The following is a 55,684-nucleotide window of genomic DNA, read 5'->3' as shown; positions in this document are numbered from 1 at the left end:
ACTCGGCCAAGATCCGCATCCGCAACCGCTGCGAAGTCACCGGCCGTCCGCGTGCCTACTATCGCAAGCTCAAAGTATCGCGCATCGCGCTCCGTGATCTCGGCAACAACGGCCAGATCCCGGGCCTGGTCAAGTCGAGCTGGTAAGGAGGACATAACATGTCATTGAGCGATCCTCTCGGCGATATGCTGACCCGCATCCGCAATGCCTACGGCCGCAAGAAGTCGAGCGTCTCGACGCCGGCCTCGCGCCTGCGTACCCGCGTCCTCGACGTGCTGAAGGCTGAAGGCTATATCCGCGATTACAGCCAGACTGACTTCGACAACGGCAAGTCCGAAATCGAGATCGAGCTGAAGTATTTCGACGGCGCGCCCGTCGTGCGCGAAATCGCCCGCGTTTCGAAGCCTGGCCGCCGCGTCTACGTTTCGGCCAAGTCGATTCCGCACGTCGCCAACGGCCTCGGCATCGCCATCCTTTCGACACCGAAGGGCGTGATGGCCGACCACGAAGCGCGTGAACAGAACGTCGGTGGTGAAATCCTCTGCCAGATCTTCTGATCTGGCGTGATCGGAAAAATTGGAATCCGGTCTTCGGGATCATGCCCGAAGACAGAGACCTGAAACAAGAGAAGTGACGAGGACAACAAAATGTCTCGTATTGGAAAGAAACCCGTTTCGCTGCCGCAGGGCGTGACCGCGACCGTCAACGGCCAGACCGTGACGGCGAAGGGCCCCAAGGGCGAGCTGAAGTTCGTGGTGAACGAAGAAGTGCTGGTCAAGATGGAAGGCAGCGAGATCGCTGTCCAGCCGCGCGACCAGACCAAGACGGCGCGCTCCAAGTGGGGCATGTCGCGCACGCAGATCGTCAACATCCTGCAGGGTGTGAAGGACGGCTTCGAGAAGAAGCTCGAGATCACCGGCGTCGGCTATCGCGCCGCCATGCAGGGCAAGAACCTGCAGCTGGCACTTGGCTTCAGCCATGACGTCGTCTACGAGACGCCGGCCGGCATCACGATCGCTGTGCCGAAGCCGACGGAAATCACCGTGACCGGCATCGACAAGCAGCAGGTCGGCCAGGTTGCCGCCGAGATCCGCGAATACCGCGGTCCGGAGCCCTACAAGGGCAAGGGCGTCCGCTATGCTGGCGAGAAGATCGTCCGCAAGGAAGGCAAGAAGAAGTAGTGGGCTTGGCTCCGAAAAGTTGCAGACTTTTCGGAAAGGTCCAAGCCAAAGAAGTGTAACGCCGCGGGGAGCGGTCGCGGGAGGCGTTTCGCCTACCGCATATGGCGGCCCCCGTTTTTTTGAAGGCAAGGAAGACTATCATGGGTACCAAGGAATCCACGCAGCGCCGTGCGCAGCGCGTCCGTCGTCAGATCAAGAAGGTCGCCGGCGAGCGTCCGCGTCTGTCGGTTCACCGCACGTCGAAGAACATCTACGTGCAGGTCATCGACGACGCCAAGGGCCACACCATCGTCGCTGCCTCGACGCTCGAGAAGGACCTCAAGGGTTCGCTCAAGACCGGCGCCGACACCGCCGCTGCCGCCGCGATCGGCAAGCTGATCGCCGAGCGCGCCACCAAGGCCGGCGTCAAGGAAGTCGTCTTCGACCGCGGCGCCTACATCTATCACGGCCGCGTCAAGGCGCTCGCCGAGGCTGCCCGTGAAGGCGGCTTGAGCTTCTAAAGGACTTTCGCCCCCGGTGACCCACAGAGGCGCCGGATCTTATCAGCAACCGTGCTTCCGGAAAAAAACAAGGAACAGGATATGGCACAGGAACGTAGGGATGGCGGCCGCGGCCGCGATCGTGAAGAACGCGATGACGGCATGGTGGACAAGCTCGTCCACATCAACCGCGTCGCCAAGGTCGTCAAGGGCGGCCGTCGCTTTGGTTTTGCAGCACTCGTCGTCGTCGGCGACCAGAAGGGCCGTGTCGGCTTTGGTCACGGCAAGGCGCGCGAAGTGCCGGAAGCTATCCGCAAGGCGACTGAATCGGCCAAGCGCGACATGATCTTCGTGCCGCTGCGCTCGGGCCGTACGCTGCACCACGACGTCGAGGGACGCTGGGGCGCGGGACGCGTTCTGCTGCGCGCTGCCAAGCAAGGTACCGGCATCATCGCAGGTGGCCCGATGCGCGCCGTCTTCGAGACGCTCGGCATGCATGACGTGGTCGCCAAGTCGATGGGTTCGTCGAACCCCTACAACATGGTTCGCGCCACCTTCGACGCGCTGAAGAGCCAGATGCATCCCAAGGATGTGGCTGCTGCTCGTGGCATCAAGTATTCGACCCTTCAGGCCCGCCGCGGCACCGCCGTTGCGGCTGAAGAATAGTCGATCTGACCAGGGATTTTGACCATGGCCAAGAAAGCAACAAAGACCGTCACCGTTGAGCAGATCGGCTCGCCGATCCGCCGCCCGAAGGAACAGCGCGCGACGCTGGTCGGGCTCGGCCTCAACAAGATGCACAAGCAGCGCACGCTGGAAGATACACCCTCCGTGCGCGGCATGATCGCTGCCGTCCAGCATCTCGTCCGCGTCGTGGACGAGGGCTGAGCCAGAGCGCAGGAGAACCCATATGAAACTCAACGATCTGCGTGACAAGGACGGCGCGACGCACTCCAAGAAGCGTCTCGGCCGCGGCATCGGCTCCGGCTCCGGCAAGACCGCCGGTCGCGGCGTCAAGGGCCAGAAGGCGCGCTCCGGCGTCGCCATCAATGGCTTCGAGGGTGGCCAGATGCCGCTCTACAGGCGTCTGCCGAAGCGTGGCTTCAACAACATCTTCGCCAAGAGCTTCACCGTCGTCTCGCTGGCCCGTATCCAGGTGGCCATCGACGCCAAGAAGCTCGACGCCAAGGCAACCGTGACGGCTGAATCGCTGGTCGCTGCCGGCGTCATCCGCCGCGTCAAGGACGGCGTGCGCATCCTCTCGGACGGCGAGATCACGGCGAAGCTCGCCTTCGACGTCGCCGGCGCCTCCAAGGCCGCGATCGAGAAGATCGAAAAGGCCGGCGGCTCGGTCAAGTTGCCGGAAAAGGCAGCTGCCGAGTAACGGCAATTTGAAGCGCGAGCGGGATCCGTTTTTGCTCACGATCGTGCTTTGATCTGCTCAATTAGGCGGCCGCGTCAACGCGGCCGCTTGCATGTTTAGAGCCCGGAGCTTATCTCGTGAGCTTCGGTGAAACGCGCCGCCTGACCTCAAGGGCCATCAAGCGTTACCAAGCGGAGAATCAGGCATGGCTTCGGCTGCTGAACAACTAGCCTCGAATCTGAATTTCTCGGCCTTCGCCAAAGCGGAGGACCTGAAGAAACGCATCTGGTTCACCATCGGCGCGTTGCTCGTCTATCGCCTCGGCACCTATATTCCGCTTCCCGGCATCAATCCCGACGCCTTCGCCCAGGCCTTCTCATCGCAGAGCAAGGGCGTGCTCGGCATGTTCAACATGTTCGCCGGCGGCGCCGTGCAGCGCATGGCGATCTTTGCGCTCGGCATCATGCCTTACATCTCCGCCTCCATCATCATGCAGCTGATGACGTCGGTTATCCCGTCGCTGGAAGCGCTGAAGAAGGAAGGCGAACAGGGCCGCAAGGTCATCAACCAATACACGCGCTACGGCACCGTGCTGCTTGCGCTGGTTCAGGCCTATGGCATTTCGGTCGGCCTGGAGGGCGGCAACGGCATCGTCAGCGATCCCGGCATGTTCTTCCGCATCTCGACCGTCGTCACTCTGGTCGGCGGCACCATGTTCCTGATGTGGCTGGGCGAACAGATCACCGCCCGAGGCATCGGCAACGGCATCTCGCTGATCATCTTCTCCGGCATCGTCGCCGGCCTGCCGCATGCCATCTCCGGCACGCTGGAGCTTGGCCGCACCGGCGCGCTGTCGACCGGCCTGATCCTGGCGATCATCGTCCTGGCCATCGTCGTCATCGCCTTGATCGTGTTCTTCGAGCGCGCCCAGCGCCGCTTGCTGATCCAGTATCCGAAGCGCCAGGTCGGCAACCGCATGTTCCAGGGCGATACCTCGCATCTGCCGCTGAAGCTCAACACGTCAGGCGTCATTCCGCCGATCTTCGCGTCGTCGCTGCTGTTGCTGCCGGCCACCGTCGCAGGCTTCTCGCAGACGACCAACATGCCGGCCTGGGCCAGCACCGTGCTGGCGTCGCTCGGCCACGGCCAACCGCTCTACATGGCATTCTACGCGGCGATGATTGTGTTCTTCGCCTTCTTCTACACTGCGATTGTCTTCAACCCGAAGGACACCGCCGACCAGCTCAAGAAGCATTCGGGCTTCATCCCGGGCTATCGTCCGGGCGAGCGCACCGCCGACTACATCGATTACGTTCTCACCCGCATCACCGTCGTCGGCGCCATCTATCTGGTGCTGGTGTGCTTGCTGCCGGAGTTCCTGATCTCGGCGACTGGCGTACCATTCTACCTTGGTGGCACATCGCTTCTGATCGTGGTCAGTGTCACGCTTGATACGGTTGCGCAGATTCAGGGCCACCTGATCGCGCACCAGTATGAAGGCCTGATCAAGAAGTCGAAGCTGCGCGGGGGGAAGAAAGCCAGATGAGGTTGATATTGCTTGGGCCGCCAGGGGCGGGCAAGGGGACACAAGCACAAAGACTGGTAGAAAAACACGGCATACCCCAGCTCTCGACGGGCGACATGCTGCGTGCTGCAGTCCAGGCTGGCACCGAAGTCGGCAAACGCGCCAAGGCGGTGATGGATGCCGGTGAACTGGTTTCCGACGCCATCGTCAACGCCATCGTCGCCGAACGTATCGATCAGCCGGATTGCGCGAAGGGTTTCATCCTCGACGGATATCCGCGGACCCTGGTGCAGGCGGACGCGGTTGAGCAGATGCTTTCGGATCGCTCGCAGGGCCTCGATGCGGTCATTGAACTTGTCGTCGACGACAAGGCGCTGGTTGGTCGTATCGTCAAGCGCGCCAACGAAGCACAAGCCGCCGGCCAGCCCGTGCGCAAGGACGACAATCCGACCGTGTTCGAGGAGCGTCTGAGGGAATACTACAAGAAGACGGCGCCGCTGATTGGCTACTATTATGCCAAGGGCAAGCTCCGCAGCGTCGACGGCATGGCCGATATCGACGCCGTGACGGGACAGATCGAAGCGGTGCTAAGGGACGCAACGCGGGGAATTTAAACGATTGCACTTGACGGGAGCGGTTCGCTGCGGTATGGCGGCCCGTCTTCCTATCAGGCATCGGCTTTGCTTGTCCGCAAGGGCAAGGCAGCCGCTTTGAACTGGAAACTCCCGCATGGGCCGGCCTCCACCGGACGCGGGGCAACTTAAGATAGCGCCGGTTCGTCCGGCCCACATGGAGAAGAGAAGAATATGGCTCGTATAGCCGGCGTCAACATTCCGACCAACAAGCGCGTCGTCATCGCGCTTCAGTACATTCACGGCATTGGCAAGAAGTTCGCCCAGGAGATCGTCGATAAGGTCGGCATCCCGGCCGAGCGTCGCGTCAACCAGCTCACCGACGCGGAAGTGCTGCAGATCCGCGAAACCATCGACCGCGACTACCAGGTCGAGGGCGACCTGCGCCGCGAAGTCTCGATGAACATCAAGCGGCTCATGGACCTCGGCTGCTATCGCGGCCTGCGTCACCGCCGCTCGCTGCCGGTTCGCGGCCAGCGCACGCATACCAATGCGCGCACCCGCAAGGGCCCGGCCAAGTCGATCGCCGGCAAGAAGAAGTAATTGAGCGAATAGCGAATAGCTCGTGGCGAATAGGTTTCTACCCACTATTCGCTTCGCCCTACTCGCTTTTGCAAGGTGGAGCCGCTGGCATTACGGCGGTGTAGAGATCAACTGAAAGGACTATCATGGCCAAGGAAGCCGCTCGTGTTCGCCGTCGCGAACGCAAGAACATCTCGTCGGGCGTTGCCCACGTCAATTCGACCTTCAACAACACGATGATCACCATCACTGACGCACAGGGCAATTCGATTGCCTGGTCGTCGGCCGGTGCCCAGGGCTTCAAGGGTTCGCGCAAGTCGACCCCGTTCGCTGCCCAGATGGCTGCCGAGGACGTTGCCAAGAAGGCCCAGGAACACGGCATGCGCATGCTCGAAGTCGAGGTCTGCGGACCCGGCTCCGGTCGTGAATCGGCACTGCGCGCCCTGCAGGCGGCCGGCTTCACCATCACGTCGATCCGTGATGTGACGCCGATCCCGCACAATGGCTGCCGCCCGCGCAAGAAGCGCCGCGTCTAAAAAAATTACCGAACGCCGCGCGAGCGCCCTTTGTGGCGCTCCTCCACGGCATTCCAGGTCGCCCGCCACGATTGGATGGTGGCGGGTCAACGGAAGGAAAGCATCATGATCCAGAAAAATTGGCAGGAACTGATCAAGCCGAACAAGATCGAGTTCTCGTCGAAGAAGAAGACGCTGACCACGCTGGTCGCCGAGCCGCTCGAGCGTGGCTTTGGCCTGACGCTCGGCAACGCGCTGCGCCGCGTGCTTCTGTCTTCGCTGCGCGGTGCGGCTGTTACCGCCGTGCAGATCGACGGCGTTCTGCATGAATTCTCGTCCATCGCCGGTGTGCGCGAGGACGTGACCGACATCGTCTTGAACATCAAGGAAATCGCCATCCGCATGGAAGGCGATGGCCCCAAGCGCATGGTCGTGCGCAAGCAGGGACCGGGTGCGGTTCTCGCCGGCGACATCCAGACGGTTGGCGACGTCGAAATTCTCAACCCCGACCACGTCATCTGCACGCTGGACGAGGGCGCTGAAATCCGCATGGAATTCACCGTCGACACCGGCAAGGGTTACGTGCCGGCCGACCGCAACCGCGCCGAAGACGCGCCGATCGGCCTGATCCCGGTCGACAGCCTGTATTCGCCGGTCAAGAAGGTCTCCTACAAGGTCGAGAACACCCGCGAGGGCCAGGTTCTCGATTATGACAAGCTGACCATGACGATCGAGACCGACGGTTCGATCACCGGCGAGGACGCGGTGGCTTTCGCTGCTCGCATCCTGCAGGACCAGCTCGGCCTGTTCGTCAACTTCGACGAGCCGCAGAAGGAAGTCGCCGCCGAAGCCGTCACCGAGCTCGCCTTCAACCCGGCGCTGCTCAAGAAGGTCGACGAGCTCGAGCTTTCGGTGCGTTCGGCCAACTGCCTGAAGAACGACAACATCGTCTATATCGGCGACCTGATCCAGAAGACCGAAGCCGAGATGCTGCGCACCCCGAACTTCGGCCGCAAGTCGCTGAACGAGATCAAGGAAGTCCTGGCGGCAATGGGCCTGCACCTCGGCATGGAAGTGCCGGACTGGCCGCCGGAAAACATCGAAGACCTCGCCAAGCGTTACGAAGATCAATATTGAGGCGTTGCCTCTGAACCCGCAATGAAGGAGAAGAGCCATGCGCCACGGATTTAAGGGCCGCCGGTTCGCCCGCAGCATAAGCCACCGCAAGTCGATGTTCGCCAACCTGGCCGTGTCGCTGCTCGAGCACGAGCAGATCGTCACCACCCTGCCGAAGGCGAAGGATCTGCGTCCGATCGTCGAGAAGCTGGTGACTCTCGGCAAGCGCGGTGACCTGCACGCCCGCCGCCAGGTGATCGCGCAGATCGGCAATGAAGGCGTCGTCAAGCGCCTGTTCGACACCATCGCCCCGCGCTACGCTACCCGCAACGGCGGCTATCTGCGCATCATGAAGGCGGGCTTCCGTCACGGCGACAATGCCGCGATGGCTGTCATCGAGTTCGTCGATCGCGACACCTCGGCCAAGGGCGCCGGCGACCGCGCCCGCATCGAAGCCGAAGGCACCGACGCGGACGCCGCAGCCGCATAAGGCTTGGTTTTCCGGAGTGAATGCAAAGGGGCCCACGGGCCCCTTTTTGTTTTCTGAAAGCAGGAGATTGCAGCCCAAAGCCGATCTTCAGGCCGGAGCCGAGGCTCTTTGGCCAAAATAATCGGATTTCAGCGGCTTAGCCTTTCATTTTGCACAATCGTCGGGACAATGCCCCCGAACTCGCCTTGGAGGATTCGTGAATGCGCGCCAACCGACTGTCCCTTGTTCTGCTCTTCGCCATGATGGCGTTCGCAGCCGCACCGGTGGCCAGGCAGGCATTGGCCGAGGAGACCAAGACCGATCCCGGCCTGTCCGACGTGCTGACCGACCTCTTGCATGGCGTCGAAGGCGAGAACTCTACGTCCGGTCCCGACAAGCGCGTGCCGTTCGGCCGCGAAGAGGTGCAACTGTCATTCGCCCCGCTGGTCAAGCAGACGGCGCCGGCCGTGGTCAACGTCTATGCCTCGCAGACCGCCAAGGTGACGTCGCCCTTCGACGGCGATCCGTTCTTCGAGGAGTTCTTCGGCCGTTCTCAGCCGCGCGCACAGTCTTCCCTGGGCTCCGGCGTGCTGGTCGACCCGACCGGCATTGTGGTCACCAATTACCACGTCATCAAGGACGCCGACCAGGTCAAGGTGGCGACCGCGGACGGGCGTGAGTTCGACAGCAAGGTGATGCTGAAGGACGAGACACTCGACCTTGCAGTGCTCAAGATAACCTCGGACAAACCGTTTCCGGTCATCGCCATCGGCGATTCCGATGCGCTCGAGGTCGGCGATCTTGTGCTGGCCATCGGCAATCCCTTCGGGGTCGGCCAGACCACCACCAGCGGCATCGTTTCGGCACTTGCCCGCAGCCATATTGGCGTCGCCGATTCAAGCTTCTTCATCCAGACCGACGCCGCCATCAATCCCGGCAATTCGGGAGGTGCGCTGATCAACATGGGCGGCCAGCTGGTCGGCATCAACACGGCGATCTACAGCCGCAGCGGCGGCTCGATCGGCATCGGCTTTGCCATCCCCGCAAACATGGTGCGCGCCTTCGCCGATGCCGCCAAGGCCGGGCTCGACTTCTTCGAACGGCCCTATATCGGCGCCGAGTTCGAAGCGGTGACGCCGCAGATTGCCGAATCGCTCGGCATGGAGAAGCCGACCGGTGCTTTGGTATCGTCGGTCGAGGCGACCGGCCCGGCCGCCAAGGCGGGGCTCAAGCCTGGCGACGTCGTGATGCAGCTCAACGGCAAGCCGGTCGAGAGCATCGAAGCGCTGGATTACCGGATGGCGACGCTGTCGATCGGCACCAATGCAAATTTCGCGGTTCTGACCAAGGGCCAGCAAGCGGCGATGGATATCGCGCTGGAGCGCGCTCCGGAAGGCATGAAGGCGGCTGAAGTGACGCTGCACGGCCGCAGCCCCTTCTCGGGCGCCAAGGTCGCCGAACTGTCGCCCCGGCTTGCCCAGAAGCTTGGCCTGCGCACCGACATCAAGGGCGTCACCGTGGTCGACATCAACCGCGACTCGCCGGCCGCCGATTTCGGCTTCCAGCCGGGCGATATCGTGCGCGAGGTGAACGGCACCACCATCGATACCGCGGCGACACTGGAGCAGGCCGCCCAGGCGGATACGCGCTGGTGGCGCTTTACCGTCGAGCGCGGCGGGCAGATACTGCGTCAGGTATTGCGTTATTAAAGCACGTCCCTTCGGGTTCATGCTCCAACCAAAAAGAAGTGCATGGCCGATCTGTTCAGCGTCGATGAACCGGAAAAGGCGTCGCCCGGGCGGCCGCTCGCCGACAGGCTGCGGCCGAAAAACCTCGGTGAGGTCGTCGGCCAGGAGCATCTGACCGGCCCTGATGGCGCGCTGACCCGGCTGATTGGTTCCGGCTCACTCGGCTCGATGATCTTCTGGGGACCGCCCGGCACCGGCAAGACCACTGTGGCGCGGTTGCTTGCCGGCGAAACCAGCCTTGCTTTCGAGCAGATATCGGCGGTGTTTTCCGGCGTCGCCGACCTGAAAAAAGTGTTCGAAGCCGCCAAGCTGCGCCGTACCAACGGTCGCCAGACCTTGTTGTTCGTTGACGAGATCCATCGCTTCAACCGCGCCCAGCAGGATTCCTTTCTCCCAGTCATGGAGGACGGGACCGTCGTGCTGGTCGGTGCCACCACCGAAAACCCGTCCTTCGAACTGAACGCGGCCCTGTTGTCGCGCGCGCGTGTGCTGGTGTTCCACTCATTGGGCGAGGAAAGCATCGCCAAGCTGATGGCGCGAGCCGAGGAGACCGAGGGCAGGGCGTTGCCGCTCGACGACGAGGCGAGGGCGATGCTCATCCGCATGAGCGATGGCGACGGCCGCGCCTCGCTGACGCTTGCTGAAGAGGTGTGGCGGGCTGCAAAGCCAGGCGAGATTTTCAACCCCGAAGGTCTGCAGCGCATCGTCCAGCGCCGCGCGCCGATCTACGACAAGGGCCAGGACGGCCACTACAATCTGATCTCGGCGCTGCACAAATCGGTGCGTGGCTCCGATCCCGACGCCGCGCTCTATTATCTGGCACGCATGTTCGATGCCGGCGAGGATCCGCTCTATCTCGGCCGCCGGCTGGTGCGCATGGCCATGGAAGACATCGGCCTTGCCGACCCGCAGGCGCTTGTCGTGGCCAACGCCGCCAAGGACGCCTACGACTATCTCGGCTCGCCCGAGGGCGAACTCGCCTTTGCCGAGGCCACCGTCTATCTCGCCACCGCGCCCAAATCCAATGCCGTCTACACCGCCTTCAAGGCAGCCACGCGTGCGGCCAAGGAACATGGCTCGTTGCTGCCGCCGAAACACATCCTCAACGCGCCAACCAAGCTGATGAAAGAGGAGGATTACGGGGCCGGCTACCGCTACGACCATGACGAGCCGGATGCCTTTTCGGGCCAGGACTATTTTCCCGAGAAGATGGGGCGGCAGACCTTTTATGATCCGCCTGAACGCGGCTTCGAGCGCGACATCAGAAAGCGGCTCGACTATTGGGCGAAGCTGCGCAAAGAGCGGGAATAGCAGGCTTGCGTGCCCCGGTCGTCGTCACGCTTCCAAACCAGGCTTCGCCTTGGGGAATCTCCGCTTCGGTCGTTCTGCACACGCTGCTGGCTGCGATGCTGGCCTTGATGCCGTTGCCGAAGCGGCCCAAGCGGGTCGAAGAGGAGCGGGTGTCGGTCGACATCTTGACGTCGCGACAATTCGAGGCGGCGACCAGGCCACCGCCAATGACGCCGGCACCGCTTGAAGCGCCTGCAGCGGCGCCTCCGCCTGCCTCGATCCCGCCCGAACCGCAACCGCCCGCCGCGCCGGCCATGATCCGGCCGACCGAAATGCTGTCGGCCAAGACACTGGCCGATCCGCACAGCCGGCAGGCGCGCGCCGATCTCGCCACCTTCGCTTCCGACGAGCGCATGGTTCAGCTGTGCAATCTCGAAGCCATGGATCAGATCCGCAAATGGCGTACGGATTTCAAGCCGGAGCGGGTCGTGCCCTACGCAATGGCGGAGGAAAAAATCACTGGAACCACCATCGCCGCGAATGGCGCGGCTTTCCGTAGCCGCAGAAACTGGTATAGCCTGAAGTTCAGATGCCAACTGGCTGGGGACGGCGAAAGCGTCGTCGGCTTTGAGTTCCTGGTTGGCGATCTGGTCCCCAGGGAAAAATGGGACGAGCTTGGCCTGCCGGCGGTGCATTGACCGAAATCCGGCAAGCTTCACAAGGCAGCCAGCCGGCCGCTAGGGCCGTTGTGTGGTGACCCAAAAAACCTTATCAAGGCGCACGGCCGGGCGGTGGTCGTTGCCATGATTTTGGCACCTCATTCGCAACAGGATCGCGCTTCGCGCGTGGAAAAATGACAAGATCCCTTCGCAAAACCCTTCGCAAATTCGCCATTGCCATCCCGCTTCTCGCCCTTGGCTTTTACTTCATCCCGATCCTGACATCGGTCTTTATCGTCCTCGGCCTCATCGATGTGCTGCGCAACGACCGCAAGGACCTGTCGCTGTTCTCCGGCTATTTCCTCGGCAACGGCCTCTTCACCTGGCTGCTCTCACCTTTCAACCTGCTGGTCGATCTCTTGTGCTACCGCAATCCCGGCGTCTGGAAGCTGGAACAGTTCCCCGCCGACTATCAGCGCGAGGTCAATGAGGTCCTGGACATCTTCAAGGCGCGCAAGGACGAGATCATCGCCGACATCGACGCCAATTTCGGCGCCGGCCGGCGCGGCATGTATGTCTATCAGTGGTACGGCAAGCACAAGATCGACAACGTCGCCGAGTTCAACAAGGACTTCAAATACATCAAGACCATCGCCGTTTCCGTCTTCAGCAAGCGCGAATCGACCTCATGGCACTTCGGCCCGCTGCGGCTCAGCCTGCGCATTCTCTACAATCTGATCCCGGTGAAGTCGGAGATTTTCGTCGAATGCGGCAACGTCAAGAACTACTGGTATGACAATCCGCTGTTCATCTTCGACGACACGCTGCTGCATCGCTCGGTCAACGAATATGATGGCCGCCGCTACTGCGTGTTCATGGACATTATCAGACCATCCCCGGTTCCCGGGCTGATCGCGGGCATGCTTGCCGTCGTCTCGGTGAGTGTCGAGCGCATCAACTCGATGTTCTACAAGAACTGGAAGATGATCGGTTCGACCAAGCCGAAGAAGGTCGGGACGACCTGAGCCCGAAATCGTCAATGCTGCCGGCCCTGCCGGCGGCATTGAGGCGCTTTTAACGCGTCACTCATCCCACCGCCCCGTGCTCGCTGTTCCGCTCCGTGTCTTTTGAGGGCGTTCTGAATGCTTGCGATGGCCACGCGTTCAAGTATACATCCCGCCAAGCTCTCAACAGTTCCTGATACGAATCGCGTGGGGTTCCTGTTTGCCGAAACGGATTCCTGGCTGCATCGCCGGGAGTCCCGGTTTGCCTCGACAGTCCTGTCTCTTCCCTTCCTTGGCGGCCTCAAGTGACGAAGAACCAAACCCTCGGATTCTGGCTAAAAATCTACATATGTACCGCGTTGCTGGGCGTTGCTTTCGCCGCGATATACGTAAGGCTTGAGGAGCCCGTCTACTATTGGGATTTTGCCGCTTATTTCAATGGGTTTGACCAGTATGGCTCGCTCCTCGCCGAGAGCCCGCTCCAGTGGCTGAGCCAATTGAGGGCCTCTGTCGCGAGGGATGACTACAGCGCGGCAATTCTGGTGCCGCTTATGCCGTTTCACATGTTTTTCGGCGGTTCAAGGCTTTCCTATATCGCTGGAATAGTCATCGTTTACCTGGTCCCGACCGCTCTTTTCATGGGACGAATGAGCTACCTGGAGGCGGTTTCCGACACTCCTTCGCCCCGAAGCTGGTTTGTCGTGTGGATTGCGGCCTTTCTCTACACGCCGTTCTGGTCTGCGACGCTTCGTGGATTGCCGGATATTGCCGGCTGCCTCGCGCTTTCCGCGGCAACTTATTTTCTCTGGAAATCAGGGTTCCTGAGCCGCGAACCGGTGATCAACGGGATACGCATCGGCATATGCCTGTGGTTGGCGTTCATGCTGCGCCGTTGGTATGCATTTGCTGTCATAGGGATCGCAATTTCTGCAGCCTTCTTTTGTTTGTTGCAGGTCGCAAAAGACCGCGACTTCGCGGCATTCCGGAACGCCGCGTTAGGGGGCGTGTGCGCGCTTTTCGTGATTGCCGGAGCCGCATTGACCTTCCAGCAACCCCTGATCCTCAAGATTCTGGGAACGAGCTACGGTGACCTTTACAGCGGATACAAAACCAACTTCGTTTCGCAGATCGACCAGGTAGGATCGCGGCTCAGCTATGTGAACTGGCTGTTGATCATCGTGGGCCTTTATATCTCCATCATACGCCGCAACAGTTTCGCTTTGTTCTGTGCTCTTGCCTCGGTACTCACCTTTTTCCTCTTCACCCGGACGCAGGATCCGGACCGTCATCATTCGATGCCAATGTTTCTTTGGCTCTTTCCTGCATATGCCCAGGCAATCGTCTCGATCGTTTCGATGCCGGCGCTGAAATCTCGGTGGTCAACCGTCGTCTTAGCCGTTGTCGCCGGGTTTGCGTATTTGGGTACCTTTTTCCCAATCGGCCGCCAGTTGCTGTCACCGATCGGCTATGTTTTTGCCAGGGAAGATACGCTTCCTCTTCACCTCGACAATCTTCCCGAATACAGGCGCCTCATCGACGATCTTGCCAGGGAAATGCGGCCCGAGGACCGCCTCTCGGTGTTTGCCTCAGGCGCGGTCATGAATAGCTCGCTGTTGTTTGAAATGGATATGGACCTTTACCCTCGTGTCGGATGGTCTTGTCAGGTTGATAGTCGCGATCAATTCGCACCGGAGGCGTTGAAATCGAGATATGTCGTCGTAACCGACCCTCCTATTACCCATTTGCAATCGGGTGCGCAGATCTGCGTCACGATACCGGATCAGGATATTGTCGAAGGGAAAGGTATCGGCGCCGCCTATGAGCGCATTGCGACATATCAGCTGTCCGACGGCGTCACGGGCTATCTCTACGAACAGGTGCGCCCGGTCAGCAAAACGGAACTCGATGCCCTTTACAGCGAGTTCAGGAAAAAATACCCAGGCTGGACAACGCCTGAGTGGTGACGATCAGGTTGACACGCTCTGACCAACTCGACGATGGCCGCGAAAGGCGGCTCGCGCCCGATTGTCTGCGCGGTCCCAACCGCATCGTCGTCAGGTTCAGGGGATTGACCATGCCGCCCTTGTGGAGGCAGTAAACGGTCATGTTCAATCTGCTTCTCGTTGTGGTCGGCGGCGGCATCGGCGCCGGCATTCGTCACCTCACCAACTTCGGCGCGCTGCGCCTTGTCGGCCCCAACTATCCCTGGGGGACGATGGCCATCAACATCGTCGGCTCGTTCGCCATGGGCCTGTTCATAGCTACCCTGGCGCGCCGCGGCGGATCGAACGAGCTCAGACTGTTCGTCGCCACCGGCATCTTTGGCGGCTTCACCACCTTTTCCGCGTTTTCGCTCGATTTCGCGACTTTGTGGGAGCGGGGAGCCACGCTGCCGGCGTTTGGATATGCCCTTGCCAGCGTCATTGGCGCCATTATCGCCCTGTTTCTGGGACTTTGGCTCGCAAGAACCGTTTCATAGTGTTATTGCCGCGCGAAGAGCGGGCCGAACCCTGCTCGGGAAACGGATAAGCGAAAAAATATGGCAGGCGTTGAACAGATCACGGTGGAGGCCGGCGAGGCGGGCATGCGGCTCGATCGCTGGTTCAAGACCCATTTCCCGGGCCTGGGCTTCGGCCATCTGCAAAAGCTGCTGCGCTCCGGCCAGATCCGTGTCGATGGCGGCCGGGTCAAGGCCGACACCCGCGTCGAACCCGGCCAGATGGTGCGCGTTCCGCCGCTCGAGGTGGACAAGAAGGGCGAGAGCGCGCTGACCGGTCACTCGATCCGCAACCAGGGCGATGCCGACGTCCTGACGAAAATGCTGATCCATGAAGATCCCAAGGTCTTCGTCTTCAACAAGCCGGCGGGCCTCGCGGTGCAAGGCGGCTCGGGCGTCACCCGCAATGTCGACGACATGCTGGAAGCCTGGCGCAACCAGAAGGGCGAGAAGCCGCGGCTGGTCCACCGGCTCGACCGCGACACGTCGGGCGTGCTGGTCGTCGCCCGCACCCGGCTTGCCGCCATGAAGCTGTCGGAAGCGTTTCGCGCCCGCGAGACCAAGAAGACCTATTGGGCGCTGGTCAAGGGCGTACCGCCCAAGCGTGAGGACAAGATCTCGACCTGGCTGATCAAGGAGCCGACGCCCGATGGCGATCGGGTGCGCGTCGCCGCGCATGGCGAAAAGGGCGCCGACCACGCCGTGTCGTACTACCGTATCATCGAGCAGGCGGCGCAGACGATGACCTGGCTGGAAATGGAGCCCTACACCGGCCGCACGCACCAGCTTCGTGTTCATGCCGCCTATGTCGGCTGCCCGATCATCGGCGATCCGAAATATTTCGAGGCCGACACCAACTGGGATTTCCCCGGTGGCATTCAGAACCGCCTGCATTTGCATGCGCGCCGCATCATCATTCCGCACCCAGACAAGGGCGTCATCGATGTCACCGCGCCGATGCCGCCGCATATGCGCCAGAGCTGGAACCTGATCGGCTTCGACGACGCCAGCGCGGAGGACTGATCGTGAGCGGCGCGACCGATACGCTCGACCGGCGCGACACAGTCGACATGGCCGCCGCCGCAATCATGGTCGGCCTGACCTTTTCCTGGGGGCTGAACTACGTCGCCGCCAAGATCTCCTACGCCGGTTACGATCCTGTCTTCCTGTCGATCGCGCGCTCGGTCATCGGCGGCCTGTGTGTCTTCGCCTGGTGCCGCTGGCGCGGCATCGCCCTTTTCACGCGCGACGGGACATTGCCCGCCGGCATCGCGGTTGGCGTGCTGTTCGGTATCGAGTTCCTCTGCCTCTATGTCGGCCTGGAGCACACGACCGTCGCCCGCAACACGCTGCTGGTCAACACAATGCCATTCTGGATGTTGGTCGGCGGCCACTTCCTGCTCGGCGAGCAGATCACTTTGCGCAAGTTCGTTGGCCTGCTGCTGGCCTTTGCCGGCCTTACCGCGGTCTTTTCCGACAAGCTTGGCGGCGGCGGGGACATGCTGTTCGGCGATCTCTTGAGCCTTGGCTCCGGATTTTTCTGGGCCTTGACCAACATCCTCATCAAACGGTCCAAGCTGGTTGAGGCGAGTGCCGAGAAGCTGCTGCTTTATCAGCTCGCCGGCGCGGCAGTCGTCGGCATACTGGTGCTGCCGCTCGCCGGTGCGCCCGTTCGCGACCCTGCCGTGCTGCCGACACTGGCTCTGCTGTTCCAGGCGGTCTACATCGTTGCCTTCACCTATGTGCTTTGGTTCTGGCTGCTGAGGCGCTATCCGGCCTCAGGCCTGTCCAGCTTCACCTTCCTGTCGCCGGTTTTCGGCGTGCTGTGCGGCGCCATGTTCTTGAATGAGCCGCTGACCATGCGCATCTTCCTGGCACTTGGCCTGATTGCCGCCGGCCTCATCATCGTCAACCGGCCGTCGCGCAAGCTCGTGCCGGTTTGAGAGAGTCTTTCTATGCGTGATATCCTCAACGACCTCGAAGCGGGCAAGCAGCTTTCCGATCCGGATCCGGTGCGCCGCGCCCAGATCCAGATGAAGACGCCTCTGCCGAAGCGCTTCTACAAGACCGTGGCGGTGGCGCCGGTGGAAGACGGCTTTGCCGTGCATCTCGACGGCAAGCCGGTGCGCACGCCGGGCAAGGCGCTGCTGACGCTGCCGACCGAGGCGGCGGCTGCACTCGTCGCCGACGAATTCGCCGCGCAGAGCGAAACCATCAACCCGGTGACGATGCCGGTGATGCGCCTCGTCAACACTGCTATCGACGGCGTCGCCAGCGATCCGCAGGCGGTGCTGGAAGACATTCTGCGCTTCGCTTCGTCCGATTTGCTCTGCTACCGCGCCGATGCGCCGCAAGGCCTGGTGGAGCGGCAGAACGAACATTGGGACCCGGTCCTTGATTGGGTGCGCGGCAGCCTCGGGGCTCGCTTCAACCTCGCCGAGGGCATCATCCATGTCGAGCAGCCGCGCGAAACTATCGCCGTCCTGGGAAGTCATCTTGCTCAGCGTGCCGAACCGCTGCGGCTCGCTGCCATCCATGTGATGACCTCGCTGACGGGTTCGGCGCTGCTGGCGCTGGCCGTCGATTTCGGCGAACTCGACGCCGAGGCGGCCTGGGTCGCCGGCCATGTCGACGAGGACTGGCAGATCGAGCATTGGGGACAGGACGCCGAAGCGGTCGCGCGCCGCTCGGCCCGCAAGCGCGACATGATGGCTGCCGCCGGGCTATTGGAAGCGCTCAAGGGCTGACGGCTCCGCCGCTGGCTCCGCTTCATCCCGCAGCGCACCTAATACCAAAGTCATAATCCCAAAGACGCCCTGACGTTGGCGCGCGCTTTCTGTCATTTTTTCCGTGATCGCAGTGCATGAGTCCATGTTCGGAGGAGAACGCGGACAATGAGGCACAGCATCGAGGAAAAGGTCTCACGGGAGGACAATTCTATGGCAATGGCATCGACTGCCGGCGGAGTAAGCCGCGGCATGACGCGGGAGGAAAAGAAGGTCATCTTCGCTTCCTCGCTGGGCACCGTTTTCGAATGGTATGATTTCTATCTGTACGGTTCGCTCGCGGTGTTCATTGGTTCGACCTTCTTCAGTCCAACCATTCCGGAAGCGACGCGCAATATCTTCGCGCTGCTGGCGTTCGCCGCCGGCTTCCTGGTACGCCCGTTCGGCGCGCTGCTGTTCGGCCGCATCGGCGACCTTGTCGGCCGCAAATATACGTTCCTTGTCACCATGACGATCATGGGCCTTTCGACCTTCCTGGTCGGCCTGCTGCCTGGATATGCGACTTTGGGCCTTGCGGCTCCCGTGATCCTGATTGTCCTGCGCATGCTGCAAGGCCTGGCGCTGGGCGGCGAATATGGCGGCGCGGCCACTTATGTCGCCGAACATGCGCCGGACAACCGGCGCGGTTACTATACGTCGTGGATCCAGACGACAGCCACACTCGGTCTGTTCCTGTCCCTGATCGTAATCCTGATCGTGCAGGGTTCGATGAGCAAGGAGACCTATGCGGCCTGGGGTTGGCGCATTCCGTTCATCGTCTCCTTCCTGCTGCTCGGCATCTCGATCTGGATCCGGCTTTCGCTCTCCGAATCGCCAACTTTCCAGCGTATGAAGGACGAGGGCAAGGGCTCCAAGGCGCCGCTTTCGGAAGCCTTCGGCCAGTGGAAGAACGCCAGGATCGCGCTTCTGGCGCTGCTCGGCCTCACCGCCGGCCAGGCCGTGGTCTGGTACAATGGCCAGTTCTACGCGCTGTTCTTCCTGCAGAACGTGCTCAAGGTCGATCCGCAGTCGGTCAACATCATGATCGCCATCGCACTGGCGGTCGGCTCGATCTTCTTCGTCGTCTTCGGCTGGCTTTCCGACAAGATCGGCCGAAAGCCGATCATCATGGCGGGCCTTGCCTTGGCGATCGTCTGCACCTTCCCGCTGTTCAAGGCATTGACCTGGGCCGCCAATCCGGCGCTCGCCAAGGCCCAGCAGAGCACGCGCGCGACAGTGACCGCCGCACCTGGTGACTGCAAGTTCCAGTTCAATCCGGTCGGCACGGCGAAGTTCACGACGTCTTGTGACATCGCGACCTCGTTCCTGACCAAGAACTCAGTTCCCTATGAGGTGGTGTCGACGGCCGCGGCCGGAACGGCCGCGTCGGTCAAGATCGGCAACGAGACGGTGGACTCCTACGATGCCATCGCCGCCGGCGATCAGGCGAAAGCCAAGGACGCCGCCTTCGTCAAGGCCGTCAACATGTCGCTGCGGGACGGCGGTTATCCGCTGAAGCGCGGGGCGGCCAAGGTCTCGGACCAGAAGCTCGACGCTTTTGTCGCCGCCAACCCGGAACTGAAGCTCGATGCCGCCGCCATTCGCGCCGGCGAGAAGGCGACGGTCCCGACCGATCAGGCGATCAAGGACAAGCTGCTGACCGCCGACGAGGCAGCGGGTGCGCCCGAGGTCACCGTCTACAATATACCGGGCGGCGGCGCTTTCGCCATGTTCGCCGATCCGGCGGGAATCAACTGGCCGATGACGATCGGCATCCTGTTCATCCTGGTCCTGTTCGTGACCATGGTCTACGGCCCGATTGCCGCGATCCTGGTCGAGATGTTCCCGACCCGCATCCGCTACACCGGCATGTCGTTGCCCTATCACATCGGCAATGGCTGGTTCGGCGGCCTGCTGCCGGCGACCGTGTTCGCACTCAGTGCCTACAGGGGCGATATCTACTTTGGTCTGTGGTACCCGGTGGTCATCGCCGCGATGTCGCTGGTCATCGGGATGATCTTCGTCAGAGACACGCTGGGAACCGATCTGAACACCAAGCAGTAACCGACTGCTCAGCAGCCAACGAAAAACCCGGCGCGAGCGATCGCGCCGGGTTTTTCAATGATAGTCGACATGCGATGAGGGTAGGGGCTTACCTTTGCCGGTCCTGCTTCGCGTCCTCTATCGCCGCATCGTGATACCAGCCGTCGCCGAAATCCGCCCGAACACCGCGCAGTGAGGCAAGCTCTGCCGCAAACTTAGCCTTGCCGCTCAAATTTGAGGCAGAGACGCGCGCTGCCGCCGGGAACATCAAAATTTTTGCCGACGGACGCGTGGAAATGATTTCCATTGTCGGGCTCCTTTCTTCTGCCGAACCTTGTCGATTCAACTTGGCTTGAAGATAAGGTCTGCAATCAAGTTAGGCAATATGCCTACGAAAAGATCAGTATTTGCCTATTAGTTGTGCGAATTGCGATTGTGATTGATCTCAACGCATTGCTTAGGCGGCTTGCCAACTTCAATCGAATGCGACGTCAATTTTGCCGCACCCTCCAGGTCAAGAGTGGCACACGAATTGCATTTTAGTGATCCGGCAGGCCGGCTGCTGGTGGCAGACGCATGTCGACGCCGTCCAGTGTTCGGTGATCAAGCAACGAGAGGCTAGAATGACGAAATACAAGCTCGAGTACATTTGGCTCGATGGATACACCCCGGTCCCCAACCTTCGCGGCAAGACGCAGGTCAAGGAATTCGCCGAATTCCCGACGCTCGAGCAGCTTCCGCTGTGGGGCTTTGACGGCTCGTCGACCCAGCAGGCCGAAGGCCACAGCTCCGATTGCGTGCTGAAGCCGGTCGCTGTCTATCCGGATCCGGCCCGCAGCAACGGCGTGCTCGTGATGTGCGAAGTCATGATGCCAGACGGCGTCACGCCGCATGCCTCCAACAAGCGCGCCACCATCCTCGATGACGAGGGCGCCTGGTTCGGTTTCGAGCAGGAGTATTTCTTCTACAAGGACGGCCGCCCGCTGGGCTTCCCGGAAAGCGGCTATCCCGCGCCGCAGGGCCCGTACTACACCGGCGTCGGCTATTCCAATGTCGGCTCCGTCGCGCGCCAGATCGTCGAAGAGCATCTCGACCTCTGCCTGGCGGCCGGCATCAACCACGAAGGCATCAACGCCGAAGTGGCCAAGGGCCAGTGGGAGTTCCAGATTTTCGGCAAAGGCTCCAAGAAGGCCGCCGACCAGATGTGGATGGCCCGCTACCTGATGCAGCGCCTGACCGAGAAATACGGCATCGACATCGAATACCATTGCAAGCCGCTCGGCGACACCGACTGGAACGGCTCGGGCATGCACGCCAACTTCTCGACCGCCTATATGCGCGAAGTCGGCGGCAAGGCCTATTTTGAAGCGCTGATGGCGGCCTTCGACAAGAACCTGATGGATCACATCGCCGTCTACGGCCCGGACAACGACAAGCGTTTGACCGGCAAGCACGAGACCGCGCCGTGGAACAGGTTCAGCTATGGCATCGCCGATCGCGGTGCTTCGATCCGCGTCCCGCACTCCTTCATCAAGAACGATTACAAGGGTTATCTGGAAGACCGTCGTCCGAATTCGCAGGGCGACCCCTACCAGATCGCTTCGCAGATCCTGAAGACGATCGCCTCGGTGCCGGCGAGTGCTGAGGTTTCGGCCGCCGCGTAATCATTCGATCGGGACCTCACGTCCATGTCGTGACAGTCTGACGTTCATCCAAGTCCATCCAAGAACCCCAGCGAAAGCTGGGGTTCTTTTTTGCCGGTTCCCGGCGGATCGGGCCTCGGGCAAAACATACCCAGAAAAAGTCAGGCAATTCAGGCGGTCGCGAATCCGGCCGAAGCCTCGGCTGCCGCTGTTCCAGTTCCCAGCGGTACCCCGCCAGAAAGCCCGGAAAACTGGCATTTTGAGCAGTATCCGTGACCTCGCACCCTTCCATAACCATCTGTTCATGTTGCGGAATCGGCTGTCCGCAGCCGGTTTGGCGGCGTTGACAGATCGCAGTGCAGCATGCGTATTCGAAGCTCTTGGGGTTACGTCACGCGATGCTGTTCGGACGGGCGGGGTTTTCTTGAACGGCGGCATAGGCGTGGGCGCCGGACGAGCGGTCACTGTAGCCTGAGGCAGTGCGCCGCTCGCTCCTGGCTTTCATGTTCACCATCGACCGAACTGTTTCTGCCAGCCGATGAAACGCGGGCTGAGCAACCCAGGCACTCACGCCGAAAAGCTCAACGGCAAGAAGGTGCGTCCATCGCGATGTGCGCGGGCCTGTCGGTGCGGGCGGGGCCCATCGGAGCGCAACAAAAAGCCCTTGAAAGAGGGAAGTCTTTCAAGGGCTTGAATCGTATATCGAATCTTAGACCGAGTAGTACATGTCGTACTCGACCGGATGTGGGGTCATTTCGAAGCGCATGACCTCGGCCATCTTCAGCTCGATGTAGCTGTCGATCTGGTCGTCGTCGAAGACGCCGCCGGCCTTCAGGAAGCCGCGATCCTTGTCGAGGCTCTGCAGCGCTTCGCGCAGCGAACCGCACACGGTCGGGATCTTCTTCAGTTCCTTCGGCGGCAGGTCGTAGAGATCCTTGTCCATCGGCTGGCCGGGATGGATCTTGTTCTTGATGCCGTCGAGCCCGGCCATCAGCATGGCGGCGAAAGCGAGGTAGGGGTTCGCGCCCGGATCGGGGAAGCGGACCTCGACGCGCTTGGACTTGGGCGACGAGCCGAACGGGATGCGGCAGGATGCCGAGCGGTTGCGCGCCGAATAGGCGAGCAGCACCGGCGCTTCGTAACCCGGCACCAGACGCTTGTAGGAGTTGGTCAGCGGGTTGGTGAACGCGTTGATCGCCTTGGCGTGCTTGATGATGCCACCAATGTAGAACAGGCAGCTTTCCGACAGGCCGGCATATTCATTGCCGGCGAAGGTCGGCTTGCCGTTCTTCCAGATCGACTGGTGGACGTGCATGCCCGAGCCGTTGTCGCCGAAGATCGGCTTCGGCATGAAAGTGGCCGTCTTGCCGTAGGCGTTGGCGACCTGGTGCACGACATACTTGTAGATCAGCATCTTGTCGGCGTTGCGCACGAGCGTATCGAACTTGATGCCGAGTTCGTGCTGGGCGGCCGCCACCTCGTGGTGGTGCTTTTCGACCCGCACGCCCATCTCGGCGAGCACGGTCAGCATTTCCGAGCGCATATCCTGCGCGGAATCGATCGGCGGCACCGGGAAATAGCCGCCCTTGATGCGCGGACGGTGGCCGAGATTGCCGGTCTCGTAGTCGGTGTCGTCGTTCGACGGCAGTTCGGTGGAATCAAGCTTGAAGCCGGTGTTGTAAGGGTCGGCCTTGTACTTCACATCGTCGAAGACGAAGAATTCGGCCTCCGGGCCGACGAAGATCTGGTCGCCGATGCCTTCCGACTTCATGTAGGCCTCGGCCTTCTTGGCCGTGCCACGCGGATCGCGGTTGTAGGATTCGCCCGAAACCGGATCGAGGATGTCGCACAGGATGACCATGGTCGACTGCGCGAAGAACGGGTCCATGTGGACCGTGTCCGGATCGGGCATCAGCACCATGTCGGACTCGTTGATGGCCTTCCAGCCGGCAATCGAGGAGCCATCGAACATGACGCCATCAGCGAACATGTCTTCCTCGACCTCGATGACATCCATCGTCACGTGTTGCAGCTTGCCCTTCGGATCGGTGAAGCGCAGGTCGACGAATTTCACGTCGTTGTCCTTGATCTGCTTCATGATGTCTTTGGCTGTCGTCATGTCATGTATCCCTGTTTGATGACGTTTTTTGATGATGACGGTTTTCAGGCGGATGGCGGGTCGGATCAGACCGCGTCCATGCCGGTTTCGCCCGTGCGGATTCGCACGACTTCCTCGATGTTGGAGACGAAGATCTTGCCGTCGCCGATACGGCCTGTCTGGGCCGCCTTGCGGATGGCTTCGATCGCGCCTTCGACCGCGTCGTCGCCAAGCACGACCTCGATCTTCACCTTGGGCAGAAAATCGACGACATATTCGGCGCCGCGGTAGAGTTCGGTATGGCCTTTCTGGCGCCCGAAGCCTTTGGCCTCGGTGACGGTGATGCCTTGCAGTCCGGCCTCCTGAAGCGCTTCCTTCACTTCGTCCAGCTTGAATGGCTTGATGATCGCTTCGATCTTTTTCATGTAAAAAGTGGCCTCCACTGCCAAAAAAACGGGTTGTGAACCCCCGCTTGCGCCTCCATCAAGCACGAACTGTGCCAATTGGACGGATTTGAAGCGGTCTCACACGATTTCAAAGCCGCGCCGCGCCGGGAAGCAAATTCGCGTCATTCACTGCATCAGGTACGCCATGGGCCGCTGGAGCCACGACGGAGCCAGCATGTTCGTCCGCACAACAATTAGGCATATCGCCTATTCAGCGAGCAGTTTTGTGCCTGCGACACCCTCATTCCAACGATATGGCCGCTAATTTCGCCACTCCCCTTTGTTTGCTTCGGATCGAAAATTGGACAATGCTTGATCGAATGCGGATCGGCAATCCATGAGCAACGAACTTCTTTCCCCGGCCGAAATGAGCGAGGCCGATCGGCGGGCGATTGCCGCCGGTCCGCTCGATGGCTTCGGGCTGATGCGTCGCGCCGGCGAAGCGGTCGCGGTCGTGGTTCTGGCGCGCTATCCTGCAGCGACGCGCGTCCATGTGCTTTGCGGACCCGGCAACAATGGCGGGGATGGCTATGTCGTTGCCCGGTTGCTGGCCCGCAGCGGCGTCGGCACGACGATCTGGGCGAGCGGCACGCCGAGGCCGCAAAGCGATGCGGCGCTTGCCGCCGCGCAATGCCCGGTCAAGCCTCGGCCACTGTCGGATTTTGTCGCCGAGGCCGGCTCGATCGTCGTCGACGCGCTCTATGGGGCGGGGCTGTCCAAGCCGCTGTCCGGCGATGCTGCGAAAGCAGTCGACACCGCAACAGCTCTGCGCTTGCCCGTGGTCGCGGTCGACCTGCCTTCGGGTGTCTCAGGAGCCAGCGGCGCAATATTGGGCAGGGCGTTTCACGCCGAGGTCACCGTCACCTTCGCGCGGCAAAAGCCCGGCCACCTGCTGCTCCCGGGACGAGAGCAATGTGGTGAAATCGTGCTCGCTGATATCGGCATAGGCGACGGCATCATCGCCCAACTCGCCGTGTCGACTTTTGAGAATGTGCCAGACCTGTGGTCGCGGGAATTTCCCGTGCCGGCGGTAGACACGCACAAATACAAGCGCGGCCATGTCGGCGTCTTTTCCGGCGGTCCGAGCGCCACCGGCGCGGCGCGGCTGTCGGCACTAGCCGCCGCGAGAAGCGGGGCAGGGGCGGTCACCGTGCTGTCGCCGGCCAATGCCATGCAGGTAAACGCTGCGCATCTCACCTCGATCATGCTGCGCAAGGCCGATGACAGCGTCGACATCGACTCGTTCATCGGCGAACGCCGGCCGTCGGCTTTTGTTCTCGGGCCCGGTTTCGGCATTGGCGAAAAGACGCGGCAATTTGCACTCGCGCTGCTCAGCCCTGCCCAGCCTAGCGGCACGTCAACCCGGATTGACGGCCTCGTGTTCGATGCCGACGCGATCACCTCGTTTCGCGAGACGCCCGAAGTCTTGTTCGAGGCTTCTCGCCAATCGGTCGCGCCGGCTCTGGTGATGACGCCGCACGAAGGGGAGTTCGCCAGGCTGTTTCCCGGCATCGCCGAAGACGTCGCCACATCCAAACTGGACAAGGCGCGTTTGGCCGCCGTGCGTGCCAATGCCGTCATCGTCTACAAGGGCGCCGACACAGTGATCGCAGCACCAAATGGCCGGGCGGCGATCAATAGCAATGGCGCGCCCTGGCTGGCCACCGCAGGGTCGGGCGACGTGCTGTCAGGCATCGTTGCCGGGCTGCTTGCGCAAGGCATGCCGGCCTTCGAAGCGGCCTGCGCCGCGGTGTGGATTCATGCCGAAGCCGGCAGCCGGTTCGGGCCGGGGCTGATCGCCGAGGATCTGCCGCTGGCGCTGGTGCCGGTGCTGCGCGAACTTGTCGAAGCGCGTACGGCCGCTCTATGAGCCGCGCCCCGGCCCTGCTCCTCGCCACACTCTTTGCTGCCTTCGTGGCGTCAGCAGCGCGCGCCGAAGGTCCAGTGACGATCGTCGATGACCCGGTGGTGCTCGCCGCGCTCGATGCCAAGGGCTATGGCTTTGCCGAGATGTTTGGCGCGGGGGGCGCGGGCGACCTGAAAGCTCTCTACGACAAGGCGCCGGCCTATCACGCTGTCGTCGACACTGTGGCGGCCGATGTCGCCGCGCTGCGCGCCGAGATGAAGGCCGGCGGGCGGCCGCTCTACGAGGTCACCGACGGCAATGTCGGCCGCATCATGGACATGCGCTGGCTGACGACCGATGCCGCGCGCTTCCGGCTGGTCGGCGTCGTCAACCGGCTCGACCGTCGCGACTTCGCGGCCCTGCTGGGTGACAAGAGCTGCGGCGAGGTGCGTTTCATCTACCGCCTTGCCTACAGTTTCCGCAAAAATGGCAAGCTGTTGGCGTCGCGTCTGCCGTTCAATTTCAAAGCCGTCTACAGCGCGGCGCCCGATGCCGACGGCGGCTGCGTCGGCGTTGCCGGACGCTGGGCGCCACAGCTTGACGAGACCGTCGATGCCGGCTGGCTGACCGGCGGTCCGCTGGAGAGAGGCGGGCTGACCTTCAAGCAGCTGGAACTCAACGCCCAGGTGGTGCGCTTTCCCTCCGGCCAGGAAACCGAGTTCGGCGGCCAGGCCGCTTATCTCATGCGGATATTCGGCATCGATGGCGGCGCCATCAGCGAGAAGCCGCTGGAGAACACGCCTGACACCGCACGGCTCGCGCAAGACGGGGCACTGAAGGCAAGGCTCGCCGCCTATGTCGGCGCCAATCTGCCGGCGGTCGACGAAGGGGTCTACGAAATCCCCGATGAATTCCTGGCCAGGAAGGTCATTTCGTGGTCGACCTTCGGCAGTGCGCGGCAGGCCAACCACCCGTTCACGCCGCTGCTCCAGCCCGAGGAATTTGCATCGCTCGACTATTCCGGGCTCAAACTGCTGCGCAAGCCGGAAGCACTGGTCGAGCGGCTCGACAATGGCGCCTGCCAGGGTTGCCATCAGGCTGGTTCCACCGCCGGTTTCCATTTCATCGGCCTCGACGACAAGACGACCTCGCCGCTCAACCGCATCGAGGTCGGCATTTCGCCGCATCTTCACGCCGAGATCCCGCGCCGCCAGGCCTGGCTGCGCGCCATGGCGCAAGGCAAGGAGCCGAACCGCTTCCGCCCGCTCTCCTTTGCACCACCGGCGGCCTGGACGGACGCCGGCGCGATCGACTACGCGCCGGCAGAGATGGCAATGCCGTGCCTGATGCCGGACGATACTGCCCGCTTCGGCAAGACCTGGCAGTGCGGCGGCGGCACCGTCTGCACGCCGCTAGCCAGCGCTTCGGGTGTGCGGACGAAGCTGGCGCAATGCCTGCTGCCCAAGGACAGTCCCGACATGTTTTCCGGCCATCCCTGCCTGACCGGATCGATCGCCAGCAACGCCGCGCAGCCTTTCAACGACCGCTACAAAATATCGGGCCAGTTCGCGGCCTTTGCGCAGGATGTCTCGCGCACTGCCTACACCTGCCGTCCGCCGAAGATCGGCGTGCCTGGCGGCATCGCTTATCGCGGCTGCGACGACAAGGACCGCACCTTTGCGGCCTTCAAATCCGGCAAGCCGATGCCGAACGAGATCTGCGGGCTGGTCGGCGGCAAGAAATTCGACATCTGCGTGGCCACCAACAATTTCGACCAATGCCTTGGTGGCGCCGTCAACCGCGGCAACCGACCCGCCTGTTCGGCCGATCATTTCTGCCGCGAGGACTATATGTGCCAATCGCTGCCGCCCGATACGCCTGGCATCGGCAAGATCAAGGGTATCGGCTTCTGCTCGCCGACCTATTTCATCTTCCAGATGCGCATCGACAACCACGCGACGCCCTGGGGCAGTTCCGTCCGTGCCACCATGGGGGCAGGATTTGGCGCGGCGGAAGAGGAGTAGCCGCTCCCAGAAACAATCCGGGTGGCTATTTATCGATCAAGATGGTCGGCGACCTTCGAAGTCCATTCACCATCGAAATGATGAACGCGCTCGGTAACAACTTCATTGCTCAAAAGGCTGGAAAGGGCTGAAACCAAAACCGGCTCCATCGCAGGGACCGAGCTATATCCGAGCGCAGCCAGACGTTCGGACCATGGCGGATGATCGGCACTTTCGTTTGTCTGGGGCATCCCAGGCCTTTTGAGCATACTCTTGCAGGACGGAGTGGCTTGTCAGTTCCTTGGCTGCCCTCAATACTCTATCGAGCGGTGGAGGAGGTGGAACCATCGTGCCAAGCAATTCACGCTTGAGTGGATCATAAACCCGATGCTCGAAGAACGCGTCGGCTGCGCCGATCAGCAGCAGCGCACGCGCTGCCTGGTATGCATCGCCGGACGTCGCTGCATGACGATCGGCATCGATCTCCGCCCGTCGTGACAACCGTATTCCTTCGCGTTCCATGGCGGATGACAGTGGACTGAGCAACCAGTAAAACAAACTGCCGGAAACGGTCCTCCCCGGAGGGGCGTAGTCGAAGATCAAGTCGAAGCTTTTGTCGAGTTCGGCAAGATTGAGTCCGCCGTTTGTATCTCTGTTTCTCAGATGCGCGTCCTCATGGGCCAAGATCGCAGCAAACGCCTTGTCGTCGGTCACCGCAAGCAACGGAAGACCGACCGTCAAGATCACCCGACGACCAAGCAGGCCGAGAAATGGACGCTCTTCCCCTATACTGGCGTTGAGGTTGTCGCTCAGCACGATCGTTGTTCGACCGGCACGATGTTTGCCAGCAACGCCTTCCCACACAGCCCATAATTTGGGAGCCGAGTGCTGGGAGATGCCTTGGACCTGGCTGGAGCGAAAGCCGGCAAACAATGCTCCGATCAACAGAACAAAAGCCAGCATTGCGGCCGGTATGGCGATAGCCCCGCCCGCGATAACCGCGAGCGGATTTCGGTCGAGCAACAACAGCCACAACAAGACAGGGCAGAAAAGCGGCAGGGCAAAAAGCAGAATGGCAAACCTGCCGAAGCTCGTTCCCATGTGAAGAACCAGGCGCGACATCAGCGCCTCACAGCGGGATGTTGTCGTGCTTCTTCCAGGGGTTCTGCATGTCCTTGTTGCGCAGCATCCGGAGCGCGCGCGCGATGCGGCGGCGGGTCGAGTGCGGCATGATCACCTCATCGACATAGCCGCGCTCGGCGGCGACGAAGGGCGACAGGAAGCGATCTTCGTAAGCCTTTGTATGGGCTGCGATCTTTTCAGCGTCACCGATGTCCTTGCGGTAGATGATCTCGACCGCGCCCCTGGCGCCCATCACTGCGATCTGCGCCGTCGGCCAGGCATAGTTCATGTCGCCGCGCAGATGCTTTGACGCCATCACGTCATAGGCGCCGCCATAGGCCTTGCGGGTGATGACGGTGATCTTCGGCACGGTGGCCTCGGCATAGGCGAACAGGAGTTTCGCACCGTGCTTGATCAGCCCGCCATATTCCTGCGCCGTGCCGGGCAGGAAGCCCGGAACATCGACGAAGGTGACGATCGGGATCGAAAAGCAGTCGCAGAAGCGTACGAAACGAGCCGCCTTGCGGCTGGCGTCGGAATCGAGCACGCCGGCCAGCACCATCGGCTGGTTGGCGACGAAGCCGACGGTGCGGCCCTCGACCCGTCCGAACCCGGTGACGATGTTCTTGGCGAAATTCTGCTGGATCTCGAAGAAGTCGCCTTCGTCGGCGACTTTAAGGATCAACTCCTTGATGTCGTACGGCTTGTTGGCATTGTCGGGAATCAGCCGGTCGAGCGACTGATCATGGTCGGTGACCGACTGATAGCATTCGATCTCCGGAAGCTCCGATGTGTTGGAGGCGGGCAGCAGGTCGACCAGCCGGCGCATCTGCAGCAGCGCCTCGACGTCATTGTCATAGGCGCCGTCGGCGATCGAGGATTTCGTCGTGTGGACGGAGGCGCCGCCGAGGCTCTCGGCGGTCACGGTCTCGTTGGTGACGGTCTTCACCACGTCCGGTCCGGTGACGAACATGTAGGAAGTGTCGCGCACCATGAAGATGAAGTCGGTCATCGCCGGCGAGTAGACATCGCCGCCGGCGCAAGGGCCCATGATCAGTGAAATCTGCGGGATGACACCGGAGGCAAGCACGTTGCGCTGAAAGATCTCGGCATAGCCGCCCAGTGCCGCCACGCCTTCCTGGATACGCGCGCCGCCGGCATCGTAGAGGCCGATGATCGGCGCGCGGTTGCGCAGCGCCATCTCCTGCACCTTGATGACCTTTTCGGCATGCGCTTCCGACAGCGAACCGCCGAACACGGTGAAGTCCTTGGCGAAAAGATAGACTGGGCGGCCGTTGACGGTGCCCCAGCCGGTGACCACACCGTCGCCGGCGATCTTGGTCTTCTCCATGCCGAAATCGGTCGAGCGGTGCTCGACATACATGTCGAATTCCTCGAACGAGCCCTCGTCGAGAAACACCTCGATGCGTTCTCGCGCGGTAAGCTTGCCCTTCTTGTGCTGTGCATCGATGCGGGCCTGGCCGCCACCCATGCGGGCGATGTCGCGGCGGCGCTCGAGTTCCTTCAGCACGTCCTTCATCGGTTACCTCCCAGGCCAGCGGCATTTCGTGGTAATCGTGCGGGCGAGCGAGCGCAAGGACCGCTTGCGCCGTGGTTTTGTTGCGCTGCAGCATGACGGCCCTTGCATTTGACCGCGAACTGGGCCATATGCGGCGACATAGGCGCTTGGGCCGGGAACAATCCGGCCTTCTCGACAAATGAGACTGGTTGCGTCTGTTTTCCCTCTTTCCGGTATATCGGCCCCTCTTTCCGGTACATCACAAAGTGGCGAAAAAGCCCCGTGGCATGATGCCTGCGGGCACGACAGCGCAGCCGAGTGGACGAAATCGTCCGCCCGCCTTGTCGTTCCATGACAATTTATCCGACGGCAGGTTGCGCCCTGCCGCCATTGATGTTTGCGGCCAGGGGCCGCGTGAAAGAAGAATATTTTGACCAACGAAAACACTTTGCTTGCTGACAAAACTGGGGAACTCTCCGGTTTCGCAGCACTGGGAATTACGGGTGCGCTGCTCAAGGCGACCCATGCCGCCGGCTTTACCGATCCGAAGCCGATCCAGGCGCAGGCGATCCCGCCGCAGATGGAAGGCCGTGACATTTTCGGCATCGCCCAGACCGGTTCCGGCAAGACGGCTGCCTTCGCGCTGCCCATCCTGTCGAAGATCATCGCTCTCGGCACCAAGCGCCGGCCGAAGACGGCGCGTGCGCTGATCCTGGCGCCGACGCGCGAACTTGCCGTGCAGATCGAGGACACCATCAAGATCCTCGCCAAGGGCGCGCATGTCTCGACCGCACTTGTGCTGGGTGGCGTCTCGCGCTTCAGCCAGGTGAAGAAGGTCGCGCCCGGCGTCGACATCCTGATCGCAACGCCCGGTCGCCTGACCGATCTGGTGCGCGAAGGCGACCTCATGCTTGCCGACACCAAGTGGCTGGTGCTGGACGAGGGCGACCGCATGCTCGACATGGGCTTCATCAACGACGTCAAGCGCATCGCCAAGGCGACCGCGCCCGACCGTCAGACGGTGCTGTTCTCCGCGACCATGCCCAATGAAATCGCCGACCTGGCCAAGGGTCTGCTGAAGAACCCGATCCGCGTCGAAGTCGCGCCGCAAAGCACCGCGGCCGCCGAGATCGTGCAGGGCGTCGTCTTTGCCCGCACCAAGCAGAAGCGCCAGGTGCTGTCGACGATGCTTGCCGACGAGGCGATGAAGTCCGTCATCATCTTTTCGCGCACCAAGCACGGTGCCGACCGGGTGACCAAGGACCTCGAGCGCGACGGCTTCAAGGCCGCCGTCATCCACGGCAACAAGTCGCAGAACGCCCGTCAGAAGGCGCTGAACGATTTCCGTGAGGGCTCGGTGCGCATTCTGGTGGCGACCGACATTGCGGCGCGCGGCATCGATGTGCCCGGCATCAGCCATGTCGTGAATTTCGACCTGCCGGACGAAGCCGAAAGCTATGTCCACCGCATCGGCCGGACCGGCCGCAACGGTATGGACGGCATCGCCATCACGCTGTGCGATCCTTCGGAGAACAGCAAGCTGCGTCAGGTCGAGCGCATCATCCGCACCAAACTGCCGATCGTTGCCGACCATCTCGGCAGCCCTGATCCGCTGCGCAATCCGGCTGAAAAGAACGAGCGCTTCGAGCCCGCCAATGACCGCAACGACCGCAATGGTCGTCGTGACGGCAGGCGGCCGGGTGGCGAGAACAAGGGCAACGGCTTCGGCAAGAAGCGCTTCGGCGACAAGCCGGCCTTCGCTGGCGAGCGCAAGCCGGAAGGCGCCAAGCCTTTCAAGGGCAACAACAAGCGCCGCTTCGGCGGCAAGCGTCCGGCGGCGCGGGCTGCGTAAGCCAGACCGCGTTGTAATCGGTTAAGCCTGGGCTGGCTGATTGCCGTGACTGACAAGGAAAGGGCGGCCGCAGCGATGCTTCGGTCGCTCTTTTTCGTCAGGAGGCTACTTGGCCACCGCCTCGACCCAGACGGCGATCCTTTGCGCGAGATAGGCCGTGGTCGAAGGCGACAGCGCGTCGCCGGCGATGACGTGGTGGTCGGGATCGCCAGTGTCGTCGACCGGCACCAGTTCGTGCGGCGCGCCCCAGCGCCCGGCGATTTCTCGGGTGCGGTCCTCGCGCACCACCCTGTCGGAATCGGAAAAGATGAACAGGGCAGGGATGGTCGCCTTTTCCACTGGGGCGGCGTAGGCGAGCTCCGTCAGCGCCGCCATCGGCAGTGTCGCGGCCATCGGATATTTGTGCGTCCAGAATTTCTCGTGCAGGGCGTTGCGGGTCGGAAAGCTGCGTTCCTTGCCGCCGACAAGCTCGGCAATCTGCTTGCCCCAGGGCATGGTCAGCAGTTCGGCGCCGGACGCCCTGACGCCGAAATGAACGCGATCGCCGCCACCCCGTCCGATGCGCCCGGCTGCGTTGCCGCCCATGTCGCCAGCGAGCCGCCTGTCGAGGTCGAGATGACGATCACCTTGTCCCCGATCGCCCTGCCGATGGCGAGTGCCTCCTCATAGTCGTTGATCCAGGCATTGACGCTGCCTTGCGTCATCGCCGCGCCGTCCTGCCCGTGACCGGTAAGGCGGGTGTAGAACAGATTGGCGTCGAGCTGGTCGGCCACCTCGTCCGACAGCGGGCGGACCTCGCCCTTCGATGCGGAAAAGCCGTGGATATAGACAATCGACAGCGGCGTCCTGGCATGCACCATCGGATTGGCCCAGACGATCTCTTTCTCCAGCCCGTCACGGATTCCGGGTATGGCGGCCTCTCTCTTCGCCACATAGGCCTGCGGATCGTCGCCGATGACCGAGGGATCGAAACGGATCGTGGTGTCGACGGGTACGCGCGGGCCAAGCACGAAAGCCAGTGCGAGGACAACGACAAGGCCAAGCACAGCAAGCACGATCCGTCGCCCCATCGCAGACTCCAAAGAACAATTTCTCAACCTATGGCGGCGGTCACCATCAGGCAACGCCATGCCCCGGAGAGGGAGCCTGCCAATCTCGATGGCGTTCTATTCGCTTTGGGGCTTGTGGTCGTAGTGCAGCGGCCGCGCCTTCCAGTTGGTCATGAGGCCGATCACCCCTCTGCACAACGGCCTCGGCAGCAGGCTGAGCACTTTCAGGGGCCAGCTCAGCCGGCGCGGGAAGGTGACTTCGAAGCCGCCGGATTTGATGCCCCGCGCCATGCGGCGCGTCGCGCGGCTAACTGGCATCAGCCCCGGCATCGGCAGCATGTTCTTCTCTGTAAGAGCGGTGTCGATGAAGCCCGGGTTGATCACCTGGACACGCACATTCATCTTGTCGAAGTCGTATCTCAGCGACTCGGCCAGGATGTTGATCGCCGCCTTGGTGCCGCCATAGGCGGCCGTGGTCGGCCAGCCGAAATAGGCGGTGACCGAGCCGACCAGCACGACGTGGCCGCGCGCCCGCACACGCATGCGCTGGATGACCGGCACCAGGCCGTTGATGATGCCGAAATAGTTGACATCGAAGGACCGGCGAAAGTCGTTGACGACAAGATTTTCACCCGGCGTCGAAATGTAGTTCCCGGCATTGAAGACGGCGAGCACGATAGGCCCGAGTTCCTTCTCGATCGTGGCGACCGTCCTTGCCATGCGCGGCTCGTCGGTGACATCACAGGGAAAGGCCGTGACACTGCCCGGCATCTGCGCGGTCTCGACGACAAGCGTGTCGATCGGATCGTCGTCGAGCGCCGTCACCGCGACGGTATAGCCCTGGGCCGCAAGATCCCTGGCCAGCGAACGGCCAATGCCGCTGCTGCCGCCCGTGATCCAGGCGACGCCGTGCTTCGGATTGGCCCGATAGAGTGTCATGCTGCGCCCTGTCGACTTGCTCGTACCTTGCTCTAGCGATGAAGAAATCGAATGAAAAGAGTGCTTTCATCACAGTGAGGAAATGAACTGTGGCGCATGAAGGCGATATTGAGAAGCGTCGGCCGCGATAACAATGCCGCAAATGCGACTGGTCCAGACAAATTCTTGCCTTGAAACCGAAGCTTCGGGTTTCTACGGTTTCGGCACAGCTGCACAAGGAATCCTGAATGCCCCGTTCTGTGATCGACGCGATCGGCAACACGCCTCTGATCCGCCTCAACAAAGCGTCTGAACAAACCGGCTGCGAGATCCTGGGCAAGGCCGAGTTCATGAATCCAGGCCAGTCGGTCAAGGATCGCGCCGGCCTGTTCATCATCCGCGACGCCGAGCAGCGCGGGCTGCTGAGGCCCGGCGGTGTGATCGTCGAGGGAACGGCCGGCAACACCGGTATCGGGCTGACGCTGGTCGCCAAGGCGCTGGGATACCGCACGGTCATCGTCATTCCAGACACGCAAAGCCAGGAAAAGAAGGACACCATCAGACTGCTCGGCGCCGAGCTGATCGAGGTGCCCGCGGTGCCTTACAAGAACCCCAACAATTACGTGAAATTGTCCGGGCGGCTGGCCGAGCAGATGGCGCGGACTGAGCCGAACGGCGCCATCTGGGCCAACCAGTTCGACAATGTCGCCAACCGTGACGGCCATATCCGCACCACGGCGGAGGAAATCTGGAACCAGACCGGCGGCAAGGTCGACGGTTTTGTCTCGGCGGTCGGTTCGGGCGGAACGCTGGCCGGCGTCGCCTTCGGATTGAGGGCCAGGCGCCAGGACGTCAAGGTCGCGCTGGCCGATCCGCTGGGGGCCGCGCTCTACAGTTTCTACACCAGCGGTGAGTTGAAGTCCGAAGGCAGCTCGATCACCGAAGGCATCGGGCAGGGGCGCATCACCGCCAATCTCGATGGCTTCACGCCGGATTTTTCGTTCCAGATCCCGGACGAGGATGCGCTGCCGATCGTCTTCGACCTGATCCAGGAAGAAGGCCTTTGCGTCGGCGGCTCGACCGGCATCAACATAGCCGGCGCGATCCGGCTGGCGCGCGAACTGGGTCCCGGCCACACCATCGTGACCGTTCTTTGCGACTATGGCACGCGCTATCAATCGAAGCTGTTCAACCCGGAATTCCTGCGCGAGAAGAACCTGCCGATACCGGGCTGGATGGAGCAGCGGAGCACGATTTCTGTGCCGTTCGAAAAGGTCGCGTGATGGCGCACAGGACCGAAGCGCTGTTTCGCGACGACGCCTATCTGCGGACAGCGGACGCCACAATCATTGCCGTCAACGACCGCGGCGGCATCATTTTCGACAGGACGATCTTCTACGCCACATCGGGCGGCCAGCCGGGCGATATCGGTCATCTGGAGCGCGCCGACGGCAGCCGCATCGCCATCGCCGCCACCATTACGGGCGAGACCAAGGACGAGATCATCCATGTCCCGGCGGTTCAGCAGAGGGTTCCAGAGGTCGGTGAACGCTTGAGCCTGGCGATCGACTGGGAGCGCCGGCATCTTTTGATGCGCATGCACGCGGCCTGCCACCTGCTCACTGTGGTCTGCCCGTTCCCGATCACCGGTGCGTCCGTTTCCGAGGATGACAGCCGCGTCGATTTCGATATTCCCGACGCCAGCTTCACCAGGGAAGACGTAACGGCGAGCCTGATGGATCTGGTGCGGGCCGATCACCCGATCTTCACCAGGCTGATCAGCGACGAGGAGCTGGCCGCTAACCCGGGCCTGGTGAAATCCAAGAACGTCCGGCCGCCGGTTGGCACCGGCAAGATCCGCCTGGTCTGCATCGGTGATAACGCTTCGGTCGATAGCCAGCCCTGCGGCGGCACCCATGTCAAAAGCACTGGTGAGGTCGGCGAAATCCATATCGGCAAGATCGAGAAGAAGGGCCGTGAAAACAGACGCTTCCGCATCCGCTTCGGCCCAATGCCGGCGACCTGATGCATGTCGCCCAAGAAAGTGGCCTCGATGTTGGGTAAACGACATGCATAAGAACAAAGACTTAAAGCGCGTCGCTTGAATCCACTTCAACGCGACGCACTTTAATCGGACAATCACCGCCAAACGGCGAGCAGGAGAGAAAATGGCCGAGGACAGTCCTTTCACCGTCGACGCGGATTGGCTGCAGCAGCGCCTCGGCGAGCCGGGCCTGACGATCATCGACGCATCCTGGTATCTGCCGGCGCAAAAGCGCGATGCGCGCGGCGAATACGGCGCGGCCCACATTCCGGGCGCACGGTTTCTGGACCAGGACGCGGTTTCGGACCCGGATTCGCCGCTGCCGCATACGCTGCCGTCACCGCAGCATTTTGCCCAATATGTCGGATCGATGGGCGTTTCGGCCGACGACACCATCGTCATCTATGATGGTCCGGGCTTTTTCTCGGCGCCTCGGGCGTGGTGGATGTTCCGGGTGATGGGCGTCTTCCAGACCTATATTCTGGACGGCGGCTTCGATAGCTGGAAAGCGGCCGGCCGACCGGTGACGGCCGAACCGACCAGGATCGCGCCAAGTGTGTTTCATGCTGATTTCGACGCCGGTCGCGTCGCCAGCCTCGCCGACATGCGCCGGATCGTCGATACCGGGGAAAGCCAGATCGCCGACGCCCGTGGACCGGGCCGCTTTGCCGGCACGGAGCCCGAACCCCGCGCCGGTATCCGTTCCGGCCACATGCCTGGCGCGCGCAATCTGCCCTACTCGGCGCTGTCGGAAAATGGCGAGCTCTTGTCGAAGGACCGCTTGCGCAAGGTGATCGAGGCGGCCGGCATCGATCTGTCGAAACCCGTCGTCACCTCGTGTGGTTCCGGCATTACAGCCGCGGTGGCGACGCTGGCGCTGGAAACGCTTGGCCACACCGACAACAAACTTTACGACGGTTCCTGGACGGAGTGGGGTGGGCTCTCCGACACGCCCGTCGTGACCGGCAAGGAATGAAGACGATGGAAAACGGCGCGCTGGAAGACATCGATGTTACGGTCACGTTCCTCGAAATGCACGTGCCGCCGGCCTATTCGCCGCCGGTGCCTTACAACCGTCAGGTCGCGCTGCTGAAGACCAAGGACATTCCCCTCCATTTCTACCGCTATTTGATGGATCGGGTGGGACGCAAATGGCACTGGGTCAATGTGCTGAGGCTGGATGACGAGGAGCTTTCGGCCGGCATCCACCGCGAGGACCGCGACATTAGGGTGCTCTACCTCGACGGTGCGCCGGCCGGCTTCTTCGACCTCAAGCCGCATTTGCCGGAAGAAGTCGAGCTCGCCTATTTCGGCATGATGGAACATGCGACCGGGCAAGGCATCGGCCGCTGGTTCCTGGGGGCGGCGATCGCAGCGGCGTGGTCATACGGACCGAAGCGGGTGACGGTGCAGACCTGCACGCTCGATCATCCGGCGGCTTTGCCGCTCTACCAAAAGCTCGGCTTTGCGCCGGTGGCGCAAAAGAAGGAAATCGTGCATCCGCTGCCCTTCGGAGAACGCTCGGCCAGCGTCATGCGGCCGTGACATCAGCTAAAAATCCGAAGCATCCGCCACCGCGCAGGAATCGGGTGGGAAGCGCGAGCTTGAGGGCATAATTTCCGGTCGACAACACCGGAGATCCTACCATGACCATTCAGTTCAAAGCGCTGCCGACCCAGGATGTCAGGGCATTGCAGCACGGCGGCTCAGATGCCTACGGCCAAACGGCAGAACGAAAGATTTCCGACGGCGACGGCATGCCTTGCCGGCATTGTCTGAAGAACATCGCCGCTGGCGACGCTTACCTCGTTCTGGCCTATCGGCCATTCCCGGAGCTCCAGCCCTATGCCGAAACCGGGCCGATCTTCCTGCATGCCGAAGAATGCGACCGTGCCGCCGAGAGCGAGGTGCTACCCGAGATTCTCGAAAGTCCTGACTACATCGTGCGCGGCTACGGCAGGGATAATCGTATCGTCTACGGCAGCGGCGGTGTCATTCCGACCGCAGCAATTACAGCGCGAGCCGAGGCCCTCTTCGAGCACGACGATATCGCCTACGTCCATGTCCGCTCGGCGCGCAACAATTGCTACCAGTGCCGCATCGAGCGCGTCTGAGGCATTGGAGCGCTGGGCGAGGGCTTGTCGTACTCCCGTCGCACAATCGCGCTAGAAAGCCATTGTCGATCGATTTGCCGACCGCGGATGAACCGGCGGCAAAATCTCGATATCGAGGAAGCGGGGCTTTGGCTCCGCTTTTTTGTTGCCCAGCCTCGCGCTCAAGAAAACCTTCGCGTCAAGAAAAAACCCGCCGGCATGAACCGGCGGGCTGACGGAGGAATTCTGAAGTAGAATCAGGCCGCGAGAACGGCTTTCGGCTCAACCAGTTCGTAGCCGAGCGCCTCGGCGACCGCGCGGTTGGTGATCTTACCCTTGTGGACATTGAGGCCATTGCGCAGATGGTGGTCATCGACCAGCGCCTTCAGGCCCTTGTCGGCAAGCTGCAGGCCATAATGAAGCGTCGCGTTGTTGAGCGCGTGGGCCGACGTCACCGGTACCGCGCCGGGCATGTTGGCGACGCAGTAATGGATGACACCGTCAACCTCGTAGGTTGGCTCGGCATGGGTGGTGGCGTGCGAGGTCTCGAAGCAGCCACCCTGGTCGATAGCGACGTCGACCAGCACGGAACCTTTCTTCATGCCGGACAGCATTTCCCGCGTGACGAGCTTCGGCGCCGCGGCGCCGGGGATCAGCACGGCGCCGACGACGATGTCGGCCGAGAAGCACTCTTCCTCGAGCGCCTCGACGGTCGAGTAACGCGTGTGCACCCGGCCGGCAAAGAGGTCGTCGAGCTGGCGCAGGCGCGGGATCGAGCGGTCGATGATGGTGACGTCGGCGCCAAGACCCGCCGCCATCCTGGCAGCATGCAGGCCGACGACGCCGCCACCGAGCACGGTGACCTTGCCGGGCAGCACGCCGGGCACGCCGCCGAGCAGCACGCCACGGCCGCCATTGGCCTTCTGCAGCGCCGTGGCACCAGCCTGGATCGACAGTCGTCCGGCGACTTCCGACATCGGCGCCAACAGCGGCAGGCCACCACGGTCGTCGGTCACGGTCTCGTAGGCTATTGCTGTCACGCCGGAAGCGAGCAGGCCCTTGGTCTGCTCCGGATCCGGAGCCAGGTGAAGATAGGTATAGAGAATCTGGCCTTCGCGAAGCTGCGCCCATTCGTTGGGTTGCGGCTCCTTGACCTTGACGATCATGTCCGACTTGGCGAACACATCGGCAGCCGTCTTGGCGATTGTCGCACCAGCGGCGCGATAGGCATTGTCATCAGCGCCGATGCCGGCGCCGGCGCCGGTCTCGACCAGCACTTCATGGCCGTGGGCGACATATTCGCGGACCGAGCCGGGCGTGAGGCCGACGCGATATTCGTGGTTCTTGATTTCCTTGGGGCAGCCGACGCGCATGTTCTTCTCCTGATCCGGCCCTTTTGGGCTCGTTCCCTGTATAGGTGGAGTGAACCACGAATCGCTGCGCAGGTGTTTGCGAATGCGCTTGCGCGAAGAGCCCGGTTTCGATAATCGTTGCGCGAAACAGTGGGATATTCGCAGGATTCACGAAAAATGCCGCTCGACAGGATTGATATCGCCATACTCGAGACTTTGCAGAAGGATGGCAGGATACCGAATGCTGCACTGGCCGAAAAGGTTGGCCTGTCGCAGTCAGCCTGTTCGCGCCGGCTCGACAATCTAGAGAAATCCGGAACCATCCGCGGCTACCATGCCCGGCTGTCCAATGCCGCACTCGGCCACCAGATGACGGCGATCGTGCATATTTCCCTGTCGGGACAGTTCGAGAAGACGCTGTCGGATTTCGAGGCGGCGATCAAGCGCTGCCCCAACGTCCTGTCCTGCCATCTGATGTCAGGCGAATATGATTACATCCTGCGCATCGCGGCCAAGGATCTGGTCGACTATGAGCGCATCCACAAGGAATGGCTGTCGGCGATGCCGCATGTGACCAAGATCAACTCGTCATTCGCCTTGCGTGAGATCGTCGACCGCACGGCGATGGGCATGAAGCCGGAAATGGCTTAACGCCAAAGGCATACCCGGACGTCCTTCCCAACATAGCATGCGCCTTCGCGGCGAAGGTCTTCCCAGCGTTCGTCACCGTGAGTTTCGGAAACGTCCGAGTTGCTATAGCCTTCCCAACGATCACCGTCCTTGTATACAACTGCCCAGTAATCTTTGGACATTTCACCGGCCCCACTATGCGTATCAGGATAGTCGATACCTGCAAAAACTTGCCGAGGCCCCTGGATATTAAAATCGCCGCCCTTCTCGATTTGATAGGAGCATCTTCCGGATATGCGAGTCTGACCGTCAACAGTAAGCAGGCAGCGGCCCCATTTATAGCCGCTCGGTAAACGATGCCGTGGTTGCGCCTGCGAAGGCGAAAAGGAAAACGCAATTGCAAGGGCAGCCGCTATGGTTCGTCCGACCATCTTATCATCCGTTGTGACGCAGCCAATCCTAGGAGCTACCGGACACTGTTGGATCCGCCCGGAGCGCATGTCGAAACGCCGCGGCATGGTTCCCTTAAGGATCAGACTATTTATCGACCAAGTCGGATTTTTGTCACATGGCATTTGCGCTGCTTCGCGCGAAACAGAAATCCAGCCGGTCTCATTCTCCAAACAGGCTCTTAGGCCTCCGTGACGATCCGATCCATCGGGATGTCGTGCGGCTGCGCGTAGATGGTGGCGATGCGCTGCAGTTCGTAGCCGACGCCGATCACCAGCGGCTTGAACGGCATCGCCGCCAGCGTGCGATCGAAGAACCCGCCGCCATAGCCCAGGCGATAGTCTCCAGGATCGATACCGACGATTGGCGCAATGACGATGTCCGGCAGCACTGGATCGCCCTCGGCCGGGATCGGGATATTCCAAACACCTTTTTCCAGCCGGTCGCCCGGCGCGTAGGGGCGAAAGATCAGCGGCTGACCTTTCTCGATGACGACGGGCAGGGCGGTGCGGCCGCCGCGCGCATTGACGGACGCCATCCATGGGCGCAGGTCTGGCTCGCCGCGAAACGGCCAGTAGAGACTGACCATGCGGCCGGCGATCTCGCTGACGATTGCGTCGAGACCTTGCGCAATGCGCTGCGACATCACCGTTCGCGCGTCGGCCGAAACGGCGAGACGCGCGGCGATCAGGCGTTCGCGCTCGGCCTTGCGCCAGCGCCGGACGTCGGTCCAGTCGGTTAGTGGTGTCTGAAACGCGGGATCGAGTTCATGCATGAAGCAGGGAGGAGAGGCATATTGCGCCGGACCTTGGTCGTCATGATCGTTAGCCATGCTTTACCTCATCGCGTATTTGATCACGCTATACCTCGTAACACGATACGACATGTGCGTTCACGACATAGGACGACGAGTCTCAGGCACCACCCCGCGTTGCTGCGATGCACAAAAGTACCTACATCTAGCCTAGGCAATCTTGCCCGTTAGCGGTGAATGAGATGAACCAGGCCAGCCATCATGTCGTTGTTGTCGGCGCGGGTTTTGGCGGTCTCGAATTCACCCGAGCGCTTGCCGGTGCGCCGGTCCGCATCACCATGATCGACAAGCGTAATCATCACCTCTTCCAGCCGCTGCTCTACCAGGTGGCGACCACGGCGCTGGCGACGTCCGAAATTGCATGGCCGGTCCGCCACCTCCTGCGCAAGCGCAAGGATGTGACGACGCTGCTTGCCAATGTCGTCGGCGTCGATCGCGCCGGCAAACGCGTGCTGCTCGAGGATGGCAGTGCTGTCGCCTACGACACGCTGTTGCTCGCCACCGGCGCGCGCCATGCCTATTTCGGCCACGACGAATGGGAACCTTTCGCGCCCGGCCTGAAGACGCTGGAGGATGCCACCACGGTTCGGCGGCGCATTCTGCTGGCCTTCGAGCAGGCCGAGCGGGAGACCGATCCCGCCAAGCGCCAGGCGCTGCTGACCATTGCGATCGTCGGTGGCGGGCCGACCGGCGTCGAGCTTGCCGGCACCATCGTCGAATTGGCGCATGACACGCTGCGCGGTGAATTCCGCAACATCGATACACGGCAAACGCGTGTCGTGCTGATCGAGGCCGGCGACCGAATTCTGGCCAATTTCGCACCGAAACTTTCCGACTACGCGATGAAGGCGCTCGAGCGGCTCGGCGTGACCATCGAACTCGGCAGGGCGGTTACGCGGTGCGACGCAGAGGGCGTGGTCTTCAGCGACAAGCACCTGGCAGCAGGCACTATCCTGTGGGCAGCGGGCGTCGCCGCCTCGCCTGCCGCCGAATGGCTAGGCGCGGCGGCGGACCGGGCGGGCAGGGTACTCGTCGAGCCTGACTTGAGCGTGCCGGGCAGCCCGGAGATTTTCGTCGTCGGCGATGCCGCGCATGTCCTGCGGCCGGACGGGCGGCCCGTTCCCGGTGTGGCGCCGGCCGCCAAGCAGCAGGGCCGGCACGTCGCCGCCACGGTGAAGGCGCGGCTTGCCGGCGACGCCAGCCCGCGGCCGTTCGGCTACCGGCATGACGGCGACCTCGCCACGATCGGCAAGCGCGCCGCCGTGATCGATTTCGGCTGGATCAAGCTGACCGGCTGGGCGGCATGGTGGCTGTGGGGCATAGCCCACATCTATTTCCTGATCGGCTTTCGCAACCGGCTTGCGGTTTCACTGAGTTGGCTATGGATCTACGCGACGGGCCAGCGCAGCGCGCGGCTGATCACCCAGGGCGACGACGACAAGGGCTGACCCCAGACCGTTCATCCGCACGTCATCTGTTGCTGATCGAGTGGCGGCGTTATGCGCTCGACTTCTTGAATGGACTCGGATGGGTTTCAGCGCGAAGTTCGCTTCGGGGTAGGCTTGTCACGTCGTCGAAGGAGAAAACATGTCTCGACTGCTCCATCCCGTCTCCCGCCGCGATCTCCTTGGCGGTGCCGCCGCCGCAGGAGCGATCATCATGCTGCATCCGTTCTCCGCCCGCGCCCAGGCCAACCAGGCCCATCTTCGGATCATGGAAACCACCGACATCCATGTGAACGTGCTGCCTTACGATTACTACGCCGACAAAGCGAACGACACGATGGGCCTGTCGCGCACGGCTTCCCTGATCGACGCAGTGCGCAAGGAAGCCGTCAATTCGATGCTCATCGACAATGGCGACCTGCTGCAGGGCAATCCGATGGGCGACTACATCGCCTATGAGAGGGGCATGAAGGATGGCGACCTGCATCCGATCATGAAGGCCATGAACCTGCTCGGCTACGAATGCTCGACGCTGGGCAACCACGAGTTCAACTACGGCCTGTCGTTCATGGACAAGGTGCTGGCTGGCGCCAATTTCCCCTTCGTCTGCGCCAATTTGATCCGTGGCATCGAGCTTGCCGCGAACCCGCGCGACGACAAGCTTTATCTCAAGCCCTATGTCATCCTCGACAAGAAGATCAAGGACGGGTCAGGCGCCGAGCAGCCGATCAGGATCGGCATCATCGGCTTCGTGCCGCCGCAGATCATGGTCTGGGATCTCAAGAATCTGGAGGGCAACGTCAAGACTCGCGACATCGTCGAGACGGCCAAGGCCTGGCTGCCGCAGATGAAGGAGGAAGGCGCCGACATCGTGATTGCGCTCTCACATTCCGGCATCGACGTGAAGCAGGGCGACATGATGGAAAACGCATCGTTCTTTGTCGCCGGTGTCGACGGCATCGATGCTGTATTCACCGGCCACCAGCATCTGGTCTTTCCCGGCAAGAAGGATTTCCAGTCGCTGGACGGCGTCGACACGCAAAAAGGCACACTGCAGGGTAAGCCCGCCGTGATGGGCGGCTTCTGGGGCTCGCATATGGGGCTGATCGACCTGATGCTGGAGCGCGACGGGTCGAAATGGAAGGTCGTTTCCGCGACCTCCGAGGTGCGGCCGATCTTCGAACGCGTCGACAACAAGGCCAAGCCGATCGTCCCCGATGACAAGCGCATCATCGCGGCACTCGAACAGGACCACCAGGCAACTCTGGCCTATGTGCGCCGTCCCGTCGGCAAGACCTCGGCGCCGCTCTATTCCTATTTCGCGCTGGTCGCCGACGACCCGTCGGTGCAGGTCGTCAGCCAGGCGCAGACCTGGTACCTGAAGGATATTCTCAAGAACACGCAATGGAAGGACGTGCCGCTGCTGTCGGCCGCCGCACCCTTCAAGGCCGGCGGACGCAGCGGCGCCGACTACTATACCGACGTGCCGGCTGGCGATATCGCCATCAAGAACGTCGCCGACCTCTACCTCTATCCGAACACCGTGCGGGCCGTCGAAATCACCGGCGCGCAGGTCAAGGAATGGCTGGAAATGTCGGCCGGCATCTTCAACCGGATCGAGCCAGGCAAGCCCGACCAGGCCCTCATCAACACCGACTTCCCGTCCTACAACTTCGACGTCATCGACGGCGTCACCTACAAGATAGACCTGTCGCATCCGCCGAAATACGATGCCAAGGGCGGACTGGCGAATGCCGGCGCCAACCGCATCGTCGACCTGATGTTTGCTGGCAAACCGATTGATTCCAAGCAGAAATTCGTCGTTGCGACTAACAACTACCGTGCCGGCGGCGGCGGCAATTTCCCGGACATCAATGCCTCGAAGATCATCTACGAGGCGCCGGACACCAATCGCGACGTCATCGTTCGCTATATCGTCAGCCAGGGCACGATCAACCCGTCGGCGGATGACAACTGGTCATTCGCGCCGCTGCCTGGAACCAGCGTCGTGTTCGAAACCGGCGCCAGGGCCAAGGATTTCATTGCCAAGGTGAAGTCGCTGAAGATCGAGCCGGTAGGAGAGGGCGAAGCGGGATTTGCGAAATACCGAATCCTTCTCTGATTGGCGCCATACAGACTCGAGTCCGCGCCGCCACGGCAGCGTGGACCTATGCCTTGTAGACCACCTGGCGCACGTCGATGTAGCTGGCACGGAAGCCGGCCTCGCAATAATGCAGGTAGAATTCCCAGAGCTTCTTGAAGCGGTCGTCGAAGCCGAGCGGGACGATCTTTTCCCATGACGCCCGGAACCGCTGGCGCCATTCGGCGAGCGTGCGCGCGTAGTCGTCCGGAAACACGCGCTCGCGCAGATGGGCAAGCCCATGATCGTTGCCGAGTGCCTTCAGGATCGACGGCGTCGGCAGCATGCCACCCGGGAAAACATAGCGCTGGATGAAATCCGGCCTTGCGCGATAGGTGTCGTAGGCGGCTTCGTTGATTGTGATGATCTGCAGGCCCGCGGTGCCGCCAGGCTTCAGGCAGGCCTTCATCTTGCCGAAGAACACCGGCCAGTACTTCTCGCCGACCGCCTCGAACATTTCGATCGAGGCGATACGGTCATAGGTGCCGGTTTCGTCGCGATAATCCTGCAGCTTGATGTCGACCTTGTCGGCAAGCCCGGCCTTGGCGAGGCGCGCCTTGGCGAAGTCGTGCTGCTCGCGGCTGATCGTCAGCCCGGTCACACGGCAGCCGATCTCGCGAGCCGCGAATTCGGCGAAGCCGCCCCAGCCGCAGCCGATCTCCAGCACGTGATCCTTCGGTCCGATCCCCGTATCCTTGGCCAGTGCGCGATATTTGGCGGCCTGGGCGCTTTCGAGGTCGTTGGCACCGGTGGCATAGAGTGCCGAGGAATAGGTCATGCTCGGATCGAGCCATTCCTTGTAGAAGGCGTTGCCGAGATCGTAATGCGCCGTAATATTGCGCTTCGAGCCGGTGCGTGTGTTCTCGTTGAACCAGTGCCTGATGCGCTGGACGGTGTTGATGAGCCAGCTGGCGCCGCCAGCAACGCGTTCGCCGATGGCCGAATTGACCACGAACAGCTCCAGGAAGCTGGTGACGTCAGGGCTTTCCCAATCGCCGTCCATGTAGGATTCGGCAAGGCCGATCGTGCCGCCGGAAAAGGCACGGCCGGGCAAGCGCCAGTTCTTGAGCACCAGTTCGGCGTCTGGGCCCGGTCCCTTGCCACCGACCAGCACGGCGCGTCCGTCCGGCATCCTGACCTTCAGCGATCCGCGCGGCAGGTTCATCGCCGCCGACAGCACCATGCGCGCCTTCGCCGGCAAGCCCTTGACGATCTCGGCGAAATTGAATTCATCCAGCCTGACCGCGTCGCTCAACGCCAGACCATGATGTTCCTTGTTTGTCATCTCACGCCCCTGCGCTTCCGTGGTGTCGGCGCAAATTGCCGAACCTCGGTTCTCGCGGTTCATTCGCCGGGTTCGAACGCCATTGCCTGATCCCGGCAGTTGACCGGTTTCGGTGACAGGCGGGCTCGAACGAAAGCGCGTGCCCTTTGGCCAGAGCTTCAGCGCTACCCAGTGAATCCCTGCGACAATCTTCCACGTCATGAGGGGGAACATCAAGAGGCAGGCCGCAACCCGGGCTGTGCCAAGTGGAGGGCACTCGCCGTCGTGGATCTGGCTTTTACACAGCAAAGGCCGAACAGGCCTAAAACGCCTATGGTTGCAACCGTGCTTGTGCGATAGTTTTAGCCATGCGTTATGTGATCGTCATTGCTGCCGTCACCTTTTTCCTGATCTGGGACGGCCTCTACAATCAGGGCCGGTATCTCGACACGGCGGTAAGGGGTGTCACGCACGTCGTGCGGTCCATCACCGGCAAAACCTAGCGCCCATCCGCATGAGGCGCTGCCGCGACATCCTTGTCGATTGACGCGGCCGTCCTGTCGTCACAAAAGACCCCGGCACTTAATGCATGTCGTCCAAAAGTGGCCCCGGTCTTGGGCAACGAGATGCATAAAGACAAAGACGTGAAGCGCGTCGCCCGACGCGCTTTCGATCGAGGAGGCGGCGTTGATCCGGCATATCGTTTTCTTCAGCGCGCGGCGTAAAGAGGATGTGGAGGCCGTTCGCACCGGCCTGCAGGCGCTCGGCAACATTCCCCATTCCAGCCTCTTCGAGGTGACCATCAACACAAAGGTCGACCCGCTGTCGGACGAGATCGATGTGGTCGTCTATGCAGAGTTCGCTGATGACGCGGCGTTGGCCGCCTACAAGGCGCACCCACTCTATGGGCAGACGACCAGCAAGGTCAAACCATTGCGCGAGCTGCGTTATTCCGCCGATGTCGTGGCCGGTGCCTGATTGAGACTTGAACAGGTTTGCGGAATGATGCACATCGCGCCTGCATGAACCGAACAACAGCCGCCGGCACTCATCCGCTCGATCATCTGGTGCTGCCGACACAGAACCTCGATGTGGCACGAGCCCGGCTCACCGCGCTTGGCTTCGTGGTTGCCCCGACCGGCATTCATCCCTTCGGGACCGAAAACTGTTGTGTTTTCCTCGCCGACGGCACTTATCTCGAGCCGCTCGCGGTCGGCGACGAACAGGCCACGACGGCGGCCATTGCCGAGGGCAATGTTTTCGTCGCGCGCGACCGTATCTATCGCAACAGGCACGGTGACGAGGGGTTTTCCGCCGTGGTCCTGGGGACCAGCAACGCAGATGCCGACCGGGCACGCTATGTCGAAGCCGGCATCTCCGCGGGAGACATGCTGAGCTTTTCGCGCGCGTTCACCGACACGGCGGGTAAAAGCGACATTGCATCGTTCAAGCTCGCTTTCGCATCGAGCAGCAAGGCTACGGATGCTTTCCTGTTTGCTTGCGAACGGGTCAACGCGCCGAAAGTGGATCGGACGGCCTTGCAGGCGCACGCCAACGGCGTCACGGGAATTGTCGAGATCGTGGCGGTTAGCGACCGGCCTGCCGACCAGCACCGGCTGATTTCCTTGGCGGTGGACGATCCGAACGCCGGTGGGCCAGGCGTCGCGTTTCACTTGCCGAACGCAACCTTGAGTGTGCTTGACCCTGCGTCTTTCATCGCACGCTTTGGCTTGCCGGCCGGCGCGCCGACGGACCTACGCTTCGCCGCAGTGGTCTTTTCGGTTCCCAGCGCCGATATCACCTCGAGGCTGCTTGCAGCCAACTCCGTCAAACACGATATAGCGGGCAATGATATTGTCGTGCAGCCGGCATCCGGACAGGGCGCGGCTTTCATCTTCCGGGAGATCCAATGAGCAAGCCCCTGGCGCCCAATTCGTCGGTAACCGTCGGCAATGTCGTCTTCGACAACAACGCGGCCTTGTCGCTGATCGCTGGTCCTTGCCAGTTTGAATCGCGCCAGCATGCCTTCGACATGGCCGGCGCGCTGAAGGAACTGACCGGCAAGCTTGGAATAGGCCTTGTCTACAAGACCAGCTACGACAAGGCCAACCGCACCTCGCTGTCGGCGACGCGCGGTGCGGGCATGGAAGCGGCACTTCCCGTCTTCGATGAACTGCGCAAGGAATTTTCGCTGCCGGTGCTGACCGATGTCCACACCGAGGAACAGTGCGCGATCGTCGCGCCGCATGTCGATGTCCTGCAGATTCCGGCCTTCCTGTCGCGCCAGACCGACATGCTGGTCGCCGCCGCCAGGACCGGCAAGGTGATCAACGTGAAGAAGGGGCAGTTCCTGGCTCCCTGGGACATGAAGAACGTGGTTGCCAAGATCACCGGTTCCGGCAACGCCAATGTCTTGACCACGGAACGCGGCGCGTCGTTCGGCTACAACACGCTGGTGTCCGACATGCGCGCTCTGCCAATCATGGCCGAGATCGGCGCGCCGGTGATCTTCGACGCCACGCATTCGGTTCAGCAGCCGGGTGGACAGGGCGGCTCCTCGGGTGGCGAGCGTCGCTTTGTCGAGACGCTGGCCCGGGCGGCTGTCGCCGTTGGTGTGGCCGGCGTGTTCATCGAGACCCACCAGGATCCTGACAATTCGACCTCTTCCGATGGTCCGAACATGGTGCCGCTGAAGGATATGCCGGCACTGCTGGAAAGATTGATGGCATTCGATCGTATCGCCAAGGGTCACTGAAACGTCCCACGGGCGTTCCAGCGTCGGTTACTGACAATGGCCCCATGACCCCGGCGCTTGTGGAAGACATAAGCCGGCTGTACGCTCGCCTCGCAAATGAGCGTTTTGGCAGGAGGAAGCCATGTCTGTCGCCCGCGTCACCGAAATCACCTCATCGTCGAAGAAGAGCTTTCAGGACGCCATCGAGAAGGGGATTGCGCGTGCCGCAAAGACCTTGAAGAACGTCGAAGGCGCCTGGATCCAGGACCAGAAGATCGTCGTCGAGGACGGCAAGATCGCTGCCTATCGCGTCAACATGAAGGTCACCTTCATCCTCGCGGAGTAACCGGCTGCCGCCGAAAAAGTCGGGAACTTTCGCCCGCGCCCCTCATTGTCAAAGCTTAGATCAACGACAATGAGGAGCACATCATGACAACCCAGACAGGCCACACCGAAGCCATTGCCGCTTCGCGCGTCATCGGCACGTCCGTCTACAACACCGAGGGCAGGAGCATCGGCAGCATCGAGGACATCATGCTCGACAAGACCTCGAACGGCATCATGTTCGCGGTGATAGGTTTCGGCGGTTTTCTCGGCATCGGCGAGAAGTACCACGCCATTCCGTGGGCCAGCCTCGACTATGACGAGGACAAGGGTGGCTATGTCGTTCCGTTCTCCAAGGAACAGCTGAAGGCAGCACCCGCTTATTCGATCAATGAACTGGCCGGCGCCGATGGCGAGACGGCGCGCGACGCGTCCTATGATTATTACAAGGTCACGCCTTACTGGCATTGACGCCTGGGAAACAAAAGGCCCCGTTTCAGACGGGGCCTTTTGGATTCGATTCAGCGCCTATTCGCTGGCATGCAAGCCCGATAGCGGCCCTGCTGCCTTGGGTGGCGATTGCTGATTGTCGCACGACGTCAGAAACGCCGCCGCGATCAGGAACAGACTCACGATACCACTCAACTGGGACATGGCGAAACTCCTCCTGTTTCGCCCCGCGCACCCGCACCATAGCCGGAAGTACATCCGCCGCACATGACTTATGATGACAGCGATTTGCGCTTCGTGAATCGTCTGATGCATGTCGCCACAAAGTAGCCCCCGGTTTTGGGAGAACGGCATGCGGCGCCTGAATCCGTTCAGGCGCGACGCGCTTTGGGCTGACGCCACGGCAATAATTGCGAGCGGGCCGATTGCCTTTTGCGGCACTTTGGCTAAGACGTGCGCGACCCCTTCTTCAGATCAATCGAGGACATCGCAATGACCGCCATCATCGACATTGTCGGGCGTGAAATCCTGGACAGCCGTGGAAATCCGACCGTCGAGGTCGATGTCGTTCTCGAAGATGGCTCGATGGGCCGCGCTGCGGTGCCGTCGGGCGCCTCGACCGGCGCCCACGAGGCCGTCGAACTGCGCGACGGCGGCGCCCGCTATCTCGGCAAGGGCGTGCTCAAGGCAGTCGAAGCCGTGAACGGCGAGCTGTTCGAGGCGATCGGCGGCATGGAAGCCGAAAACCAGATCCATATCGACCAGACCATGATCGAGCTCGACGGTACGCCCAACAAGAGCCGGCTCGGCGCCAACGCCATCCTCGGCGTCTCGCTGGCCGTGGCCAAGGCCGCGGCCGATGCCGCTGGCCTGCCGCTCTACCGTTATGTCGGCGGTACCAAGGCGCATGTCCTGCCGGTGCCGATGATGAACATCATCAATGGCGGCGCCCATGCCGACAACCCGATCGACTTCCAGGAGTTCATGATCCTGCCGATCGGCGCGCCGACGCTGCGCGAAGGCGTTCGCTGGGGTTCGGAAATCTTTCACACGCTGAGGAAGAAACTGAAGGATGCCGGCCACAACACCAATGTCGGCGACGAGGGCGGCTTTGCCCCGAACCTGAAGAGCGCGCCGGTGGCGCTCGACTTCATCATGGAATCGATCGAGAAGGCCGGCTTCAAGCCCGGCGAAGAGATCGCGCTCGGCCTCGACTGCGCGGCGACCGAATTCTTCAAGGACGGCAACTACGTCTATGAGGGCGAGAAGAAGACCCGCGATCCCAAGGCCCAGGCCAAATACCTGGCCAAGCTTGCCGCTGACTATCCGATCATCTCGATCGAGGACGGCCTTGCCGAGGACGACTGGGAAGGTTGGAAGTATCTGACCGACCTGATCGGCAAGAAGACCCAGCTGGTCGGCGACGATCTGTTCGTCACCAATACGGCCCGGCTTCGTGATGGCATCCGCATGGGCGTTGCCAATTCGATCCTGGTCAAGGTCAACCAGATCGGCTCGCTGACGGAAACGCTCGACGCCGTCGAGACTGCGCACAAGGCCGGCTACACCGCCGTCATGTCGCACCGCTCGGGCGAAACCGAGGATTCGACCATCGCCGATCTCGCCGTTGCCACCAATTGCGGACAGATCAAGACCGGCTCGCTGTCGCGCTCGGACCGCATGGCCAAGTACAACCAGCTGATCCGCATCGAGGAAGAGCTCGGCAAGCAGGCGAGCTACGCCAGCAAGTCGGTGGTCAAGGGCTGATCCGGAAACACCAGGCCTGGGATGTCGATGAAAGGGCGGGAGCATTCCCGCCCTTTTTCATTTCGGTCTCGCGCAGCCGGTCATCCGTAACTGTCCGTTAAGCACAATCAGGCGAAAAAGATGGGGAGCCGCAGGAGTTTGCGGCCGCGAGGACTTGGATATGTGGACGCGTCAGCACAAGCAGAGAAACACCGGCCGGCTGATCATTCCCTCGCTCTGCGTGGCGTTCCTCGCCTATTTCGGCTTTCATGCCTACCACGGCGAATTCGGCATCAACTCGAAATATCAGCTGGAAGCCCAGACGGTTGCGCTGCAAGGTCAGCTCGACGCGATCAAGGCACGCCGGATGGAGCTCGAACGGCGCGTTCGGCTCATGCATGATGGGTCGATCGAGAAGGACATGCTCGACGAGCAGGCGCGCAAGGCGCTCAATCTGTCCCAGGCTGACGAAATCACCATCATGTTGCCGGTCTCGGCGAAGTAACCAGTTTTCAGTTAATAACCAATATTTTCAATGATTTTAATCGCTTAGACGCATGTGAGCTATGCAATTTCGGCATGGCATAACGCTCTAGCGCGTGTTAGCCTCTCCAAAATCGGTGGGGAGGAGCTGATCTCCCCAGGGCGGATTTGATCCAGCCCTAATGTCCGCAAAGAGACGCCAACAGGGAGTGATGCATGGCCACCGCAGCCAGAAAAGCGCCTGCCAAATCCAAATCCGACGGCAAAATGGGGCTTTCGGCCCCCAAGCCTGCAGAATTCACCAAGGATGAAGAGCTTGCCGCCTACCGGCATATGCTGCTCATCCGTCGTTTCGAGGAAAAGGCCGGCCAGCTTTACGGCATGGGCTTCATCGGTGGCTTCTGCCATCTCTATATCGGCCAGGAGGCTGTCGTCACCGGCATGAAGATGGCGCTGATCCAGGGCGACCAGATGATCACCGCCTATCGCGACCACGGCCACATGCTGGCCATGGAGCTTTCACCGCGCGGCGTCATGGCTGAGCTGACCGGGCGTCGTGGCGGCCTGTCACGGGGCAAGGGCGGCTCCATGCACATGTTCTCCAAGGAGAAGCATTTTTACGGCGGCCACGGCATCGTCGGCGCGCAGGTGTCGCTCGGCACTGGTCTCGCCTTCGCCAATCGCTACCGCGACAACAACAATGTATCGCTGACCTATTTCGGCGATGGTGCGGCCAACCAGGGCCAGGTCTATGAAAGCTTCAACATGGCCTCGCTGTGGAAGCTGCCGGTTATCTACATCATCGAGAACAATCGCTATGCCATGGGCACCTCGGTCTCGCGCTCGTCGGCGGAGACGGACTTTTCCCATCGCGGCGCCTCGTTCAAGATTCCCGGGCTGCAGGTCGACGGCATGGATGTCCGCGCCGTCAAGGCTGCGGGCGATCTGGCCACCGAATGGTGCCGCGCCGGCAACGGCCCGCTGATCCTCGAAATGCAGACCTATCGCTATCGCGGCCACTCGATGTCCGACCCGGCGAAGTACCGTTCCAAGGAAGAAGTGCAGAAGATGCGCTCCGAGCATGACCCGATCGAGCAGGTCAAGGCGCGGCTGATCGAAAAGAAGTGGGCGACCGAGGACGAACTGAAGACCGTCGACAAGGAGGTTCGCGACGTCGTCGCGGACGCCGCCGAATTTGCCCAGAACGACGCGGAGCCGGATCCGTCCGAGCTCTGGACCGATATCGTATTGTAACGGGAGGGCAAGGACATGCCGATCGAAATTCTCATGCCCGCTCTCTCGCCGACCATGGAAGAGGGCAATCTTTCCAAGTGGTTGAAGAACGAGGGCGACAAGGTCGTCGCCGGTGACGTCATCGCCGAGATCGAAACCGACAAGGCGACGATGGAAGTCGAAGCCGTCGATGAAGGCACGCTTGCCAAGATCGTGGTTCCTGCCGGCACCGAAGGCGTCAAGGTCAATGCAGTGATCGCCGTACTCGCGGTTGACGGCGAAGATGTCGACAAGGCCGGCGAAGGCATCGGCGAAGAGCCCCCGAAGGCTGAAACAGCGGCGCCTGCGCCGGCGGCAGCCAAAAGCGAGGCCTCAGCACCGGTCGCAGCAGCCCCGAAGACGGAAATCGCCGCCGATCCGGATATTCCGGCCGGGACGGAAATGGTCTCGACCACGGTGCGTGAAGCGCTGCGTGATGCGATGGCCGAGGAAATGCGCCGCGACGGCGATGTCTTCGTCATGGGCGAGGAGGTTGCCGAATACCAGGGCGCCTACAAGATCACGCAGGGACTGCTGCAGGAGTTCGGGTCGCGGCGCGTCGTCGACACGCCGATCACCGAGCATGGCTTTGCCGGCGTCGGCGTCGGCGCGGCAATGGCCGGCTTGAAACCGATCGTCGAGTTCATGACCTTCAACTTCGCCATGCAGGCGATCGACCAGATCATCAACTCGGCTGCCAAGACGCTTTATATGTCGGGCGGCCAGATGGGTGCGCCGATCGTGTTCCGTGGACCGAACGGCGCCGCCGCTCGCGTCGCCGCCCAGCATTCACAGTGTTACGCCGCCTGGTATAGCCACATCCCGGGCCTCAAGGTCGTGATGCCCTACACCGCCGCCGACGCTAAGGGCCTGCTCAAGGCGGCGATCCGCGATCCCAACCCGGTTATCTTCCTCGAGAACGAAATCCTCTACGGTCATTCCTTCGACGTGCCGAAGCTGGATGATTTCGTGCTGCCGATCGGCAAGGCGCGCATCCACAAGACCGGCAAGGACGTCACCATCGTCTCTTTCGGCATCGGCATGACCTATGCGGTCAAGGCTGAAGCCGAGTTGCGCGGCATGGGCATCGACGCCGAGATCATCGACCTCAGGACCATCCGCCCGCTCGACCTCGACACGGTCGTCGCCTCGGTCAAGAAGACCAACCGGCTGATCGTCGTGGAAGAGGGATATCCGCAGAGCTCGGTCGGCGATCACATCGCCAACCAGGTGTCGCAGCGAGCCTTCGATTTCCTTGATGCCCCGGTCATCACCATTGCCGGCAAAGACGTGCCGATGCCGTATGCGGCGAACCTCGAAAAGCTGGCATTGCCGAATGTCGGCGAGGTCATCGAGGCGGTTAAAGCCGTCACGTATCGCTGAACCGGGCGGGAGGACAAAATGCCAATCAACATCACCATGCCGGCCCTGTCGCCCACGATGGAAGAGGGCAATCTGTCAAAGTGGCTGGTCAAGGAGGGCGACAAGGTTTCGCCCGGCGATGTCATTGCTGAGATCGAGACCGACAAGGCAACGATGGAAGTCGAGGCTGTCGACGAGGGCACGGTTGCGAAGCTGGTCGTTCCGGCCGGCACCGAGGGCGTCAAGGTCAATGCGCTGATCGCCGTGCTCGCTGCCGAAGGCGAGGACGCCGGCGCCGCCGCGAACAGCGGTGGCGCTGCTGCGCCAGCGAAAGCGGAAGCCCCGAAAACGGAGGCACCTAAGGCGGAAGCACCAAGGGCTGAGGCGCCAAAGGCCGAGCCTGCGGCCGCATCCAAGGCAGTAGCGGCTCCGGCCGCCAACGGCCATGCCGCTGGCGAGCGCACCTTTGCGTCGCCGCTCGCGCGCCGCATCGCCAGGGAAGGCGGTGTCGATGTGTCTGCCGTGACCGGCAGCGGCCCGCATGGTCGGGTGGTGAAAGCCGACGTCGATGCGGCGATTGCCGGTGGCGGCGCCAAGCCTGCTGCCAAGGCAGCGCCCGCAGGGGCACCGGCGGCTCCGGCTGCTGCCTCCGCGCCGGTGAAGGCGATGTCGGACGAGCAGGTGCTGAAACTGTTCGAGCAAGGCTCCTACGAACTCGTCCCGCATGACAATATGCGCAAGACCATCGCGCGCCGCCTGGTCGAGGCCAAGACCACC

General features: G+C 61.9%; 56 protein-coding genes and 2 pseudogenes (1 of these 58 cut by a window edge). 46 read left to right on the top strand and 12 right to left on the bottom strand.

All coding sequences use genetic code 11. The annotated features are described in order from the left end of the window. The 23 genes from rpsN to AC07FD_RS33435 all read left to right on the top strand — a co-directional run. Positions 1-146, top strand: partial view of a 30S ribosomal protein S14 gene (gene rpsN / locus AC07FD_RS33545; RefSeq protein WP_013895695.1) — the 3' portion only. 160 nt of this gene lie to the left of the window's left edge; the window shows 146 of its 306 coding nt (coding positions 161-306); the start codon falls outside the window, past its left edge; its stop codon occupies positions 144-146. A gap of 12 nt (positions 147-158) precedes the next feature. Further along, on the top strand, positions 159-557 hold the full coding sequence (rpsH, locus tag AC07FD_RS33540; protein ID WP_006205453.1) for a 30S ribosomal protein S8: 399 nt from the start codon (positions 159-161) through the stop codon (positions 555-557). 90 nt (positions 558-647) lie between these two features. Next, on the top strand, positions 648-1,181 hold the full coding sequence (gene rplF, locus AC07FD_RS33535) for a 50S ribosomal protein L6 (protein WP_095089683.1): 534 nt from the start codon (positions 648-650) through the stop codon (positions 1,179-1,181). Positions 1,182-1,321: 140 nt separating this feature from the next. Next, a complete protein-coding gene (gene rplR, locus AC07FD_RS33530) occupies positions 1,322-1,681 on the top strand; it encodes a 50S ribosomal protein L18 (protein WP_023757972.1) in 360 nt (119 codons plus the stop codon). Positions 1,682-1,762: 81 nt separating this feature from the next. Next, positions 1,763-2,326, top strand: coding sequence for a 30S ribosomal protein S5 (rpsE, locus tag AC07FD_RS33525; RefSeq protein WP_006333394.1), 564 nt, complete (start codon positions 1,763-1,765; stop codon positions 2,324-2,326). 24 nt (positions 2,327-2,350) lie between these two features. Next, positions 2,351-2,548 (top strand): 50S ribosomal protein L30, encoded by a 198-nt coding sequence (gene rpmD / locus AC07FD_RS33520; protein ID WP_023736690.1) that lies wholly within the window; start codon positions 2,351-2,353, stop codon positions 2,546-2,548. A gap of 22 nt (positions 2,549-2,570) precedes the next feature. Then, positions 2,571-3,044 carry a 50S ribosomal protein L15 gene (gene rplO / locus AC07FD_RS33515; protein WP_478353303.1) on the top strand — a complete coding sequence of 158 codons (474 nt, stop codon included), beginning with the start codon at positions 2,571-2,573 and terminating at the stop codon, positions 3,042-3,044. Between the two features lie 184 nt (positions 3,045-3,228). After that, positions 3,229-4,569: a preprotein translocase subunit SecY gene (secY, locus tag AC07FD_RS33510; RefSeq protein ID WP_126069209.1), complete on the top strand. Its 1,341-nt coding sequence runs from the start codon at positions 3,229-3,231 to the stop codon at positions 4,567-4,569. Then, positions 4,566-5,162, top strand: coding sequence for an adenylate kinase (locus AC07FD_RS33505; RefSeq protein WP_457155064.1), 597 nt, complete (start codon positions 4,566-4,568; stop codon positions 5,160-5,162). Before secY ends, AC07FD_RS33505 begins: the two co-directional genes overlap by 4 nt. Positions 5,163-5,354: 192 nt before the next feature. Next, complete coding sequence (gene rpsM / locus AC07FD_RS33500) at positions 5,355-5,723, top strand: 30S ribosomal protein S13 (RefSeq protein ID WP_006205445.1); 369 nt, start codon at positions 5,355-5,357, stop codon at positions 5,721-5,723. A gap of 125 nt (positions 5,724-5,848) precedes the next feature. Further along, complete coding sequence (rpsK, locus tag AC07FD_RS33495) at positions 5,849-6,238, top strand: 30S ribosomal protein S11 (protein WP_006205444.1); 390 nt, start codon at positions 5,849-5,851, stop codon at positions 6,236-6,238. Positions 6,239-6,343: 105 nt separating this feature from the next. Further along, positions 6,344-7,354 (top strand): DNA-directed RNA polymerase subunit alpha, encoded by a 1,011-nt coding sequence (locus AC07FD_RS33490; RefSeq protein ID WP_013531438.1) that lies wholly within the window; start codon positions 6,344-6,346, stop codon positions 7,352-7,354. A gap of 37 nt (positions 7,355-7,391) precedes the next feature. Continuing rightward, entirely contained in the window at positions 7,392-7,823 is a 432-nt protein-coding gene (gene rplQ, locus AC07FD_RS33485; protein ID WP_056588614.1) for a 50S ribosomal protein L17, read from the top strand. 200 nt (positions 7,824-8,023) lie between these two features. Next, complete coding sequence (locus AC07FD_RS33480; RefSeq protein ID WP_095089691.1) at positions 8,024-9,511, top strand: DegQ family serine endoprotease; 1,488 nt, start codon at positions 8,024-8,026, stop codon at positions 9,509-9,511. A gap of 42 nt (positions 9,512-9,553) precedes the next feature. Continuing rightward, a complete protein-coding gene (locus tag AC07FD_RS33475; protein WP_095089693.1) occupies positions 9,554-10,861 on the top strand; it encodes a replication-associated recombination protein A in 1,308 nt (435 codons plus the stop codon). Between the two features lie 5 nt (positions 10,862-10,866). Then, positions 10,867-11,538 carry a DUF930 domain-containing protein gene (locus tag AC07FD_RS33470; RefSeq protein ID WP_478353302.1) on the top strand — a complete coding sequence of 224 codons (672 nt, stop codon included), beginning with the start codon at positions 10,867-10,869 and terminating at the stop codon, positions 11,536-11,538. 155 nt (positions 11,539-11,693) lie between these two features. After that, positions 11,694-12,524, top strand: a complete 831-nt coding sequence (locus AC07FD_RS33465) for an aspartyl/asparaginyl beta-hydroxylase domain-containing protein (RefSeq protein WP_478353301.1) — start codon at positions 11,694-11,696, stop codon at positions 12,522-12,524. A gap of 284 nt (positions 12,525-12,808) precedes the next feature. Continuing rightward, positions 12,809-14,467, top strand: coding sequence for a hypothetical protein (locus AC07FD_RS33460; protein ID WP_478353300.1), 1,659 nt, complete (start codon positions 12,809-12,811; stop codon positions 14,465-14,467). A gap of 140 nt (positions 14,468-14,607) precedes the next feature. Continuing rightward, entirely contained in the window at positions 14,608-14,982 is a 375-nt protein-coding gene (crcB, locus tag AC07FD_RS33455) for a fluoride efflux transporter CrcB (protein WP_478353299.1), read from the top strand. A 60-nt stretch (positions 14,983-15,042) separates the two neighbouring features. Next, on the top strand, positions 15,043-16,023 hold the full coding sequence (locus AC07FD_RS33450; RefSeq protein ID WP_478353298.1) for an RluA family pseudouridine synthase: 981 nt from the start codon (positions 15,043-15,045) through the stop codon (positions 16,021-16,023). 47 nt (positions 16,024-16,070) lie between these two features. Then, positions 16,071-16,943, top strand: coding sequence for a DMT family transporter (locus AC07FD_RS33445; protein ID WP_478353306.1), 873 nt, complete (start codon positions 16,071-16,073; stop codon positions 16,941-16,943). Positions 16,944-16,955: 12 nt separating this feature from the next. After that, positions 16,956-17,747, top strand: coding sequence for an ATP12 family chaperone protein (locus tag AC07FD_RS33440; RefSeq protein ID WP_478353297.1), 792 nt, complete (start codon positions 16,956-16,958; stop codon positions 17,745-17,747). Between the two features lie 192 nt (positions 17,748-17,939). Continuing rightward, positions 17,940-19,829, top strand: coding sequence for an MFS transporter (locus AC07FD_RS33435; RefSeq protein ID WP_478353305.1), 1,890 nt, complete (start codon positions 17,940-17,942; stop codon positions 19,827-19,829). Between the two features lie 88 nt (positions 19,830-19,917). Here AC07FD_RS33435 and AC07FD_RS33430 read toward each other — a convergent pair whose 3' ends face one another. Next, a complete protein-coding gene (locus AC07FD_RS33430; protein ID WP_478353296.1) occupies positions 19,918-20,115 on the bottom strand; it encodes a DUF2735 domain-containing protein in 198 nt (65 codons plus the stop codon). 316 nt (positions 20,116-20,431) lie between these two features. On the opposite strand from AC07FD_RS33430, the gene AC07FD_RS33425 reads away from it, so the two are divergent. After that, positions 20,432-21,472, top strand: coding sequence for a glutamine synthetase beta-grasp domain-containing protein (locus AC07FD_RS33425; RefSeq protein ID WP_477419123.1), 1,041 nt, complete (start codon positions 20,432-20,434; stop codon positions 21,470-21,472). Between the two features lie 688 nt (positions 21,473-22,160). On the opposite strand, the gene glnA is transcribed toward AC07FD_RS33425, so the two are convergent. Together glnA and AC07FD_RS33415 are read right to left on the bottom strand one after the other, a co-directional pair. Then, positions 22,161-23,570: a type I glutamate--ammonia ligase gene (gene glnA, locus AC07FD_RS33420; RefSeq protein WP_111548994.1), complete on the bottom strand. Its 1,410-nt coding sequence runs from the start codon at positions 23,568-23,570 to the stop codon at positions 22,161-22,163. A gap of 65 nt (positions 23,571-23,635) precedes the next feature. Beyond that, positions 23,636-23,974, bottom strand: a complete 339-nt coding sequence (locus tag AC07FD_RS33415; RefSeq protein WP_006205430.1) for a P-II family nitrogen regulator — start codon at positions 23,972-23,974, stop codon at positions 23,636-23,638. A 358-nt stretch (positions 23,975-24,332) separates the two neighbouring features. Between AC07FD_RS33415 and AC07FD_RS33410 the strand changes: the two genes are divergently transcribed. Together AC07FD_RS33410 and AC07FD_RS33405 are read left to right on the top strand one after the other, a co-directional pair. Then, the gene (locus AC07FD_RS33410; RefSeq protein ID WP_478353295.1) at positions 24,333-25,865 is read left to right on the top strand and encodes an NAD(P)H-hydrate dehydratase; all 1,533 of its coding nucleotides are present in this window, start codon (positions 24,333-24,335) and stop codon (positions 25,863-25,865) included. Further along, positions 25,862-27,865 (top strand): hypothetical protein, encoded by a 2,004-nt coding sequence (locus AC07FD_RS33405; RefSeq protein WP_478353294.1) that lies wholly within the window; start codon positions 25,862-25,864, stop codon positions 27,863-27,865. The genes AC07FD_RS33410 and AC07FD_RS33405 overlap by 4 nt, the downstream gene beginning before the upstream one ends. Positions 27,866-28,027: 162 nt before the next feature. On the opposite strand, the gene AC07FD_RS33400 is transcribed toward AC07FD_RS33405, so the two are convergent. After that, entirely contained in the window at positions 28,028-28,966 is a 939-nt protein-coding gene (locus AC07FD_RS33400; RefSeq protein ID WP_478353293.1) for a M48 family metallopeptidase, read from the bottom strand. A 7-nt stretch (positions 28,967-28,973) separates the two neighbouring features. After that, a complete protein-coding gene (locus tag AC07FD_RS33395) occupies positions 28,974-30,506 on the bottom strand; it encodes an acyl-CoA carboxylase subunit beta (protein ID WP_095091646.1) in 1,533 nt (510 codons plus the stop codon). Positions 30,507-30,915: 409 nt separating this feature from the next. Between AC07FD_RS33395 and AC07FD_RS33390 the strand changes: the two genes are divergently transcribed. Beyond that, positions 30,916-32,337 carry a DEAD/DEAH box helicase gene (locus AC07FD_RS33390; protein ID WP_457153882.1) on the top strand — a complete coding sequence of 474 codons (1,422 nt, stop codon included), beginning with the start codon at positions 30,916-30,918 and terminating at the stop codon, positions 32,335-32,337. A 105-nt stretch (positions 32,338-32,442) separates the two neighbouring features. Here AC07FD_RS33390 and AC07FD_RS33385 read toward each other — a convergent pair. After that, a pseudogene (locus AC07FD_RS33385) lies at positions 32,443-33,407 on the bottom strand (alpha/beta hydrolase). A 96-nt stretch (positions 33,408-33,503) separates the two neighbouring features. Further along, positions 33,504-34,325, bottom strand: a complete 822-nt coding sequence (locus tag AC07FD_RS33380) for an SDR family oxidoreductase (protein ID WP_478353292.1) — start codon at positions 34,323-34,325, stop codon at positions 33,504-33,506. 227 nt (positions 34,326-34,552) lie between these two features. Between AC07FD_RS33380 and AC07FD_RS33375 the strand changes: the two genes are divergently transcribed. The 5 genes from AC07FD_RS33375 to AC07FD_RS33355 all read left to right on the top strand — a co-directional run bounded on the left by AC07FD_RS33375 (position 34,553) and on the right by AC07FD_RS33355 (position 38,462). Beyond that, entirely contained in the window at positions 34,553-35,587 is a 1,035-nt protein-coding gene (locus AC07FD_RS33375; protein WP_478353291.1) for a cysteine synthase A, read from the top strand. Next, positions 35,587-36,330 (top strand): alanyl-tRNA editing protein, encoded by a 744-nt coding sequence (locus tag AC07FD_RS33370; RefSeq protein ID WP_478353290.1) that lies wholly within the window; start codon positions 35,587-35,589, stop codon positions 36,328-36,330. Before AC07FD_RS33375 ends, AC07FD_RS33370 begins: the two co-directional genes overlap by 1 nt. A gap of 142 nt (positions 36,331-36,472) precedes the next feature. Continuing rightward, positions 36,473-37,324, top strand: coding sequence for a 3-mercaptopyruvate sulfurtransferase (sseA, locus tag AC07FD_RS33365; RefSeq protein ID WP_478353289.1), 852 nt, complete (start codon positions 36,473-36,475; stop codon positions 37,322-37,324). 5 nt (positions 37,325-37,329) lie between these two features. Beyond that, positions 37,330-37,893 (top strand): GNAT family N-acetyltransferase, encoded by a 564-nt coding sequence (locus tag AC07FD_RS33360; RefSeq protein WP_095091816.1) that lies wholly within the window; start codon positions 37,330-37,332, stop codon positions 37,891-37,893. Positions 37,894-37,994: 101 nt separating this feature from the next. Beyond that, positions 37,995-38,462, top strand: coding sequence for a DUF1203 domain-containing protein (locus AC07FD_RS33355; RefSeq protein WP_478353288.1), 468 nt, complete (start codon positions 37,995-37,997; stop codon positions 38,460-38,462). A gap of 236 nt (positions 38,463-38,698) precedes the next feature. On the opposite strand, the gene ald is transcribed toward AC07FD_RS33355, so the two are convergent. After that, complete coding sequence (gene ald / locus AC07FD_RS33350) at positions 38,699-39,814, bottom strand: alanine dehydrogenase (protein ID WP_478353287.1); 1,116 nt, start codon at positions 39,812-39,814, stop codon at positions 38,699-38,701. Positions 39,815-39,970: 156 nt separating this feature from the next. Between ald and AC07FD_RS33345 the strand changes: the two genes are divergently transcribed. Beyond that, on the top strand, positions 39,971-40,444 hold the full coding sequence (locus AC07FD_RS33345; RefSeq protein ID WP_010909317.1) for an Lrp/AsnC family transcriptional regulator: 474 nt from the start codon (positions 39,971-39,973) through the stop codon (positions 40,442-40,444). 610 nt (positions 40,445-41,054) lie between these two features. Here AC07FD_RS33345 and AC07FD_RS33340 read toward each other — a convergent pair. After that, on the bottom strand, positions 41,055-41,705 hold the full coding sequence (locus AC07FD_RS33340; RefSeq protein WP_478353286.1) for a 5-formyltetrahydrofolate cyclo-ligase: 651 nt from the start codon (positions 41,703-41,705) through the stop codon (positions 41,055-41,057). A 164-nt stretch (positions 41,706-41,869) separates the two neighbouring features. Here AC07FD_RS33340 and AC07FD_RS33335 point away from each other — a divergent pair, with 164 nt between their 5' ends. Both AC07FD_RS33335 and AC07FD_RS33330 read left to right on the top strand, forming a co-directional pair. Continuing rightward, positions 41,870-43,135, top strand: coding sequence for an NAD(P)/FAD-dependent oxidoreductase (locus tag AC07FD_RS33335; protein ID WP_478353285.1), 1,266 nt, complete (start codon positions 41,870-41,872; stop codon positions 43,133-43,135). A 139-nt stretch (positions 43,136-43,274) separates the two neighbouring features. After that, complete coding sequence (locus AC07FD_RS33330) at positions 43,275-45,254, top strand: bifunctional 2',3'-cyclic-nucleotide 2'-phosphodiesterase/3'-nucleotidase (RefSeq protein WP_478353284.1); 1,980 nt, start codon at positions 43,275-43,277, stop codon at positions 45,252-45,254. Positions 45,255-45,300: 46 nt separating this feature from the next. Here AC07FD_RS33330 and AC07FD_RS33325 read toward each other — a convergent pair whose 3' ends face one another. Together AC07FD_RS33325 and AC07FD_RS33320 are read right to left on the bottom strand one after the other, a co-directional pair. After that, positions 45,301-46,557: a class I SAM-dependent methyltransferase gene (locus tag AC07FD_RS33325; RefSeq protein ID WP_478353304.1), complete on the bottom strand. Its 1,257-nt coding sequence runs from the start codon at positions 46,555-46,557 to the stop codon at positions 45,301-45,303. Positions 46,558-46,689: 132 nt separating this feature from the next. Then, positions 46,690-46,845 (bottom strand): annotated as a pseudogene (locus AC07FD_RS33320) (DUF1365 family protein); the annotation flags it as partial. 59 nt (positions 46,846-46,904) lie between these two features. Between AC07FD_RS33320 and AC07FD_RS33315 the strand changes: the two are divergent. The 6 genes from AC07FD_RS33315 to AC07FD_RS33290 all read left to right on the top strand — a co-directional run bounded on the left by AC07FD_RS33315 (position 46,905) and on the right by AC07FD_RS33290 (position 50,065). Beyond that, on the top strand, positions 46,905-47,039 hold the full coding sequence (locus AC07FD_RS33315) for a hypothetical protein (RefSeq protein ID WP_478353283.1): 135 nt from the start codon (positions 46,905-46,907) through the stop codon (positions 47,037-47,039). Positions 47,040-47,223: 184 nt separating this feature from the next. After that, positions 47,224-47,514, top strand: coding sequence for a Dabb family protein (locus AC07FD_RS33310; protein WP_457153997.1), 291 nt, complete (start codon positions 47,224-47,226; stop codon positions 47,512-47,514). A gap of 44 nt (positions 47,515-47,558) precedes the next feature. After that, positions 47,559-48,449 carry a VOC family protein gene (locus AC07FD_RS33305; RefSeq protein WP_478353282.1) on the top strand — a complete coding sequence of 297 codons (891 nt, stop codon included), beginning with the start codon at positions 47,559-47,561 and terminating at the stop codon, positions 48,447-48,449. Continuing rightward, entirely contained in the window at positions 48,446-49,291 is an 846-nt protein-coding gene (kdsA, locus tag AC07FD_RS33300) for a 3-deoxy-8-phosphooctulonate synthase (RefSeq protein WP_457153995.1), read from the top strand. The genes AC07FD_RS33305 and kdsA overlap by 4 nt, the downstream gene beginning before the upstream one ends. A gap of 121 nt (positions 49,292-49,412) precedes the next feature. Beyond that, on the top strand, positions 49,413-49,616 hold the full coding sequence (locus AC07FD_RS33295; protein WP_019858016.1) for a dodecin family protein: 204 nt from the start codon (positions 49,413-49,415) through the stop codon (positions 49,614-49,616). 83 nt (positions 49,617-49,699) lie between these two features. Beyond that, the gene (locus AC07FD_RS33290; protein WP_095091630.1) at positions 49,700-50,065 is read left to right on the top strand and encodes a PRC-barrel domain-containing protein; all 366 of its coding nucleotides are present in this window, start codon (positions 49,700-49,702) and stop codon (positions 50,063-50,065) included. A 57-nt stretch (positions 50,066-50,122) separates the two neighbouring features. Here AC07FD_RS33290 and AC07FD_RS33285 read toward each other — a convergent pair whose 3' ends face one another. Continuing rightward, entirely contained in the window at positions 50,123-50,248 is a 126-nt protein-coding gene (locus tag AC07FD_RS33285) for a hypothetical protein (RefSeq protein ID WP_478353281.1), read from the bottom strand. Positions 50,249-50,536: 288 nt separating this feature from the next. On the opposite strand from AC07FD_RS33285, the gene eno reads away from it, so the two are divergent. The 5 genes from eno to AC07FD_RS33260 all read left to right on the top strand — a co-directional run. After that, entirely contained in the window at positions 50,537-51,811 is a 1,275-nt protein-coding gene (gene eno, locus AC07FD_RS33280; RefSeq protein ID WP_478353280.1) for a phosphopyruvate hydratase, read from the top strand. Positions 51,812-51,971: 160 nt separating this feature from the next. Beyond that, a complete protein-coding gene (locus AC07FD_RS33275; protein ID WP_478353279.1) occupies positions 51,972-52,295 on the top strand; it encodes an FtsB family cell division protein in 324 nt (107 codons plus the stop codon). Between the two features lie 194 nt (positions 52,296-52,489). Further along, complete coding sequence (gene pdhA / locus AC07FD_RS33270; RefSeq protein WP_477227108.1) at positions 52,490-53,527, top strand: pyruvate dehydrogenase (acetyl-transferring) E1 component subunit alpha; 1,038 nt, start codon at positions 52,490-52,492, stop codon at positions 53,525-53,527. A gap of 15 nt (positions 53,528-53,542) precedes the next feature. Then, positions 53,543-54,928, top strand: a complete 1,386-nt coding sequence (locus AC07FD_RS33265) for a pyruvate dehydrogenase complex E1 component subunit beta (RefSeq protein ID WP_478353278.1) — start codon at positions 53,543-53,545, stop codon at positions 54,926-54,928. A gap of 18 nt (positions 54,929-54,946) precedes the next feature. Continuing rightward, on the top strand, positions 54,947-55,684 hold a 738-nt coding region (locus AC07FD_RS33260; protein WP_478353277.1), incomplete at its 3' end, for a biotin/lipoyl-containing protein.

Source organism: Mesorhizobium waitakense (assembly GCF_056431085.1).
Note: the sequence above shows the minus strand (reverse complement) of the source record. Positions and strands in the feature narration are given on the sequence as shown.

Coding starts and splice junctions, on each gene's coding strand:
- sseA (WP_478353289.1), top strand. CDS start 36,473: ATGGCCGAGGACAGTCCTTTCACCGTCGACGCGGATTGGCTGCAGCAG.
- AC07FD_RS33295 (WP_019858016.1), top strand. CDS start 49,413: ATGTCTGTCGCCCGCGTCACCGAAATCACCTCATCGTCGAAGAAGAGC.
- eno (WP_478353280.1), top strand. CDS start 50,537: ATGACCGCCATCATCGACATTGTCGGGCGTGAAATCCTGGACAGCCGT.
- AC07FD_RS33345 (WP_010909317.1), top strand. CDS start 39,971: ATGCCGCTCGACAGGATTGATATCGCCATACTCGAGACTTTGCAGAAG.
- glnA (WP_111548994.1), bottom strand. CDS start 23,570: ATGACGACAGCCAAAGACATCATGAAGCAGATCAAGGACAACGACGTG.
- secY (WP_126069209.1), top strand. CDS start 3,229: ATGGCTTCGGCTGCTGAACAACTAGCCTCGAATCTGAATTTCTCGGCC.
- pdhA (WP_477227108.1), top strand. CDS start 52,490: ATGGCCACCGCAGCCAGAAAAGCGCCTGCCAAATCCAAATCCGACGGC.
- kdsA (WP_457153995.1), top strand. CDS start 48,446: ATGAGCAAGCCCCTGGCGCCCAATTCGTCGGTAACCGTCGGCAATGTC.
- AC07FD_RS33380 (WP_478353292.1), bottom strand. CDS start 34,325: ATGACACTCTATCGGGCCAATCCGAAGCACGGCGTCGCCTGGATCACG.
- rplO (WP_478353303.1), top strand. CDS start 2,571: ATGAAACTCAACGATCTGCGTGACAAGGACGGCGCGACGCACTCCAAG.
- AC07FD_RS33440 (WP_478353297.1), top strand. CDS start 16,956: ATGCGTGATATCCTCAACGACCTCGAAGCGGGCAAGCAGCTTTCCGAT.
- rpsH (WP_006205453.1), top strand. CDS start 159: ATGTCATTGAGCGATCCTCTCGGCGATATGCTGACCCGCATCCGCAAT.
- AC07FD_RS33290 (WP_095091630.1), top strand. CDS start 49,700: ATGACAACCCAGACAGGCCACACCGAAGCCATTGCCGCTTCGCGCGTC.
- AC07FD_RS33410 (WP_478353295.1), top strand. CDS start 24,333: ATGAGCAACGAACTTCTTTCCCCGGCCGAAATGAGCGAGGCCGATCGG.
- AC07FD_RS33315 (WP_478353283.1), top strand. CDS start 46,905: ATGCGTTATGTGATCGTCATTGCTGCCGTCACCTTTTTCCTGATCTGG.
- rpmD (WP_023736690.1), top strand. CDS start 2,351: ATGGCCAAGAAAGCAACAAAGACCGTCACCGTTGAGCAGATCGGCTCG.
- AC07FD_RS33435 (WP_478353305.1), top strand. CDS start 17,940: ATGGCAATGGCATCGACTGCCGGCGGAGTAAGCCGCGGCATGACGCGG.
- AC07FD_RS33415 (WP_006205430.1), bottom strand. CDS start 23,974: ATGAAAAAGATCGAAGCGATCATCAAGCCATTCAAGCTGGACGAAGTG.
- AC07FD_RS33445 (WP_478353306.1), top strand. CDS start 16,071: ATGGCCGCCGCCGCAATCATGGTCGGCCTGACCTTTTCCTGGGGGCTG.
- rpsM (WP_006205445.1), top strand. CDS start 5,355: ATGGCTCGTATAGCCGGCGTCAACATTCCGACCAACAAGCGCGTCGTC.
- AC07FD_RS33480 (WP_095089691.1), top strand. CDS start 8,024: ATGCGCGCCAACCGACTGTCCCTTGTTCTGCTCTTCGCCATGATGGCG.
- AC07FD_RS33375 (WP_478353291.1), top strand. CDS start 34,553: ATGCCCCGTTCTGTGATCGACGCGATCGGCAACACGCCTCTGATCCGC.
- AC07FD_RS33405 (WP_478353294.1), top strand. CDS start 25,862: ATGAGCCGCGCCCCGGCCCTGCTCCTCGCCACACTCTTTGCTGCCTTC.
- rplF (WP_095089683.1), top strand. CDS start 648: ATGTCTCGTATTGGAAAGAAACCCGTTTCGCTGCCGCAGGGCGTGACC.
- AC07FD_RS33265 (WP_478353278.1), top strand. CDS start 53,543: ATGCCGATCGAAATTCTCATGCCCGCTCTCTCGCCGACCATGGAAGAG.
- AC07FD_RS33305 (WP_478353282.1), top strand. CDS start 47,559: ATGAACCGAACAACAGCCGCCGGCACTCATCCGCTCGATCATCTGGTG.
- AC07FD_RS33400 (WP_478353293.1), bottom strand. CDS start 28,966: ATGTCGCGCCTGGTTCTTCACATGGGAACGAGCTTCGGCAGGTTTGCC.
- AC07FD_RS33425 (WP_477419123.1), top strand. CDS start 20,432: ATGACGAAATACAAGCTCGAGTACATTTGGCTCGATGGATACACCCCG.
- AC07FD_RS33505 (WP_457155064.1), top strand. CDS start 4,566: ATGAGGTTGATATTGCTTGGGCCGCCAGGGGCGGGCAAGGGGACACAA.
- AC07FD_RS33450 (WP_478353298.1), top strand. CDS start 15,043: ATGGCAGGCGTTGAACAGATCACGGTGGAGGCCGGCGAGGCGGGCATG.
- ald (WP_478353287.1), bottom strand. CDS start 39,814: ATGCGCGTCGGCTGCCCCAAGGAAATCAAGAACCACGAATATCGCGTC.
- crcB (WP_478353299.1), top strand. CDS start 14,608: ATGTTCAATCTGCTTCTCGTTGTGGTCGGCGGCGGCATCGGCGCCGGC.
- AC07FD_RS33325 (WP_478353304.1), bottom strand. CDS start 46,557: ATGACAAACAAGGAACATCATGGTCTGGCGTTGAGCGACGCGGTCAGG.
- rplQ (WP_056588614.1), top strand. CDS start 7,392: ATGCGCCACGGATTTAAGGGCCGCCGGTTCGCCCGCAGCATAAGCCAC.
- rpsK (WP_006205444.1), top strand. CDS start 5,849: ATGGCCAAGGAAGCCGCTCGTGTTCGCCGTCGCGAACGCAAGAACATC.
- AC07FD_RS33360 (WP_095091816.1), top strand. CDS start 37,330: ATGGAAAACGGCGCGCTGGAAGACATCGATGTTACGGTCACGTTCCTC.
- AC07FD_RS33330 (WP_478353284.1), top strand. CDS start 43,275: ATGTCTCGACTGCTCCATCCCGTCTCCCGCCGCGATCTCCTTGGCGGT.
- AC07FD_RS33430 (WP_478353296.1), bottom strand. CDS start 20,115: ATGGAAATCATTTCCACGCGTCCGTCGGCAAAAATTTTGATGTTCCCG.
- AC07FD_RS33275 (WP_478353279.1), top strand. CDS start 51,972: ATGTGGACGCGTCAGCACAAGCAGAGAAACACCGGCCGGCTGATCATT.
- AC07FD_RS33285 (WP_478353281.1), bottom strand. CDS start 50,248: ATGTCCCAGTTGAGTGGTATCGTGAGTCTGTTCCTGATCGCGGCGGCG.
- AC07FD_RS33370 (WP_478353290.1), top strand. CDS start 35,587: ATGGCGCACAGGACCGAAGCGCTGTTTCGCGACGACGCCTATCTGCGG.
- AC07FD_RS33335 (WP_478353285.1), top strand. CDS start 41,870: ATGAACCAGGCCAGCCATCATGTCGTTGTTGTCGGCGCGGGTTTTGGC.
- AC07FD_RS33465 (WP_478353301.1), top strand. CDS start 11,694: ATGACAAGATCCCTTCGCAAAACCCTTCGCAAATTCGCCATTGCCATC.
- AC07FD_RS33340 (WP_478353286.1), bottom strand. CDS start 41,705: ATGGCTAACGATCATGACGACCAAGGTCCGGCGCAATATGCCTCTCCT.
- rpsE (WP_006333394.1), top strand. CDS start 1,763: ATGGCACAGGAACGTAGGGATGGCGGCCGCGGCCGCGATCGTGAAGAA.
- rplR (WP_023757972.1), top strand. CDS start 1,322: ATGGGTACCAAGGAATCCACGCAGCGCCGTGCGCAGCGCGTCCGTCGT.
- AC07FD_RS33395 (WP_095091646.1), bottom strand. CDS start 30,506: ATGAAGGACGTGCTGAAGGAACTCGAGCGCCGCCGCGACATCGCCCGC.
- AC07FD_RS33490 (WP_013531438.1), top strand. CDS start 6,344: ATGATCCAGAAAAATTGGCAGGAACTGATCAAGCCGAACAAGATCGAG.
- AC07FD_RS33355 (WP_478353288.1), top strand. CDS start 37,995: ATGACCATTCAGTTCAAAGCGCTGCCGACCCAGGATGTCAGGGCATTG.
- AC07FD_RS33475 (WP_095089693.1), top strand. CDS start 9,554: ATGGCCGATCTGTTCAGCGTCGATGAACCGGAAAAGGCGTCGCCCGGG.